The 54,055-nt window shown below is 72.1% G+C and carries 49 protein-coding genes and 1 tRNA gene; 12 read left to right on the top strand and 38 right to left on the bottom strand.

Translation table 11 applies throughout. The annotated features are described in order from the left end of the window. The first annotated feature begins 378 nt into the window (after window positions 1–378). Window positions 379–1,083: an AMIN-like domain-containing (lipo)protein gene (locus tag AOM00_RS14060; RefSeq protein WP_062518397.1), complete on the top strand. Its 705-nt coding sequence runs from the start codon at window positions 379–381 to the stop codon at window positions 1,081–1,083. Window positions 1,084–1,096: 13 nt separating this feature from the next. On the opposite strand, the gene AOM00_RS14055 is transcribed toward AOM00_RS14060, so the two are convergent. The 8 genes from AOM00_RS14055 to AOM00_RS14020 all read right to left on the bottom strand — a co-directional run bounded on the left by AOM00_RS14055 (window position 1,097) and on the right by AOM00_RS14020 (window position 10,103). Then, complete coding sequence (locus tag AOM00_RS14055; RefSeq protein WP_062518396.1) at window positions 1,097–2,776, bottom strand: ABC1 kinase family protein; 1,680 nt, start codon at window positions 2,774–2,776, stop codon at window positions 1,097–1,099. Between the two features lie 35 nt (window positions 2,777–2,811). Beyond that, window positions 2,812–3,357, bottom strand: a complete 546-nt coding sequence (locus AOM00_RS14050; protein ID WP_062518395.1) for a PadR family transcriptional regulator — start codon at window positions 3,355–3,357, stop codon at window positions 2,812–2,814. 103 nt (window positions 3,358–3,460) lie between these two features. After that, complete coding sequence (locus AOM00_RS14045) at window positions 3,461–5,371, bottom strand: CHAT domain-containing protein (protein WP_062518394.1); 1,911 nt, start codon at window positions 5,369–5,371, stop codon at window positions 3,461–3,463. Window position 5,372: 1 nt separating this feature from the next. Then, window positions 5,373–5,693, bottom strand: a complete 321-nt coding sequence (locus tag AOM00_RS14040; protein WP_062518393.1) for a CU044_2847 family protein — start codon at window positions 5,691–5,693, stop codon at window positions 5,373–5,375. A 145-nt stretch (window positions 5,694–5,838) separates the two neighbouring features. Beyond that, the gene (locus AOM00_RS14035) at window positions 5,839–6,813 is read right to left on the bottom strand and encodes an aldo/keto reductase (RefSeq protein WP_228373516.1); all 975 of its coding nucleotides are present in this window, start codon (window positions 6,811–6,813) and stop codon (window positions 5,839–5,841) included. Next, complete coding sequence (locus tag AOM00_RS14030; RefSeq protein ID WP_062518392.1) at window positions 6,810–7,787, bottom strand: Gfo/Idh/MocA family oxidoreductase; 978 nt, start codon at window positions 7,785–7,787, stop codon at window positions 6,810–6,812. Before AOM00_RS14030 ends, AOM00_RS14035 begins: the two co-directional genes overlap by 4 nt. Further along, window positions 7,784–9,127: a protocatechuate 4,5-dioxygenase subunit alpha/beta gene (locus tag AOM00_RS14025; RefSeq protein ID WP_082097090.1), complete on the bottom strand. Its 1,344-nt coding sequence runs from the start codon at window positions 9,125–9,127 to the stop codon at window positions 7,784–7,786. Before AOM00_RS14025 ends, AOM00_RS14030 begins: the two co-directional genes overlap by 4 nt. 1 nt (window position 9,128) lies before the next feature. Continuing rightward, on the bottom strand, window positions 9,129–10,103 hold the full coding sequence (locus AOM00_RS14020; protein ID WP_304524078.1) for an amidohydrolase family protein: 975 nt from the start codon (window positions 10,101–10,103) through the stop codon (window positions 9,129–9,131). 103 nt (window positions 10,104–10,206) lie between these two features. Between AOM00_RS14020 and AOM00_RS14015 the strand changes: the two genes are divergently transcribed. Beyond that, window positions 10,207–11,124 carry a LysR family transcriptional regulator gene (locus AOM00_RS14015; protein ID WP_062518391.1) on the top strand — a complete coding sequence of 306 codons (918 nt, stop codon included), beginning with the start codon at window positions 10,207–10,209 and terminating at the stop codon, window positions 11,122–11,124. Here AOM00_RS14015 and AOM00_RS14010 read toward each other — a convergent pair. Then, window positions 11,115–11,765 carry a hypothetical protein gene (locus AOM00_RS14010; protein WP_062518390.1) on the bottom strand — a complete coding sequence of 217 codons (651 nt, stop codon included), beginning with the start codon at window positions 11,763–11,765 and terminating at the stop codon, window positions 11,115–11,117. The two genes, AOM00_RS14015 and AOM00_RS14010, sit on opposite strands and share 10 nt — an antisense overlap. 41 nt (window positions 11,766–11,806) lie before the next feature. Here AOM00_RS14010 and AOM00_RS14005 point away from each other — a divergent pair, with 41 nt between their 5' ends. Both AOM00_RS14005 and AOM00_RS14000 read left to right on the top strand, forming a co-directional pair. Continuing rightward, complete coding sequence (locus tag AOM00_RS14005; RefSeq protein ID WP_062518389.1) at window positions 11,807–12,559, top strand: IclR family transcriptional regulator; 753 nt, start codon at window positions 11,807–11,809, stop codon at window positions 12,557–12,559. A 108-nt stretch (window positions 12,560–12,667) separates the two neighbouring features. After that, the gene (locus AOM00_RS14000; RefSeq protein WP_062518388.1) at window positions 12,668–13,840 is read left to right on the top strand and encodes a 4-hydroxybenzoate 3-monooxygenase; all 1,173 of its coding nucleotides are present in this window, start codon (window positions 12,668–12,670) and stop codon (window positions 13,838–13,840) included. A gap of 257 nt (window positions 13,841–14,097) precedes the next feature. Here the strand turns inward: AOM00_RS14000 and AOM00_RS13995 are convergent. The 9 genes from AOM00_RS13995 to topA form a co-directional block, all read right to left on the bottom strand. Then, window positions 14,098–14,173, bottom strand: a tRNA-Thr gene (locus tag AOM00_RS13995). Between the two features lie 63 nt (window positions 14,174–14,236). Continuing rightward, the gene (locus AOM00_RS13990; protein WP_062518387.1) at window positions 14,237–15,781 is read right to left on the bottom strand and encodes an alpha/beta hydrolase; all 1,545 of its coding nucleotides are present in this window, start codon (window positions 15,779–15,781) and stop codon (window positions 14,237–14,239) included. A 9-nt stretch (window positions 15,782–15,790) separates the two neighbouring features. Next, window positions 15,791–16,939 (bottom strand): DNA polymerase III subunit delta', encoded by a 1,149-nt coding sequence (locus AOM00_RS13985; RefSeq protein WP_062518399.1) that lies wholly within the window; start codon window positions 16,937–16,939, stop codon window positions 15,791–15,793. Further along, window positions 16,936–17,589: a dTMP kinase gene (tmk, locus tag AOM00_RS13980; protein WP_062518386.1), complete on the bottom strand. Its 654-nt coding sequence runs from the start codon at window positions 17,587–17,589 to the stop codon at window positions 16,936–16,938. The genes AOM00_RS13985 and tmk overlap by 4 nt, the downstream gene beginning before the upstream one ends. Window positions 17,590–17,657: 68 nt before the next feature. Continuing rightward, window positions 17,658–18,653, bottom strand: a complete 996-nt coding sequence (locus AOM00_RS13975; protein ID WP_062518385.1) for a Gfo/Idh/MocA family protein — start codon at window positions 18,651–18,653, stop codon at window positions 17,658–17,660. Window positions 18,654–18,681: 28 nt separating this feature from the next. Beyond that, complete coding sequence (locus AOM00_RS13970; RefSeq protein WP_062518384.1) at window positions 18,682–19,521, bottom strand: ankyrin repeat domain-containing protein; 840 nt, start codon at window positions 19,519–19,521, stop codon at window positions 18,682–18,684. Then, window positions 19,518–20,084, bottom strand: coding sequence for an RNA polymerase sigma factor (locus tag AOM00_RS13965; protein ID WP_062518383.1), 567 nt, complete (start codon window positions 20,082–20,084; stop codon window positions 19,518–19,520). The genes AOM00_RS13970 and AOM00_RS13965 overlap by 4 nt, the downstream gene beginning before the upstream one ends. An 89-nt stretch (window positions 20,085–20,173) precedes the next feature. Next, window positions 20,174–20,410, bottom strand: a complete 237-nt coding sequence (locus tag AOM00_RS13960) for a hypothetical protein (RefSeq protein WP_062518382.1) — start codon at window positions 20,408–20,410, stop codon at window positions 20,174–20,176. Between the two features lie 6 nt (window positions 20,411–20,416). Continuing rightward, complete coding sequence (gene topA, locus AOM00_RS13955) at window positions 20,417–23,077, bottom strand: type I DNA topoisomerase (RefSeq protein ID WP_062518381.1); 2,661 nt, start codon at window positions 23,075–23,077, stop codon at window positions 20,417–20,419. Between the two features lie 167 nt (window positions 23,078–23,244). Here topA and AOM00_RS13950 point away from each other — a divergent pair, with 167 nt between their 5' ends. Next, window positions 23,245–24,099, top strand: a complete 855-nt coding sequence (locus tag AOM00_RS13950) for an inositol monophosphatase family protein (RefSeq protein WP_062518380.1) — start codon at window positions 23,245–23,247, stop codon at window positions 24,097–24,099. Window positions 24,100–24,343: 244 nt separating this feature from the next. Here AOM00_RS13950 and AOM00_RS15860 read toward each other — a convergent pair whose 3' ends face one another. From AOM00_RS15860 to AOM00_RS13900, 10 genes are all read right to left on the bottom strand, one after another. Next, window positions 24,344–25,006 carry a winged helix-turn-helix domain-containing protein gene (locus tag AOM00_RS15860; protein WP_228373515.1) on the bottom strand — a complete coding sequence of 221 codons (663 nt, stop codon included), beginning with the start codon at window positions 25,004–25,006 and terminating at the stop codon, window positions 24,344–24,346. 105 nt (window positions 25,007–25,111) lie between these two features. Beyond that, complete coding sequence (locus AOM00_RS13940; RefSeq protein WP_062518378.1) at window positions 25,112–25,813, bottom strand: hypothetical protein; 702 nt, start codon at window positions 25,811–25,813, stop codon at window positions 25,112–25,114. Between the two features lie 293 nt (window positions 25,814–26,106). Then, window positions 26,107–26,832 carry an anaerobic ribonucleoside-triphosphate reductase activating protein gene (locus AOM00_RS13935; protein ID WP_062518377.1) on the bottom strand — a complete coding sequence of 242 codons (726 nt, stop codon included), beginning with the start codon at window positions 26,830–26,832 and terminating at the stop codon, window positions 26,107–26,109. Window positions 26,833–27,282: 450 nt separating this feature from the next. Beyond that, window positions 27,283–28,797, bottom strand: a complete 1,515-nt coding sequence (locus AOM00_RS13930; protein WP_228373514.1) for a DUF7059 domain-containing protein — start codon at window positions 28,795–28,797, stop codon at window positions 27,283–27,285. A 27-nt stretch (window positions 28,798–28,824) separates the two neighbouring features. After that, window positions 28,825–29,352, bottom strand: a complete 528-nt coding sequence (locus tag AOM00_RS13925; RefSeq protein ID WP_062518376.1) for a GNAT family N-acetyltransferase — start codon at window positions 29,350–29,352, stop codon at window positions 28,825–28,827. Then, complete coding sequence (locus AOM00_RS13920; protein WP_062518375.1) at window positions 29,352–30,710, bottom strand: M20/M25/M40 family metallo-hydrolase; 1,359 nt, start codon at window positions 30,708–30,710, stop codon at window positions 29,352–29,354. The genes AOM00_RS13925 and AOM00_RS13920 overlap by 1 nt, the downstream gene beginning before the upstream one ends. Further along, on the bottom strand, window positions 30,707–32,158 hold the full coding sequence (locus tag AOM00_RS13915) for an MFS transporter (protein WP_062518374.1): 1,452 nt from the start codon (window positions 32,156–32,158) through the stop codon (window positions 30,707–30,709). Before AOM00_RS13915 ends, AOM00_RS13920 begins: the two co-directional genes overlap by 4 nt. A gap of 68 nt (window positions 32,159–32,226) precedes the next feature. Next, window positions 32,227–32,652, bottom strand: a complete 426-nt coding sequence (locus AOM00_RS13910) for a hypothetical protein (RefSeq protein ID WP_062518373.1) — start codon at window positions 32,650–32,652, stop codon at window positions 32,227–32,229. A 75-nt stretch (window positions 32,653–32,727) separates the two neighbouring features. After that, on the bottom strand, window positions 32,728–33,201 hold the full coding sequence (locus tag AOM00_RS13905) for a hypothetical protein (RefSeq protein WP_062518372.1): 474 nt from the start codon (window positions 33,199–33,201) through the stop codon (window positions 32,728–32,730). A gap of 87 nt (window positions 33,202–33,288) precedes the next feature. Continuing rightward, entirely contained in the window at window positions 33,289–35,607 is a 2,319-nt protein-coding gene (locus AOM00_RS13900; protein ID WP_062518371.1) for a sodium-translocating pyrophosphatase, read from the bottom strand. Between the two features lie 158 nt (window positions 35,608–35,765). On the opposite strand from AOM00_RS13900, the gene AOM00_RS13895 reads away from it, so the two are divergent. Then, entirely contained in the window at window positions 35,766–36,314 is a 549-nt protein-coding gene (locus tag AOM00_RS13895; protein WP_062518370.1) for a sigma-70 family RNA polymerase sigma factor, read from the top strand. 1 nt (window position 36,315) lies between these two features. Continuing rightward, window positions 36,316–38,121 (top strand): hypothetical protein, encoded by a 1,806-nt coding sequence (locus AOM00_RS13890; RefSeq protein WP_062518369.1) that lies wholly within the window; start codon window positions 36,316–36,318, stop codon window positions 38,119–38,121. Between the two features lie 268 nt (window positions 38,122–38,389). Here the strand turns inward: AOM00_RS13890 and AOM00_RS13885 are convergent, their stop codons facing one another. The 3 genes from AOM00_RS13885 to AOM00_RS15855 are packed head-to-tail and all read right to left on the bottom strand — an operon-like array spanning window position 38,390 to window position 39,254. Beyond that, window positions 38,390–38,761: a hypothetical protein gene (locus AOM00_RS13885; RefSeq protein WP_062518368.1), complete on the bottom strand. Its 372-nt coding sequence runs from the start codon at window positions 38,759–38,761 to the stop codon at window positions 38,390–38,392. Further along, complete coding sequence (locus AOM00_RS13880) at window positions 38,758–39,093, bottom strand: hypothetical protein (protein ID WP_062518367.1); 336 nt, start codon at window positions 39,091–39,093, stop codon at window positions 38,758–38,760. The genes AOM00_RS13885 and AOM00_RS13880 overlap by 4 nt, the downstream gene beginning before the upstream one ends. Next, entirely contained in the window at window positions 39,090–39,254 is a 165-nt protein-coding gene (locus AOM00_RS15855) for a DUF4244 domain-containing protein (protein ID WP_228373513.1), read from the bottom strand. Before AOM00_RS15855 ends, AOM00_RS13880 begins: the two co-directional genes overlap by 4 nt. Window positions 39,255–39,426: 172 nt before the next feature. Here AOM00_RS15855 and AOM00_RS13875 point away from each other — a divergent pair, with 172 nt between their 5' ends. Together AOM00_RS13875 and AOM00_RS13870 are read left to right on the top strand one after the other, a co-directional pair. Then, window positions 39,427–40,707 carry an ion channel protein gene (locus AOM00_RS13875; RefSeq protein ID WP_062518366.1) on the top strand — a complete coding sequence of 427 codons (1,281 nt, stop codon included), beginning with the start codon at window positions 39,427–39,429 and terminating at the stop codon, window positions 40,705–40,707. Between the two features lie 10 nt (window positions 40,708–40,717). Beyond that, entirely contained in the window at window positions 40,718–41,476 is a 759-nt protein-coding gene (locus tag AOM00_RS13870) for an Rv1352/Rv1906c domain-containing protein (RefSeq protein WP_062518365.1), read from the top strand. Here the strand turns inward: AOM00_RS13870 and AOM00_RS13865 are convergent. Next, the gene (locus AOM00_RS13865; RefSeq protein ID WP_062518364.1) at window positions 41,473–42,360 is read right to left on the bottom strand and encodes a type II secretion system F family protein; all 888 of its coding nucleotides are present in this window, start codon (window positions 42,358–42,360) and stop codon (window positions 41,473–41,475) included. The genes AOM00_RS13870 and AOM00_RS13865 overlap by 4 nt on opposite strands. Then, window positions 42,357–43,352 (bottom strand): TadA family conjugal transfer-associated ATPase, encoded by a 996-nt coding sequence (locus AOM00_RS13860; protein ID WP_062518363.1) that lies wholly within the window; start codon window positions 43,350–43,352, stop codon window positions 42,357–42,359. The genes AOM00_RS13865 and AOM00_RS13860 overlap by 4 nt, the downstream gene beginning before the upstream one ends. 132 nt (window positions 43,353–43,484) lie before the next feature. On the opposite strand from AOM00_RS13860, the gene AOM00_RS13855 reads away from it, so the two are divergent. Continuing rightward, a complete protein-coding gene (locus AOM00_RS13855) occupies window positions 43,485–44,282 on the top strand; it encodes an HAD family hydrolase (RefSeq protein ID WP_062518362.1) in 798 nt (265 codons plus the stop codon). A 369-nt stretch (window positions 44,283–44,651) separates the two neighbouring features. After that, window positions 44,652–45,614, top strand: a complete 963-nt coding sequence (locus AOM00_RS13850; protein WP_062518361.1) for a hypothetical protein — start codon at window positions 44,652–44,654, stop codon at window positions 45,612–45,614. Window positions 45,615–45,641: 27 nt separating this feature from the next. Here AOM00_RS13850 and AOM00_RS13845 read toward each other — a convergent pair whose 3' ends face one another. Then, entirely contained in the window at window positions 45,642–45,917 is a 276-nt protein-coding gene (locus AOM00_RS13845; RefSeq protein WP_062518360.1) for a hypothetical protein, read from the bottom strand. Between the two features lie 116 nt (window positions 45,918–46,033). Here AOM00_RS13845 and acs point away from each other — a divergent pair, with 116 nt between their 5' ends. Beyond that, the gene (acs, locus tag AOM00_RS13840) at window positions 46,034–48,034 is read left to right on the top strand and encodes an acetate--CoA ligase (protein ID WP_062518359.1); all 2,001 of its coding nucleotides are present in this window, start codon (window positions 46,034–46,036) and stop codon (window positions 48,032–48,034) included. Between the two features lie 177 nt (window positions 48,035–48,211). Here acs and AOM00_RS13835 read toward each other — a convergent pair whose 3' ends face one another. From AOM00_RS13835 to AOM00_RS13820, 4 genes are all read right to left on the bottom strand, one after another. Beyond that, the gene (locus AOM00_RS13835) at window positions 48,212–49,867 is read right to left on the bottom strand and encodes a dipeptide ABC transporter ATP-binding protein (RefSeq protein ID WP_062518358.1); all 1,656 of its coding nucleotides are present in this window, start codon (window positions 49,865–49,867) and stop codon (window positions 48,212–48,214) included. Continuing rightward, on the bottom strand, window positions 49,867–50,856 hold the full coding sequence (locus AOM00_RS13830) for an ABC transporter permease (RefSeq protein WP_062518357.1): 990 nt from the start codon (window positions 50,854–50,856) through the stop codon (window positions 49,867–49,869). Before AOM00_RS13830 ends, AOM00_RS13835 begins: the two co-directional genes overlap by 1 nt. A 1-nt stretch (window position 50,857) precedes the next feature. Beyond that, entirely contained in the window at window positions 50,858–51,952 is a 1,095-nt protein-coding gene (locus AOM00_RS13825; protein ID WP_062518356.1) for an ABC transporter permease, read from the bottom strand. Window positions 51,953–52,046: 94 nt separating this feature from the next. Next, complete coding sequence (locus AOM00_RS13820; RefSeq protein WP_062518355.1) at window positions 52,047–53,690, bottom strand: ABC transporter substrate-binding protein; 1,644 nt, start codon at window positions 53,688–53,690, stop codon at window positions 52,047–52,049. Window positions 53,691–54,055: the final 365 nt, after the last annotated feature.

Here is a 54,055-nt window from a genome sequence, read left to right as displayed (position 1 = left end):
CATTTCTCGCTGTCAAATCGGCTATTCCGGCCTGATCATCCAGATGAAGAACGTCTGAGAGTTCGTCGGTGATCCTTCGAGTGGTGCGGGACATGCGAATGTCCGCCGCTTCCATCGGATCGATGTTGCTTCCGGGGCGTCTCCTGCAGGTCCTCTTCAGTCCCTGCCTGGCGCTTCCGTCGTCGGCAACAGGTAAGAGATTAGGGGTCCGCGCGCGGCATCGTCAAATCGCGTGCATCTCGGGCGTGTCGCGAGAATCCTGCCTGGTAGACGGCTGCGCGGCCATCGTGGCGCCTCCTCCTGCGTGCGTAATCGGGCGAAAAGCTGCGCAAATTCTGCCCCCCGGTGCCGTTGACCCTCGCGGCGTAGCCTGGATCTATGGGCGCGGGCCGTCGTGCGGCAGCCGCTGTGCTCGTGGCAGCGGCTCTCATGTCCGGCTGCACGGGAGGTACGCCTACCGCCCCCTCCACCGAGCCGCCCGCCATCGTGACGTCCGGCGCCGCCCCGAGCGCGTCCCCGACGGGCACCTCCGCGACCCCTGCCGCCCCGTCGGCCTCCGCGACTGCCAGCAGCGAGGCGACCCCCTCAGGCCGCACGTGCGAGCCGTTCGGCTCCACCGGCCCGAGCGCATCGTCAACCGACTGGCCGAGCGACCTGCGCACGGCGCCGGGTGACGCGCTATGGGGCGTCACCATGCGCATCGGCCGGCACGAGTGCTACGACCGCTGGGTGCTCGAGCTCGACGGTCCCGGCGCGATGCCGGGATGGTCGGTCACCCCGTACGCGGCTTCCACCTTCGCCTTGGACGGATCGGGCGAGGACCTCGCCCCGGCCCTCGCGGGCAGCGCCTCGCTCGACATCGCCATCGGCGCCTGGGTCGACGGCGAGGCGATCGACGCACCCTCCTATGCGGGACCGCGGCAGGTCCTCGGCGCTCCCGAGGGCGCCATCCGGGAGGCGCGACTCCTGAGCGGGTTCGAGGGCATCACCCACGTCGGCCTCGGGCTGGACAGGGCACGGCCCTATCGCGTCACCTGGCTCACCTCGCCACCGCGCCTCGTGGTGGACGTCGCATCGGGCTGAGCGTTGCGGTGCATCACCGCGGTCGGCGCCTCCCGAACACCACATGCACCAGCGGCACCACGGACGCGAGCATGAGGAACGTTCCGAGGCCCGGATCGTCGGCCCGCATGCGGGCGCCCGACACGAGCAGCGCACAGAAGATCAGCGCGGAGATGAGACGACGCACGCTGCGCTCGGCCCGGTCGATCGCGTCCTCCATATGGGGCACGGTGACGGCGACCTTGCCGCTCTCCACCGTGGCGAGCACCGAGTCGAGGCGCTGAGGCATCCTCCACAGGAGGCCCGCGGCGTCGACGGCCTGCCGTGCGACGTCGCCCACCACGTTGGTCGCGGTCTCCCGCACGAGCTTGTTCGCGTACGGCTCGACCGAGTCCCACACGTTGTACTGAGGGTCGAGCGAGCTGCACATGCCCGAGGTGAGGGACACCGCGCGGATGAGCAGCAGGAAGCTCTCGGGCATCTGGAACGGCATGGTGAGCATGACGTCGCTGAACTCGAGGGCGAAGCGCCGGAACTCGCGCGGGTCGATGCTGCGGAGCTCGGCGACGCCCATGCCGCCGAACCTCGCGAACACCGCGGTCAGCGCGCGCTCGAGCTCACGCGTGTCGGCGTTCGGCAGCAGCACCCCTGCCTGATGCATCGCCTCGACCATGCCGCGGCCGTTGCGGGAGGCGGACGCGAGGAAGAGCGCTCGCAACGCATCACGAAGGCTGTCGGGGACCTCGCCCATCATCCCGAAGTCGACGAACGTCAGCCGCCACTCGCGCCCGCCCGGACCCTCCGCGCCGGGCGTCACGAACAGGTTCCCCGGGTGCGGGTCGGCGTGGAAGAAGCCGTGCTCGAAGACCTGGTCGAACATCACGGCCGCGAAGACCTTCGCCACTCCGCGAGGGTCGATGCCGGCCTCGCGCACCGAGTCCAGGTCCGTGATCTTGATCGCGGTCACGTCCTCGAGCGTGAGGACGCGCCGCGTGGTCCGCTCCCACACCACCTTCGGCGCGCGCACGCGCTCATCGCCCTCGAAGATCCCTGCGAAGCGCTCGGCGTTCTGCGCCTCGTGCAGGTAGTCGACCTCCTCGAGGCTTGCGCGCGCGAACTCCTCGACAAGCGCGGGCATGTCGACCCGTTGGGAGACCACCCGCATGCGGCTCAGCCAGAACGCCACGCGCCTGAGCGCGGCGAGGTCGACCTCGACGATGCTCGCGATCCCGGGCCGCTGCACCTTGATCACCACATCCGCGAACCCGGCCAGCGCATCGTCCTGCGGCGCGAGCGTCGCCCGGTAGACCTGGCCGAGCGACGCCGAGGCGATCGGCTCCCTGTCGATGCGCGCGAACACCTGGTCGAGCGGCACGCCCAAGTCCTCCTCCGCGAGGTCATGGATCGCGTCGAACGGCGCCGGCGGGACCTCGTCCTGGAGGTCCTCGAGCTCGCGGGTGATCTCGGGCGGGAGGACGTCGAGCCGCGTCGAGAGGAACTGGCCCAGCTTGATCATGAGGCCGCCGAGCTCCACCGCGAGCACCCGGAACCGGCGGGCGAAGGACTGCATCCTGGCCTCGCGCGTGCGGTCGGCGATGCCCCGCATGCCGAATCGCGGCATGAACAGCTCGTACCACCAGATCACCAGGAGGTGGCGGGCGGCGAAGCGCAGGATGCGGCGGTAGCGGGCGCGATCGTGCAGGGCGTCGGGCATCGGCTCTCCTCGACCCCCGGCGCTCGGGACGGCTGTCAGGCTTGCGCGAGGATCGAGTAGATCCTACGTCGGGCCTCGTCCAGCACCTCGACGGCCTGCTTCTGCTGCTCCTCGGTGCCGGAGCGTCCGACCTGCGTCACGGCCTGCGCGAGCTCGAAGGCCGCGCGCGGGACGGGCCCGCCGAAGTGCCTGCCGCCCTCGGCATCCTCGCCCCAGGGGGCCGATGCCGTGGAGGCCTCGCTGCGCCCGTCCTCGGTGAGCGAGTAGATCTTGCGGTCGTGCTGGGTCTCGGCGGTGACCACGCCCTCGTCGGCGAGGAGCTGGAGGGTCGGGTAGACGGAGCCCGCGCTCGGCTTCCACCGGCCGCCGGTGCGCTCCTCGATCTCGCGGATGATCTGGTAGCCGTGCATCGGCTCCTCGGCCAGGAGCACCAGCACCGCGGCGCGGACGTCCCCGCGACCCATGCGCGGCGCGACGCGCTTCTCGAAGCCCGAGCGCAGCGAGTCCATCGCGTCCCACATCGCGTCGACCGGGGCGCTGGCGTTGAAGCCGCCACCCTCCTTGCGGAACGACGTACCCATGACAGCCTCCTCCGGGGTGTATCGCCGCGAGCACGAACGATATATCGCTAGTGTCGCCCCGCCCGCGCGCGTGCGCAAGGGGTGGCGGCCGCCGGCCGCGCCGTCATCGGCTGCGTGCGGCCGCCAGCTCCCCTCGCAGCAGCATGGCCGATGCGGCGTAGGCGATGGCGAGCATGGCGGTGCCCGCAGCCCACGCGTAGTCCACGTGCCACCACTCGAGGGTGTCGCGGAAGTCCTGCCACGCGAGCAGCCTGACCAGCAGCAGCAGCCCGCCGAGGACGACCCAGGGCCCGGGCATGGAGAGGCTCGCACCCGCACGCGATCCAGCGCGGGTGAGCAGCACGCCCGCGCCGATGATCAGGAAGCCCTGCGCCAGCGTCAGGATCCAGAGCTCCCCCTGCTCCCCCTTCTTCACCACGATGACCACCACGGCGGCGAGCTGCACCGCGGCCGTCAACCCGAACAGCCACGCCACCTGCCTCGCGGCACGATGCGGGGACCGCCGGACGTAGTGCGCGGCAAGGGCCGCCAGCGCGAGCAGGTAGGCCGCGTGCGCGAAGACGCGCATCCGCCGGATCGGCCATTCGCGCGCCGGCCCGGTCGAGGTGTCCGTGGTCATCCACGCCACCGAGATCAGGACGGCGGCGATGAGAAGCATCGCCACCGCCACCCACGCGAGCGCGACGGACCCTCCGGCGCCGGTGCGCGGCACGGGCTCGGGACCGGGTGCGGGCATGCGCGCCCGCGAGGGCGCCGGTTCCACGGTCGGCTCCGGTCCGGGTTCGGGTCCGGGTTCGGGTCCGGGTTCGGATTCGGGTTCAGGTCCGGGTGCCGGTTCCTGTTCCGGCGCGGGCTCGGGCTCACGGACCGGCGTCGGCTCGGATACGGGCGGTGCGGGCGGCGGCGCGCCCGCGACGTCGAAGATCCGCGCATCGCCCGAACGCAGGAACAGGACGGGCGTGGCGAACTCCTCCTCGCGCATCGCCCCCACGATCGCGCGGCGCGCCGGGGCGATGGCCGCGTCGATCGGGAGCCCGCGCGCGAGCCCGTCGTAGAGGCTGTCGCTGAAGGCGATCGCCGCCGCGTCGCTGATCTCGAACTGCATCCCGATCACGGCCGGGATGTCGAACTCGAGCAGGCTGGTGGCGACGCCCGAGAACGGGTCGATGCGCGAGGTGCGGGCCCCCTCGCAGGCGTTGAGCACCACCAGGCGCAGGCTGACCTCGTCCTGCACCATCGCTCCGAGCTGGCGACCGGTGACATCGAGCGGACGCCCCTGCGCCGTCTCGAGCACCAGCACCCCTGACTCCGTCGCCTCGTCGTACGCGCCGTGCCCTACGTAGTGGATGACGTGGATGTGGTCGGGCTCGGCGATCCGTCGCCCGAACTCGGCGAGGGTCGCCCGCTCGAGCCAGACCAGCTCCACGAGGCCCGCGCGCACGAGCCCGTCGAGCGCCTCCTCGAGATTGGCCCGCTCGGATTCCACGTCGAGCTCCGGGTAGCCCGTGGGGCTGCTGATCACCCCCAGCACCCGGAGGGGCGGCGTCACCGCGAAGGGCACCGATCTCGAGTCGATGTCGAGCGCGCGCACCACCGGGGTGCGGGTCGACTGCGCGATGAAGCGCGGCCGCTTGTACAGGAGCTCCCATGGCAGCCGCATGAGCTCGGGCGCCCCGGACAACCGCAGGGTGATGCGCAACCCTCGCGCACGCTCGCCCGCGGCAGCCTGCGCGGCATGGAAGACGCTCGCGACGTCGTCCCGGATCAGCGCATCGAACAACGACGACCCGAACCCCTCGAGCATCAGGAGCCGCTCGTCGCCGGCGCCGCGGCGGCTGCGCGCGAGCCCGGCGCGCCTGACGAGGGCCTCGAGGCCCTCGTCATCGACCGGCGGGGTGAAGGTACCGCGCGCGCTGACGCCGTCGGACGCGGTCGCGATCACGCGGTACCCGCCGACGCCGTCGGCGTCGAGGCGGAGGTCGAGGGTGTCGTAGAGGGCCGCGTCGAAGGACATCTCACGTGCCCCCGGCACCCCAGCGCAGCGCGATGCGGAAGTTCGCCTCGCCCCCGGCCTTCGCGATCACCAGGTTCGAGTCCGCGGACAGCCGCACCGCGAACTCCACCTCGACCTCATCCGGCGTGCCCGCGGCGGTGCGGATGCCGTCCACGATGCTCTTCACCACGGGGCCGATCCGGCCCACGACCGCCTCGAGGCTCTCGGTGGCCTCGACCACGGCCGCGGTCGCGCGGCCACCGCGCATGACCGGGCCGGCGGAGGCCTCCTCGGCGGTCTCGACCAGGACCGCCGCACCGTCGTCGGATGTGAACGAGAGCACCGTTGCCACGATGCACCACCCCCTCGGCCCCCGGGTCGGGCCGGATCATCATCGTGCCTGCCTCCACCACCGTAACTCCGAGCGGCGGGACACGGGCGCTGCGGCGCGAAGAACGCACGATCCGGTCGCCGCACATGACCGTCGGTCAGCCGGCCGACGCGAAGGCCTCCGCGTCGACCTCCGCGGACTGCGCCGCGCTGTACCGGGGCCCCGACACGGTCGCGGTGCCGATGAGCGCGCCGGCGCGGGCGAGGAGAGCATCGTCCACCGCGAGCGCGGCGGCGGCGAGGTCCTCCCGCAGATGCGCCGCGCTAGTGGTGCCCGGGATCGCGGTGACATGCGGGCCGCGCGAGAGCACCCATGCGAGCGCCAGCTGGGCCGGGGTGCACCCTGCCTCCGCCGAGAGCGCGCGCCAGGCGGGAAGCAGCGTCGCGTTGACCGCCCAGTGATCCGGCTGGAAGCGGGGCATCGCACGGCGGATGTCCTTCTCGGCGAGCGCCGCAGGGTCCGTGACCGCACCCGCGAGGAAGCCGCGCGCGACGGGCGAGAAGGCTACGAACGCGACCCCCGCCTCGCGGGTCGCCGCAAGCATCCCGAGCTCGGGGTTGCGGCTCCACAGCGAGTACTCGTTCTGGACGGCAGCGATGGGCGCGACCGCGAGCGCCTCGCGCAGGCGCGGCACCGAGACCTCGGAGAGCCCGATCGCACCGATCTTCCCCTCCGCGACGGCCTCCGCGAGCGCGCCGACGCTCTCCCCGATGGGCACCTGCTTGTCCCAGCGGTGGAGGTAGTAGAGGTCGATGCGCTCGACGCCGAGCCGCTGCAGCGATGCATCGACCTGCGCGCGCAGCGTGTCGGGGCGTCCGTCGATGGTCTTGACCCCGTCGATCATCGCCATGCCGCCCTTGCTGGCGAGCACCGCATCGTCCCGCCGCCCCCTGAGGGCGCGCCCGACCAGCTCCTCGTTGCGCCCGCCGCCGTAGAGCGTCGCGGTGTCGAGGAGCCGGACGCCCTGGTCGAGGGCCGCGCGCAGCATCCGCTCGCCCTCCTCAGGCGGCGGTGCCACGCCGTACGCATGGCTCAGCTCCATGCAGCCGAGGCCCATGCGGGGAAGGATCACGCGGGCTGCTCCTGATGCGCGGCGAGCTGCTGCTCGAGCCCACCCAGCACGCGGTAGCAGTCGATGACCTGGCGCAGCGAGGAGTTGGGCTCGCGGCCCTCGCGGATGGCGGCGATGAACTCGCGGTCCTGGAGCTCGATGCCGTTCATGCTCACCGCGACGTGGGACACGTCGATGGGCTCCTCGCGGCCGTCGACCAGGTCGTCGTAGCGCGCGATGTACGTGCCCGTGTCGCCGATGTAGCGGAAGAAGGTGCCGAAGGGGCCGTCGTTGTTGAACGACAGCGACAGCGTGCAGATCGCTCCGGACACCGCCTTGAGGTGGATCGACATGTCCATCGCGATGCCCAGCTCGGGGTGGATGGGCCCCTGGATCGCGTTCGCCTGGACGATGCGCCCCGCCTGGTAGGCGAACAGGTCCACCGTGTGCGCGGCGTGGTGCCACAGCAGGTGGTCGGTCCACGAGCGGGGCTCACCCTGCGCGTTGGTGTTGGTGCGACGGAAGAAGTACGTCTGCACGTCCAGCTGCTGGATGCCGAGGTCGCCGGCGGCGATCCGCTGGTGGATCCACTGGTGCGAGGGGTTGAAGCGGCGAGTGTGCCCCACCATCGCGACGAGGTCGGAAGCCTCGGCCGCCGCGAGGGCCGCCTCGGCATCGGCGAGCGAGTCCGCGAGCGGGATCTCGACCTGGACGTGCTTCCCTGCCGCGAGCGCGGCGCGGGTCTGCGCCGCGTGGAGCCCGGTGGGGGTGGCGAGGATGACGGCGTCGACGTCGTCGCGCTCGAGGACCTCCTCGTAGCTGAGCAGCACGGTGGGCACGCCGTACTTCTCCGCGACCGCCTGGGTCGGCTCGGGCCGGGTGCCGCTCACCACGGTCACCTCGGCGTCCTCGACGTGGGCGAGCCCGTCGAGGTGCTTGCGCCCGAACGCGCCGGCGGCGCCGACCACCGCGATGCGGACCTTGTCGGCGGTCATGCATGCACCTCCTGCGGGATCTGCTGTGCCGCCGGGGCGGGCTGGGCCACGGGGTTGCTGAGGACCAGGTGCCCCACCGCGGTGTTGGATGCGGGCACGTGATAGAAGCGGTGGTCCACGCTGGGAGCGCCGCCCTCGAACTGATCATCCATCGCGCCGCGGGCGATCAGCCAGTCGACCAGCTCGATGCCCTCGGAGCCGGCCTCGTCGACGTACTCCATGTGCGGCCATTCGGTGAGACCGAGCGGGTCCGCGATGAGGTGGTCCAGGAACGCGTTGTCCCACTCCTCGTTGATGAGGCCCGCGCGGGGGCCCTGCAGCTGGTGGCTCATGCCGCCCGTGCCCCAGATCTGCACGTCGAGCGGCTCGCCGTCCCACTTGTCGAGCGCACGGCGGATCGCCCGTCCCAGCTCGTAGCAGCGGCGCCCCGACGGCACCGGGTACTGCACCACGTTGACCGGAAGCGGGATGATCTTGCACGGCCACTCGTCGACATCGCCGAAGACGAGCGACAGAGGCACCGTGAGCCCGTGGTCCACCACCATCTCGTTGACGAGCGTGAGGTCGAAGTCGTCCTGGATCACCGATTGCGCGATGTGCGCGGCGAGCTCCGGATGCCCGTACACATCCGGCACGGGCCGCGGGCCGTAGCCCTCGTCCGCGACCGGGTAGTGGGCGCCCGTCCCGAGCACGAACGTCGGGATGATGGTCGAGTCGAAGGCCGTCGCGTGGTCGTTGTAGACCAGGATGATGACGTCCGGCGTGTTCTCCTTGGCCCACCTCCGGGTCCACTCGTAGCCGGCGAACATCTTCTTCCAGTACGGCTCCTCGGTCTTGCCGAGGTCCATCGCGGCGCCGATCGCGGGCACGTGCGACGTGAACAGCGCGGAGGTGTACTTCGCCGGGGCGTCCTCGCGCATCGTGGTGGCCTTCTCGGTGGACGGCGGCGTCCAGCCGTCGAGGTCCTTGAGCCGCACGCCCTCGGGGCGTCGACCGCCTCCGACCATCATGTCGCGGTACGCCGCCTCGCTCATGCCCGTCATCGAGCCCGCCATCTGCTGGAAGCTGAGGCCGTGCGTGGCGCCGATCTTGCTGAGGAAGTAGATGTTGCCGCCCTCGGCCATCATCGCGTTGAGGTCCATGTCGAGCACCGCCTGGCGCTGCGCGGGCGTGAGCGGCCATTCGTCGAGGTACGCCGCGCGATCAGCGAGGTAGCGCTCACGGTTCTCCGGCTTCATCAGCGACATCGAGAACTGGTTGAGGTGGAACCCCTTCCTGGCCTGCTCGGCGTCGAAGATGATGGTGCCGGGGATGTCCTTGTAGGGCTTGTCGAGTGCCATGTCATGCTCCTTCCGGCCAGTACAGGCGCTGGGGGTTCTCGACCAGCAGCTTGCGCTGCAGCTCGGGCGTGGTGGCGATCTGAGGGATGTAGTCGACCAGCAGCCCGTCGTCGGGCATGTGGTCCTTGAGGTTGGGGTGGGGCCAATCGGTGCCCCACAGCACGCGGTCGGGGAAGTCCTCGACCACACGTCGGGCGAACGGCACCACGTCCGTGTAGGCGTGACGCTCGCCGTCGAGCGCGCGTGGACCGGTGACGCTGAGCCGCTCGGGGCACGACACCTTGGTCCAGACGTTCGGGTTCTCACGCATGAACCGGAGGAAGAGGCCGAACTCCGGCCCGTCCACGTCCTTGGTCACGTCCGGGCGGCCCATGTGATCGACCACCACGTCGGTCCCGATGCCGCTGAAGAAGTCGTACAGCTCCGGCAGGTCCGCGGCCTCGACGTAGATCACCACGTGCCAGCCGAGCGGCGCGATCTTCGCGACGATCTCCTCGAGCGAGTCCGTGGGCACGCGATCCACCAGCCGCTTGACGAAGTTGAAGCGCACGCCGCGCACGCCCGCGCGGTGCATCTGCGCGAGCTGCTCGTCGGTGACATCGCGGCGGACCGTGGCGACGCCGCGCGCGCGTCCCTCGCTGCGCTCGAGCGCGTCGACGAGCGCGCGGTTGTCGGCGCCGTGGCACGTGGCCTGGACGATGACGTTGCGTGCGAAGCCGAGGTGGTCGCGCAACGCGAAGAGCTGCGCCGCCGAGGCGTCGCACGGCGTGTACTTGCGCTCGGGGGCGTACGGGAACTCCTCGCCCGGGCCGAAGACATGGCAGTGCGCGTCGACCGCGCCGGCGGGCAGGCGGAAGGTCGGCGTCGCGGGGCCGTCGTACCAGTCGAGCCAGCCGGGCGACTTCTCGAAGCCGCCCGTCGTCTCGCCGTGGCGGGCCGGGGCGTGCGCGTCATGGCCGGGGATGTCCTTGAGCACGAGTGGCGTCCTTGTCACTTGCGGGTCTGCCTCTCACCCTAGGCACCGCACCGACTGTGGTCCAATAGATTCCACATCACCTCCCCATAGAGAGATTCGATGCATGACGCTCGCCGATCTCAACCAGCTCCGCACCTTCGTGGTGCTCTACGAGATGCGCAGCCTCACCGGCGCCGCGGACCGGCTGCACGTCACCCAGCCGACCGTGAGCTACACCCTCGCGCGGCTGCGCAAGCGGTTCGGGGACGACCTCTTCCGACGTGAGGGGCACATCATGGTGCCCACGCCTCGCGCCACGCAGCTGTTCGGCCCCCTGCACGAGGCCCTCGCGCAGATCGACGCGACGGTCACCGACGCGACGGATTTCGACCCGACGGCGTTCGACGGCGAGCTCGCGCTGGGGCTGACGTCGATCGGCGAGCAGACCTTCCTCGCACCGATCATGACCGCGCTTGCGCGCGAGGGTGCCGCCCCGCAGATCGTGGTGAAGCGCCTCGATGCGTCCGTCGCCGAGGAGGAGCTGGTCCGCGGCGCGATCGACCTGGCTCTCACCGTCCACCTCATGGACGCCTCACGGCTGTGGCGCACCCCGGTGCGCGGCGTCGAGTACGTCGCGCTGACCTCGCGCCACCATCCCCTGCCACCCACCGGCCCCCGCATGTTCGAGGGACGGCGCTTCATCCGGGCATCGTCCCGCGGCGGCCATGTGTTCCCCGGACAGGCCCTGGTCGAGCACGGCCTCATCCCCCAGGTCGCGCTCACGGTGGAGGAGTGGGCGACCATCCCCGCCGTGGTCGCGACCACGGACCTCGTGGTCCTCCTGCCGCGGCATGTCGCCGCGGTGTACCGAGGCTGGTTCCCCGACCTCGAGATGGCGGACCTCCCCTGGCCGGGCACCAGCTCGCCCGTCGCGCTCTACTCCCGGCGCGAGATGAACCTCTCGCCCGCGCAGCGGTGGTTCCGGCGCCTCGTGCTCCACGCCGTCAGCAGCGGCGAGTTCACCGACGACGCTCAGCGCTGAGGACGATTCCAGCTCGCGCGCGCCGGGAACATCGGGCTGCGCACGGGGATGGTCCAGGAGGAATGAGGGTGGACCGTCAGGAGCGTCCGCTCCCACCACGCGCGGGCCTCCTCGGAGAGGTGGGGCAGCACCGCGTCCTTGTCGGCATCGTCCTCGGGCCTGGGGCTGAAGCACTTCCACACCAGCTGGACCTCGGGCGCACCCGTCGGGATGCCGTCGAGGTCGAGCACCGCGCGGTCCCACGGCAGCTGCAGGCGAGCGTCGCGGCGGTAGACCCAGGCCCGGGGCGCACCGTCCTCCACGTTGATGCGCAGCACCCACGAGCCGGCATCGTCGTCGTGCACCAGGACGGGCTGCGGCGCGGCGTCCTCCGCGAGCTCCGCGTACGGCACGAGCCCATCCCCGTCGGGCACCCACGCGCTCCACCCCGCGGGCAACGCCTGGAGGACAGCGTCGAGGTCGCTCGGGAGGGTGCTGACGTCGATGTTCTCGCGCGGACGGATGGGCGTTCCGAGCCAGCGGTCGAGCGCGGCCCCGCCCGAGAGCCACCACCGGGCGTCGGCGGGCCCGAGGAGCCCCGCCACGGCCTCGGCCGTGAGGGCGGTCCAGGGTGCCGCGAGGGAAGGGGTCGCCGTCGACATGGTCCGAGGCTACTCCGGGCCGCTGTGGCATCCTGCGAGGCGTGGCGAACTCCCCTTCCGGCGACTCGGTCACGGACCGCATCGTCCGCGTGCTCGAGACGTTCACGCCCTCGCGCTCGGTCCAGACCGCCGCGGAGGTGGGCCGCCGCGCCGGCCTGCCGGCCTCCACCGCGCATCGCATCGTGGGCGACCTGGTCGAGGCGGGGCTGCTCGACCGCGACGGCGAGGGGCGGATCAGCGTCGGGCTGAGGCTCTGGGAGCTCGCGACCCGCTCGTCGCACGTGCTGCGGGTGAGGCAGGCTGCGCTGCCCGCGATGGAGCGGGTGCAGGCCCGCGTCCGCGAGCACACGCAGCTCGCGATCCTCGAGCAGGACGAGGCGCTCTTCCTCGAGCGGCTCTCGGACCCGCGCGCAGGCGCCAACATCACGCGCATCGCGGGACGCCTGCCGCTCCACGCATCGTCCTCCGGCCTGGTGCTCCTGGCCTTCGCCGAGCCCGCGGTGCAGGAGCGGGTGCTTGGCGGGCCGCTGCGCCGCGTGAGCGCGTCGACCCCCACCGATCCCGCAGCGGTCCGCCGCAAGCTCGCCGAGGTGCGGCGGCTCGGCCACGCGATCGCACCGGGGTACATCGAGGAGGTGTCGACCGGGGTCGCGGTTCCCGTGCGCGACGATGCGGGACGCGCGGCGGCCGCGCTCTCGGTGGTGCTGCCGCGCGACGCGGTGCCTGCTCTCGCGCTCGAGGAGCTGCACCGGGCCGCGCTCGAGGTGGAGCGCGCGCTCCGCTCGCCCCTCTGACGCCATCGCGCTCCCATTGAACGGGAGCCGCGGTCCGTGCGCTCGGGATGCGCGGCACACTGGGCGGCGCACGGGCGTCGACGGGGACGCCGCGCCGAAGGAGGCATCATGAACGCAGCCGTCCGCACCCAGGTCGCCATCGTCGGGGCAGGCCCCGCCGGCCTGGTCCTCTCGCACCTGCTCGCCGAGGCCGGGATCGCGTCCGTGGTCATCGACAGCCGCTCGCGTGAGGAGATCGAGTCGACCATCCGTGCCGGGATCCTCGAGCAGGGCACCGTGGACCTGCTCGCCGGCATCCCCGGCTCGCGCGTCCACTCCGTCGGCTCGCGCCACGACGGCATCGAGCTGCGCTTCGACGGCGCGGGCCACCGCATCGACTTCACGGGCCTGGCCGGCCGCTCGGTCTGGCTCTTCCCGCAGCATGAGGCGCTCCGCGACCTCATCGCGGCGCGCGTCGCCTCGGGCCAGGACCTCCGCTTCGGCTGGACAGCGACCGCGATCGAGGGCGCCGACGGCGAGCGTCCCCGCGTGATCGCGACGGACGATGCGGGCGGCGCGCTGGCGATCGAGGCGGACTTCGTGGTGGGCGCCGACGGTTCGCGCTCGGTAGTCCGGCGCGCGATCTCGGGCTCGCACGACGGCTTCTTCCGCGAGTACCCGTTCGGGTGGTTCGGCATCCTGTGCGAGGCTCCGCCCAGCGCCGACGAGCTCATCTACTCGAACTCTCCCGACGGCTTCGCGCTCATCAGCCAGCGCTCCCCCACGGTGCAGCGCATGTACTTCCAGTGCGACCCTGACGCCGATGCGGACGCGATGAGCGACGCCCAGATCTGGGACGCGTTGCAGACGCGCGTGCCGGGACACGCGCTGATCGAGGGACCCATCTTCCAGCGCGACGTGCTGCGCCTCCGGTCCTTCGTGGCGCGCACGCTGCGGCAGGGCCGCCTCGCGATCGTCGGGGACGCCGCGCACACCGTGCCGCCGACCGGCGCGAAGGGCATGAACCTGGCGGTGGCCGACGTGGTCCTGCTCGCCCGCGCGCTCGAGGAGCTGCTGCTCCGCTCGGATGCGCACCTGATCGACGCGTGGGCCGACGCGGCGCTCGACCGCATCTGGAAGGCCCAGCACTTCTCCTGGTGGATGACCAGCATGCTCCACGTCGCACCCGGGGCCACCGAGTTCGACCGCCGGCGTCAGCTTGGGGAGCTGCGGACCGTGGCCTCCTCGGAGGCCGGGCGCACCTACCTCGCCGAGGGCTACACAGGGTGGCCGCTGGGGTGAGCGGCGCGGCCCGACCTGCGCCCTGCGAGGTGCTGACTGCCCGGATTCGCTTCGATCGGGCAACCAGCACCTCCCTGAGCGCCACCGGGCATCGTCGGTTGACCATCAGGCGTCGTCGACCTTGGTGAGTCCGCGCTGGCGGGACATGGATGTCGGATCCGCGCGATATCCGGCACCCATGTCCCGCCAGGGGGGCGTGACGCTCGGACGGCGGGAACGCAGACGGCCCGGCCTCTCACGAGACCGGGCCTTCCTGGTGGAGCCGCCTGTGGGAATCGAACCCACGACCTATTCATTACGAGTGAATCGCTCTGCCGACTGAGCTAAGGCGGCGAGTGCCCCTCGCGGGACACCACGGTGCACCCCCGAGGGGGCACGGGTAGAAATGATAGCGCCTCAGCAGCGCAATCCTGAAACCGGCATCTCCCCGCCCACCAGATAGCCGTCGACCGCGTCGAGGATGCACTGGTTCGAGCGTCCGTAGGCGGTGTGCCCCTCGCCCTCGTATGTGAGCAGGGTCGAGCTCGCGAGCTGCTCGCTGAGCGACTCGGCCCACGCGTAAGGCGTCGCCGGGTCATGCGTGGTGCCGATCACCAGGATGGGCGCCGCATCGTCCGCGGCCTCGAGCGCAGTCACGGGCTCCTTGGCGGTCCACGGCCAGCCGTCGCAGCCGAGCGAGGACCCGAACCACCAGCCGAACGTCGGGGAGGCCTCCTCGATCGACCCCACGAATGCCCCCAGCGAGTCGACCGTGTAGGGCTCCGTCACGCCCCCGTCGAGGCAGCCGATCCCGGTGAAGGCCCACTGGCTGTTCGACAGGTACTCCCCGGTGGTGGGGTCCTTGTCGAGGTAGAACCCTGCGAGCTGGTTGAAGATGTCGGCGGTGCCACGCTCGAGGACCTCGCTCAGGCCCGCCTCGAGGTAGACCCACGAGGCCTCGTCGTACATGGTGACGACCATGCCGTAGACCATGAGGTTGCCGTTGACCACGTCGCCGTCGGGCGTCGGGTAGCCCTCGTCGCGCGCCTGCAGCGCGATGTCCTGGACCTGCTGGCGCGCCGCCTCACGGTCCGCGTCGAGCGGGCATCCCTCCTGCTCGGCGAGGCACCAGTCGATGAAGTTCATGAGCGCGCCCTCGAAGCCCGCGGCCTGGCCCTTGGCCTGCTCCTCGACCGGCAGCGTGAAGTCCACCGCGCCGTCGAGGACCATGCGGCCCACGTTGTCGGGGAACAGCTCGGCGTACGTCGCACCCAGCTGGGTACCGTACGAGTAGCCGAGGTAGTGCAGCTGCTCGTCTCCCACGACCGCGCGGATCACATCCATGTCACGAGCCGCCGAGGAGGTGTCGACGTTCTCGAGCAGCGGCCCGCTGAGCTCGCGGCAGCGCTCGGCGAAGGCCGTGGTCGCCGCGCGCGCCTCCTCGATCGCCTGCTCGGTGTCGAGGATCTGATCGGTGAGGTAGTAGTCGTCGATCTCCTCGGAGTCGCCGCATGCGAGCGGCGAGGACTCGCCCACCCCGCGCGGGTCGAAGCCGATGATGTCGTAGGACGCGAGGACGTCGTCGCCCGCCATCGCGACGAACGACTCCGTGAGGTCCAGCCCGCTCCCGCCCGGTCCGCCGGGGTTGATGAGCAGGCTGCCGAGGCGGCCGGCGGCGTCCGTGGCGGCGTGCCGGTTGATCACCAGGTCGGTGGTCGCACCGTCGGGATCGCTCCAGTCGACCGGCACCTGGATGGTCGCGCACTCGAGCTCGCCGCAGCGGCTCCACGACGCCTCCTGCTGGTACACCGCCGCCTGGTCCGGCGCGACGCTCTCGCCCTGGCCGTCGATCGATCCGACGGCGGGGTCCGACGGCTCGACCTGCGTCCGGTCCGGCGTGCACCCCGCAAGGAGGGACGATGCGGCGAGCAGGGCGGCGATCGAGGTGAGGCGGCGTCTCATGCGGCCACCCTAGCGACGGCCCTGGGTGCGCGGGCGCAGATCGAGGGCCATCGCCTCGAGCGCGAGCAGGGGCGCGACGTTGCCCGCGAGACGGTCGCGCGCCGTGCCGAGCGCGTCGAGGCAGCGCATGGTGTCCGCGAGCGCGGTCCGCTCCGCCAGGTCGCGGACGTGGCCCTCGTGCGCGACGTTCACCAGACGCACCGACGCCCCCGTCTGGAGGATCGCGACGTCGCGGTACAGCGACATGAGGTCGGTGATCGCGCGATCGAGCACATCGCGCTTGTGGCGCGTGGCGCGGCGCTTCTGATCCTCCTCGAGCTGGCGCAGCTGAGCGCGCAGCGCCGGCGGGATGCGCGTGCCGTCCTCGACGCCGAGCGTGGTCATCAGCTGCGCGCGCTCCTCCGCGTCGCGCTCCTCGGTCGCCGCCTTCGCGTCCGACTCCGCTACCTCGACCAGGTCCGCGGCCGCGAAGATGGCATCGCCGACACCGCGGATGTCGGTCGCGAGCGCGAGCACCTGATCGCGGCGGGCGCGCGCGTCCGGATCACGCGCGAGGCGCCGGGCGACCCCGATGTGGCTCTGCGCCGCGAGCGCGCACTCGAGCGCGAGCGCGGGGTCCGTGCCGTCCCGCGCGGTGAGCAGCTGCGCCACCGCCTCGGGCGCGGGCGTGCGCAGCCCCACCACGCGGCAGCGGCTGCGGATGGTCACGGCGACGTCCTGCGGGCTGGGGGCGCACAGCACCCACACGGTGCGCGGCGGCGGCTCCTCGATGGACTTGAGGAGGACGTTCGAGGTGCGTTCCGCCATGCGGTCGGCGTCCTCGACCACGATGACGCGCCACCGTCCGCGGCTGGGCGCGGTGGCGGCGAGGGAGACGAGGTCGCGCACCTCGCTGATCGCGATGGTGACCTTCTCGGTCGCGACCAGCGTGACGTCCGCATGCGTCCCCGCGATCGCGGTCGAGCACTCGCGGCATTCGCCGCACCCGCCGCGTTCGCACTGCAGCGCCGCCGCGAACGCCCGCGCGGCGTACGAACGGCCCGAGCCGGGCGGGCCCGTGATGAGCCAGGCGTGCGTCATCGAGCCCGGGTCGTCGATCGCGGCACGCAGCGGGCCGATGGGACGCTCCTGCCCCACCACCTCGTTCCAGACGCTCACGGGGTGCCCCACGGCTCGAGCGGCAGCGCGCCCGGACGGCCCATCGCGACGGAGACCGCCTCCACCACCGCCGCGTGCACGGCCTCGACCGTGCGGGCGGCATCGACGACCGCGTAGCGGGCGGGGTCCAGCGCCGCGCGCGCGAGGAAGGCCTGGCGCATCTGCTCGGACTTGGCGATGGTCTCGCGCTCGACGCGGTCGAGGTCGCGGCTCATGCGCGCAGGGTCGGGCGCCATGTCGAGGACCACGGTGAGGTCGGGCAGCATGCCCTCCGTCGCCCACAGCGAGATGCGCTCGACCTCCTCGCCCAGGCCGCGCGCCCCGCCTTGGTAGACCACCGACGAGTCGAGGTAGCGGTCCTGGAGGACCACCGCTCCGGCCTCGAGCGCAGGGCGCACCTTGGTGGCGATGTGGTGCGCGCGATCCGCGGCGTACAGCAGCGCCTCCGCGCGCGGCGCGACATGGTCGCCGTGCATGATCGCCTGGCGCAGCTCGACCCCCAGCGGCGTGCCGCCGGGCTCGCGCGTGGTGAGCACCTCGCGCGCGCCGCCCGCGCTGGAGCGCAGGTGCGCCGCGAGCAGCTCGACCTGCGTGGTCTTGCCCACGCCGTCGGCGCCCTCGAACACCACCCAGAACCCCGAAGACACCATGGGGACGAATCTACCGGTGGGGTGCGACGTCCCGGTGCGCGTCCTCCACACCCGTCCCGCGCATCGTCCTACTGCTCGTTGGGGTAGATCAGGCCGATCTGCGCGCGGACCTCGTCCATGATCTCCATGACCTCGATCGACTGGTCGAGCGTGAGCAGCGCGCTCTCGGTGTCCCCGGCGACGATGCATCGGGCGACCTCGGCCGCCTCGTACTGGAAGCCGTTGGGCACGTCGCCATCGAAGAAGGACGTGGTCCCGTCCGCCTTGGTGACCGTGAAGGAGGTGGGCGTGTAGAACGTGTCGTGGACCTCCACGTATCCCTCGGTGCCGCCGATCAGCGCGACGTTGGGCGTCCGCACCTCCATGGTGGTGGTGAGGATCGCCTGGGCGCCCGGGTAGTCGAACACCATGGACACCTGGCCGTCGACGCCCGTCTCCCTGAGACGGCCGCTCGCGGTGATGCGCTCCGGGACCCCCAGGAGGTCGTGCGCGAAGGCGATCGGGTAGACGCCCAGGTCGAGCAGCGCACCACCCGCGAGGTCCGGGTTCCACATCCGCTCGACATGCGTGAGCGCCTGGCCATGGTCGGCCTGCACCGAGAGCACGTCGCCGATCTCCCCGCGCACGATCAGCTCGCGCAGGGCGTGGACGTGCGGGAGGTGGCGCGTCCACATGGCCTCCATGAGGAACACCCCCTTGGCACGGGCCGCCGCGACCACCTCGCGCGCCTGCGCGGCGTTCTGCGTGAAGGCCTTCTCGCACAGCACGTGCTTGCCGGCGTCGATGGCCATGAGCGCGTGCTCGTGATGGTGGCTGTGCGGCGTCGCGACGTAGACCACGTCGACGTCCGGGTCCGCGAGCAGCTCCTCGTAGGAGCCGTACGCCGTGGGCACGCCCATCTCATCCGCGAACGCCTGGGAGCGTTCGAGGCTGCGGGAGCCGACGGCGATCACCTGCGAGGCCGTGTAGCGGTTGACCGCATCGGCGAGCTTGTGGGCGATGCCTCCGGCGCCGAGGATCCCCCAGCGGACGGCAGGCGCGGACATGGGCAGCGGTGCACTCATGCGGCCAGCCTAGTCACGGGTGGAGCGCTCAGGGCCATCGCGGCTCCTGCGCCCACCGCTCGGACGCCTCCGCGACGAGCTCCTTGATGGCCTCCGGGAAGCGCGCCGTGGCGATCCAGCGGTCGACACGCACGCCGTCGACCACGACCGTCGGGTCCGCGCCCGCGTCGAGCAGCGTCGCGACCTGCGAGGTGCGACCGCTCCGCGCCGCGTCGAGCAGGGCGCTCCATTCGCCGTCGATCTCCATCGGGTACCCGCGCGCCACGAGCGCGAGCAGCGTGGCTCGGGTGCCCTCGCGCGCGACCAGCGACATCTGCGCGGCACGCGTGAGGCCCACGGGGGAGGAGTCGAGGAGCGACAGCACCACGTCCGGCTCGCACGGGCCCACCGCATGCGTGACCGCGAGGTCCACCTCGGGGTCGTCGGGCGAGATCCGCGGCGCCCCCACGCCCTCGAGGATCGCGACCGCCTCGAGATCGCACCGCGAGGCCGCCTGCTCGACGTAGTGGTACGGGTCCCACCCGACCGTCGCCCCCGGGTCCGCGCCCGCCGCGAAGAGCGCGCGCATCGCGTCGTGGTCGCCGTTCTCGATCGCATCGCGCACCTGCGGCGCGAGCGGGGCGTCGAGCCTGATCTCGGTGGACGGGTCGGACGCGGGTTCGACCTGGTCGCGCCCCTCCCGCATCCATGCCTGGCCCGCGAGGACCACGATCGGCACCGCGATGGCGAGCAGCGCCGTGGAGACGGCCCGCCTCCGCCGGCGCCGGGCACGGATCCTGTCGATCACGGGCCGCGCGCCCACGGCCGCGAGCACGGTCGCGGACTCGGCGCCGTGCCGTTCCGCCGCTTCGAGGAGGTCCTGGTTCACGACGCACGCCCCCGTCCCGCATGCACGCGCGAGTGCGGAGGCTCACCCGAGACCTCGACCGTCTCCGACGCGGCGTGGTCCGCTCCGGGCCACGGCCCGAGCACCTCGCGCGCCCGATGCAGCAGCGACTTCACGGTGCCCTCCGTCACCCCCATCACGGCAGCCACGTCCCGGACGCTGAGGTCGTCGTAGTGGCGCAGCGCGACGGCGATCCTCGCTCGCGGCGGCAGCGACTGCAGGGCCCGCGAGACCTCGTCCTCCTCCGCGAGCGTCTCGCTGTGGTCCGGGACCGCCGTCGCGATCGCCTGCCCGGGCAGGACCCGCCGCCACCGGGTCGCTCGCCGCGCCTCGTCGATGCGGAGCGTCCGCATCGCGGCGCGGACATAGGCCTCCGCGGCACGCGCGCCGTCCAACCGGCGACGGCGCGTGAACACCTTGACAATGGCCGCCTGCACCAGCTCCTCCGCATCGGCCTGGGAGCCCGTGAGGAGGTAGCCGTACGCGCACAGGCGCGGGAGGGCCGACGCGTACAGCGCGCCGACGACGTGCTCGAGATCGTCCATGGCCCCTCCCGACACATGAACGCCGGGGAGGCGTGCCGGGTTGACTCGAACCTACGCCTCCGGTCGGAGGGCGTCGAGAGGGCCTGGTCCTAGAGGTCGCCCTTGCGCGGGCCGAAGCGGGCCGCGAGCAGGCCGCCGACGAACGCCACCGCCGCGATCAGCGGCACGGGCCAGTCGAACGAGAAGCCCAGCGCGGAGACCGAGCCCGAGTCGACCGTCAGCGCGACGGCGCCGAAGCCGAGCACCAGGCCCGCGTAGCCGAGGAAGGTGAAGCCGGTCGATCGCGCAGGCTCGGGCGGAGGGCCGGGCTGCTTCTGGTCAGGCACGGCGCCTCACTTCTTCTTGGTGCGGGTGGTGGTGGTCTTCTTCGCGGCGGTGCGCCGGGCCGGCTTCTTGGCCGGCCCCTTGGCGCGCTTCTCCGCGATGAGCTCGATGGCACGCTCGGGCGTGAGCGACTCCACCGACTCGGTCTTGGGGATGGTCACGTTGGTCTCACCGTCGGTGATGTAGTCGCCGAAGCGGCCCGACTTCGCGACGATCGGCTTGCCCGAGGTCGGGTCGTCACCGAACTCCTTGAGCGGCGGCGTCGCAGCCCGCCCACGGCCCCGCTTGGGCTGCGCGTAGATCGCCAGCGCCTCCTCGAGCGTGATGTCGAGCAGCTGCTGCTCGGACTCGATGGTGCGCGAGTCCGTGCCCTTCTTGAGGTACGGGCCGAAGCGGCCGTTCTGCGCCGTGATCTCCTCGTTGGTGGCGGGGTCGACGCCCACGATGCGCGGAAGGCTCATGAGGCGCAGCGCGTCCTCGAGGGAGATGGTCTCGAGCGACATCGACTTGAACAGGCTCGCGGTCTTGGGCCGGCCCTTGGCGTCCTCGGGCAGCACCTCGGTGACGTACGGGCCGAACCGACCGGCCTTCGCGACGATGTCGAGGCCCGACTCGGGGTGCTGACCCAGCACGCGCTCGTCCCCGCCCTGGTTCGCGAGCAGCTCCTCGGCCTTCGCGACCGTGAGCTCGTCAGGCGCGAGCTCGTCGGGCACGGAGGCGGTCTGCTTCTCGCCGTCGACCTCCCGCTCCAGGTAGGGGCCGTACTTGCCCACGCGGAGCGCGATGCCGTCGCCGATCTCGAACGTCGAGTTGGCGCGCGCGTCGATCTCTCCGAGGTCGTCCACCAGGCGCTTGAGCCCCTGCGCGCGGCCCTCGTCGTCCGAGGCTCCCGAACCGAAGTAGAACTCGCCGAGCCAGTCCACGCGGGACATGTGGCCGGACGCGATCTTGTCGAGGTCCTCCTCCATGTCCGCCGTGAACGCGTAGTCGATGAGCCACGCGAAGTGGTCCTCGAGCAGGCGGATCATCGCGAACGCGAGCCACGTGGGCACCAGCGCCTGCTTCTCGACGTTGACGTAGCCCTTGTCGATGATGACGTCGACCATCGCGGCGTAGGTCGACGGGCGGCCCAGCTTGCGGTCCTCGAGCTCCTTGATCATGGAGCCCTGCGTGAAGCGAGGCGGCGGGGTGGTCGCGTGGGTGAGCGGCTCGATGCCGTCCGCGTCCACCTTCTGGCCCTCGGCCAGCACCGGCAGCCGCGACTCCTTCTCGACCTTCTGCTCGTCCTCCTCGTACCGCGCCTTGTCGCGCGACTCCTCGTACAGCGCCATGAAGCCGGGGCTGGTGAGGATGGTGCCGGAGGCGGAGAACTCGACCGCGTGGTGCGCGGCCGTGGTCGCGCCGATGCGCACGGTGGACGTGGTGCCCACGGCATCGGCCATCTGGGAGGCGAGGGTGCGCTTCCAGATCATCTCGTACATGCGGAACTCGTCGCCCGTGAGCTCGGTGCGCAGCGAGTCGGGCGTGCGGAACGTGTCGCCCGCGGGACGGATCGCCTCATGCGCCTCCTGCGCGTTCGAGTCCGCGGACGCGTAGATGCGCGGGCTCGCCGCGACGGCGTCCGCCCCGTACAGCGCGGTCGCCTGCTTGCGCGCGGCGCGCACGGCCTCGCCGGACAGCACCGGCGAGTCGGAACGCATATAGGTGATGTAACCCTTCTGGTACAGCGCCTGCGCGACGCCCATCGCCTGGCGCGCACCTAGGCGGAGCTTGCGGCTCGACTCCTGGATGAGCGTCGACGTGATGAAGGGCGCGGCGGGGCGGCGCTTGTACGGGCGCGAGTCCACGCCGTTGACCGTGAAGGTCGAGTCCGCGAGGCCCGCGGCGAGCGCTCCCGCGAGGGCCGCGTGGACGTGGACCACCTTGTCGTTCTTGAGCGCTCCGCGGTCGTCGAAGTCCTTGCCCGTCGCGACGCGCTTGCCGTCGACCGTGGTCAGCTTCGCCTCGAACGAGCGCCCCGCATCCTTGCCCTCGGTCGCGGTGAACGTGCCGCGCAGGTCCCAGTACTCGGCGGACTGGAAGGCCATGCGCTCCCGCTCACGGTCGACCACCAGGCGCAGCGTCACCGACTGGACGCGGCCCGCGGAGAGCCCGGACTGGATCTTGCGCCACAGCACGGGCGAGACCTCGTAGCCGTAGAGGCGGTCGAGCAGGCGGCGCGCCTCCTGGGCCTCGACCAGCTCCATGTCGACCTCGCGCGGGTTCTCGAGCGCCCTGCTGATGCCCTCGCGGGTGATCTCGTGGAACGCGAGCCGCTTGACCGGCACCTTGGGCTTGAGGACGTCGAGCAGGTGCCACGCGATGGCCTCCCCCTCGCGATCCTCATCAGTCGCGAGGTAGAGCTCGTCTGCCTCCTTGAGGCGCTTCTTGATGTCCGCGACGATCTTCTTCTTGTCCGCGTTGACCACGTAGTACGGCTGGAAGCCCGCGTCGATGTCGATGGCGAACTTGCCGATGTCCGACTTCTTCAGCTCGGCCGGCAGCTCCGAGCGCTCGGCGAGGTCGCGGATATGGCCCACCGACGACACCACGTCGTAGTCGGCGCCGAGGAAGCCGCCGATGGTGCGCGACTTGGTGGGCGACTCGACGATGACGAGCTTGCGGGCCATGGAACCTTCTCTCTGGGATGTGCGCCCCGGCGGCTTCACCTGCCTGAGACGCACTCAATATACATACGGGGTGCGACGGCGCCACCGGGACCTGGGGAGAGGTGAACGATGGATGGCCGGGCCTCGGCGCATCGTCCACCCAGGCACCGCCATGGTTCGATGGACGCATGGAACCCCTGCTCGACGCCGCACAGCGCGCGGCGGTGGGCGCGGCCATGCGCCGCGTCGCCGACGCCGAGATCCGCCCGCGCTTCCGCGCCCTCGCCGACGGCGACATCCGCCTCAAGGGCCCGGGCGACTACGTGACGGAGGCGGACGAGTCCGCGGAGCGTGCGCTGACCCCGCTCCTGCGCGAGATCCTCGACGTCCCCGTCGTGGGCGAGGAGGCGACCGCTGCCGACCCCGCGCTGACGCGCCTGCTCGCGACCGAGGGGACCGTCTGGACCGTCGACCCTGTCGACGGCACCGCGAACTTCGTCGCCGGCTCGGACACCTATGCGGTGATGGTCGGGCTGGTCGAGGGCGGCGAGCCCGTGGGCGGGTGGATCTACCACCCGGAGCAGGACCGCATGTTCGAGGGCTTGCGGGGCGTCGGGGCATTCCTCGACGGCCGGTCGCTCGCGGCGGGGGTCGAGCGCTCCCGCGGGGACGATGCACGGGCGGCCCTCGCTCTCGAGGAGCCGCGCGGCGCGGTGTCGGTGAGGTACGCGGTCGACTCGGTCCGCGAGGGCCTGCTCGCGGCGGAGCCCGAGCTGGGCGGGTACGACGAGCTGCGGATGTGCGCGGGCTTCGACTATGCGGACCTGGTCCTGCAGGACGTGGGCTACCTGGTCTACACGCGAGCCAAGCCGTGGGACCACGTGCCCGGCGCCGCGATTGCGGCGGAGGCGGGCTTCACCGTGGGCCGCGTCGACGGCAGCGGGTACGTGCCCGCCGTCGAGGAGGGCGCGCCGCTGCTCGCCGCCCGCACCGATCGGTGGGAGTCGATCCGCGAGGTACTCGCGCGCAACCTGGGCCTGTAGCCGGCGCGCCGGGTCCTGCGAAGCGGGGCACCGACGTGCCGGGCACCCGATCGCCAGGTCACGGCAGCCGACGTGGTCGCCCGTTGTCGGTCCGCGCGGATCTCTGCGTGGCAGCGGTGGCTGGCTGTCAGTCGCGGACGCCGAGCGACAACCAGGCACCACTGTGAGGCGACGAGCACCCGGAACCGACCACCAGATACCACTTCTACGTGACCGCGCGACCGCCATCTGATCGCGCCGTGGGCTACGGCCGCGACCGCCGCCCCACGATCCGGCTCCTGCTCGCGAGCAGGACGCCCCCGGCGAGGATGAGCGCGAGCGCACCGGCGAGCGCGGGCCAGCCGTGCGACGCACCGGTCGAGGCGAGCACGCCGCCCGTGGCTCCCGCGACCTGGTCGACGTCCCCGGCACCAGCCACCTGGCCGCCCGCCTCCTGCGCGATCGGGACCACCCCCTCGTCGTCCTGCCCCGCTGCCTCGTCGTCGACCGCCCCCGGATCGTCCGCGGCCGGGGCATCGTCACCGGGCACCTCCCCCGCGGGAGCCGGCGCCGCGTGCGACGGGATCACCGGCGCATCGTCACCGCCGCCGACCACCTGGACCTCCGCGACGAGCTGGTAGCCGCGACCGTGGGCGGTGCGGATCACGCGCTGATCCGCGCCGGTGTCGCCCACCGCCCGACGCACGGTGCGCAGCGCGGTGGTGAGGGCGGCGTCGCTGACGAACTCCGTCCCCCAGACATGCTCGAGGATCTCCTGCTTGGTGACCACGCGCTCGTGATGCGAGACCAGCAGGCGGAGCAGGTCGAACGCGCGGGGCTCGACCCGGACCGGCTGCCCGGCGCGGGTGAGCTGGAATCGGGCAGGGTCGAGCTCGAAGTCCTCGAACCGGAACGCCCCCTGTACCACGGGGCCGAGCGTACCCACCCGCTTCCGCCCTGGTAAAGGGCTGGAGCACGACGAAGCGGGAGGGCCCCAGAGGACCCTCCCGCTCGTGTGCGCCGTGCAGCGGCGTCAGACGGTCGCGAGCTCCGGCTCGGCGACCTTCTCCGACGCGCGGGCCGCGTCGCGCTTCGCGACGTCGCCGGCGATCCAGAACGAGGCGCCGCCGAGGGCGAGGAACAGCGCGCCCAGACCGGCGATCAGGCCGACGATGCCGAGGCCCAGCTTGAGCGTCGAGGCGGTGACGGAGCCGACGCCAAGCTCGCCGAACAGCGCGTGAGCGGTGGGGTTCCAGGCCTGCGACCGCGCCGCACCGTCGAGGGGGCTCGCGTAGTCGAACTCGGTCCAGTAGCGGCCGTCGGTGGGCACCTCGTAGGTGCCGGCGGCGATGGTCTCGCCGTTGTACTCGACGTCCTCGTCGATGACGACCGTCGAGGTCGAGGTCAGCGTGTGGTAGCCCACCGTGGCCATCTGGTACATGTACTCGGTGCCCGTGTTGACCAGCGGGTCGTCGGGGTCGAGCTCCGAGTCGACCACCTTGTAGCCCCAGTCGTCCTCGAGCAGGCTCAGGATCGCCTCGGCGCCCTCGACCGTGCCGCGGTCGATGAGCTGCCCGTCCTCGTTGTAGGTCAGCGTGACGTTCTGCGCCTCGGAGAAGCTCTGGAGCGAGTCCTGACCCGCCGCGACCTCGGAGTAGGCGTAGCCGGCGGCGCCGAGGAAGCCGACTCCGGCGAGCGCGAGGCCCGCCCCGACGATGCGAAGCTTGGTGACCATGATGGTTCCTTTCGGGGATTGGTTGAGCTGTCACCTAGAACCCTTCCGTGCCCCTCGCGCCCATCGTCGGGACGTTGGCCCCGAAACATCCTCGAAACATAGGTTGACGTGTCACAGTTCGGTAAAACAACGGCGTTATCAGGTGTGATGCGTCTCACTCGAGGCCGGGAGGCATGGGACCCAGGGCCCAGGCCGGGACGGGCGACGCCCCGCGCAGCACTCCGCGGACACCCCCGCCGGGCACGCAGAAGGCCCCCGCCGCGGACAGCGGCGGGGGCCTTCGGAAGCCTGGATCAGCGGCGCGCGAGGTCCGGCAGGTCCTCGTGGGTGATGACGTCGTAGAGGCCGCGGTTGCGCAGCGCACGGCGGTAGCCCGCGGAGGCGCCCGCGCGGCGCGGCTGCTGCAGCACCGGGGCGTGGAAGCCGCGGTGGATCACCTCGCGCACGGTCTCGAGCACGTACTCGCGCGTGTGCACGGTCGGGTCGACGATGAGCTGGACCTCGTAGTCGACGCCGGACTCGTGGATCGCCTCGAGCGAGGCCCACGCCTGGAAGCCCGCGGTGTCGGAGCCGGTGATGTGCTCGTACATGCCGGGGGTGCCCTTGAGGTCGAAGCGCACGAAGTCCACCTCGGGCAGGACCGAGGCCAGGCGGCCCGGGTGGGCGCCCATGGTGTGCAGACCGATCGCGTAGCCGAGCGCACGCGCCTCGCGCATCGCCGGGAGGAGGCCGTCCTGGCGGGTGGGCTCGCCCCCGCCGAACACGACCGCGTCGACCAGGTGGCGGTGCGACTCGAGCTGCTCGAGCACGCGCTGCCACGTGACGCGCCCCTCGCCGGTCGGGTCGTGGCTCTCCGGCGTGCCGCAGTACGCGCACAGCCACGGGCAGCCCTGCAGGGTGACCGTCGCGGCGATGCGTCCGGGCCATGCGTGAGTACAGGAGGTGAGGAAGTCCGCGATGACCAGCCCGTCGGCGGTCTCGTCGGCGATGGCGGTGATGTCGATCTCGGTGGTGGACATGGGGGGTGCCTCCTGCGTCGGCGATGCCGCGGGATCTCCGCGACGTCCTTTTCTGACGACCGGTCCGGACGTCTCCAGGGTGCGCCGACGCGGCGTCGTGAGACGCGTCGACACACCGTCGTATGGGATTTCATCGGCGAGGGGGCGATGGTCGTGCATCAGCGCCGCCTCGACACCGTCATTCTCACCCATGGTGGAGGGTCGCAGGGCGCCTGAGGCGACCTGTGCCCCGGCTCCTGCGGCGAACGTCGATGTCACCCTTCAAGGGTAGTTTTGCGCCTTGGTGACCGCTTCGGACCTGGGTCCCGTATCTGGTGTGGCGTGCCTCACCCTGGGACCAAGGGCCGGTAAAGGTCGCGAGCCTCGCCCCAAGCCATGGCAATGCCTCGGCATGGCGGTGAAATCCCAGGAAGATCCCAGTGAGATTGGTCACTCGCGGGCGTGTCGCGCCTACGCGAGGAAGCCGTCCGCCACCAGCTCGCGGATCGCCGGGACCAGTCCGGCCAGCATCGTCCCGGAGGACACGTCCAGCAGCGCCGCGAGCGCATGCGCGATCTGCCTCGCGGTGAGCTCTCCGTCGCATGCCCCGACGAACCCCGCGAGCGCCGTATCCATCGACACCGAGCGCCCGAGCCCCGCGCCCTGGCGCAGCAGCAGATGGGAGGGGTCCGCCTGGAGCACCGGGCCGTACGACTCGCGGGTGACATCGGCAGCGGCGGTCCAGGCGGTGTCGAGCAGCGCGTCGTCGGACAGCGCCACCACGCGATCGTGGGCCGCGAGCGCGGAGACGAGGTAGCCGCCGAACGGCTCCTGCAGCGGACCCTCGTGCTGCTCGAGGCGGCGCAGCGTCGGGATGCCGTCGACGGGGCGGCGCAGCAGCACCATCCCGAAGCCGATGGCTCGCACGCCGCGCGCGTCGAAGTCCGTGAGATACGCCTGGTAGGCGGCATCGAACTCGGCACGCCCACGCTCGGGCGTGACTCCCGCGTCCCGCAGCCAGGTCTCGGCGTACTCGGCGGCATCGAGCTCGTCCCGCTCGATCACCCACGCGTCGAGCGGCACCGGCGAGGCCGCGAGCCACGCCTCGAGCGGCTCGTCCCAGGACTCCCCTCGGATCTCCCAGTTGCCGAGCATCTGCGCCACCCCGCCCGGTGCGAGCACCGTGCCGACGCTCGACACGAGCGTGGACACGATGCCGTCGCCCGGGACCCCGGACGCCCGGTACTCGAAGCTCGGCGCCCCCTCGGGCGTGATGACGAACGGCGGGTTCGACACCACCAGGTCGAACTGCTCCCCCGCGACCGGGTCGAGCATCGAGCCCTCGCGCAGGGACCAGGCGCCGGCGTCGTTGAGAGCGCGGTTGAACTCGGCGTAGGCGAGCGCGCGGCGCGAGATGTCGGTCGCGACCACCGCCTCCGCGTGCCGCGCGGCATGGAGCGCCTGGATCCCGCACCCCGTGCCCAGGTCCAGCACGCGCCCCACCGGCGCGCGCATCGTCATCCCGGCGAGGGTGAGCGACGCCCCGCCGATGCCCAGCACGTGGTCGGCGCGCAGGCGCGCGCCCGTGACCGCCTCGCCCTGGTCGGACGCGACCCACCAGCGCGACTCGCCCTCCTCCCCGATCGCCGCGTACGGCCGGAGGTCCACGCGCGCACGGGCCTCCCCGCCCGACAGCTCGACCAGGCCCAGGCGGGCCGCACCGTCGGCGCCCGTCGCGGGAAGGGCTGCGTCGAGCGCCGACGTCGCCACGGGGTCGCCCAGGAGGAACAGCCGGGTGAGCGTCGCCTGCGGCGTGGACGATGCGCGGGCCGCGACGCGGGCCGGCAGCACCTGCTCGCGGGAGAAGGCGCGCATGGCACGGTCCCCCACCACGGCCTCGACCGCGTCGACCGTCCAGTCGGCGAGGTCGCTGCGGAGCGCGTCGGCGGAGGCGGGATCGGGCAGGGCGGGGGCGTCGAGGGTCACGCCAACGAGGCTAGTGCGGCCGGGCCGTCACAGCGCGCGGACCATCTGGACCTCATGACCTGCCGCCGTCTCGAGCACGTGGCCGGTCGCGCGGAAGCCGAGACGCTCGTAGGCGGCCCGCGCACGCGGGTTGTCGGCATGCACATCGAGGTGGAGCGCTGCGAGGCCCTGCTCGCGGGACCACGCGCATGCGCGTTCCACCAGCTCCCCGATGAGCCCCGTCCCCCGAGCCGCGGGCTCGACGTAGACGCCCACCAGGATCGCGCGGCGCTCGGGGATGATCGCGCCGAAGTAGTCGGCCGAGCCGGCGCCCTGGACCAGCACCGTGACCGTGCCGACCAGCACCCCGCCGTCCTCCGCGAGCAGCTGCAGCGCCTCCCCGCCGTGCGAGGCCCGTGCCGTGCGATCGATCCAGAACTCGTCGGGCCGGGCGCTCGCCACCTCGAGCGTGTCGAGGAACGCGACCGCGGCGGCCGGGTCCGCGAGCGCCGCGAGCCGGAGGTCGCGCGCCCGCGCCCAGTCCTCGGGGACGATCCGGCGGATGGTCGGGGTCATCACCCCAGTCTGGTCGAGGTCAGCAGCGCACGGTAGAACGCGACGCCGCGGCCGAGGGACTCGACCTCGACCTTCTCGTTGGGCCCGTGCACCGCCTCGCGCTGAGGCTTCGACATCCTCAGCGGCGCGAAGCGGTAGGTGGCGCCCGACATCGGCGCGAGGTGCCGCGAGTCGGAGGCGGCGAGCATGACGTACGGGATCGCGAGCGCGTCCGGATACGACGCCCCGACGGCCTCGAGCATCGCCGCCCACCGCGCATCGTCCCCTCGCGGGGACACCGGCGAGGGCTCGGACGGCACCTCCGGCTCGAGGGTGACGCGGGGGTCCTTGACCACGTCGCGCACATGCGCGACGGCCTCCTCGACGCTCGACCCGACCGCGACACGGATGTTGAGCACCGCGGTCGCGCGCGTCGCGAGGACGTTGTGCGCGGGGCTTCCCTCGAGCTGCGTGATCGCGACCGTGGTGCGGACCATCGCCGCGAGCTCCGGACCCAGACGCGGCATCACCCGCGCGAGCACTCCGCGCAGGGACGACGCGCGGCGCAGGAGCGCGCCGAGCGGGCCGCGGAGCCGACCGCCCACGAGCGTGAGCATCTCGATCGAGACCTCGCTGACCGCAGCCGGGTGAGGGTTCGCCTCGATGCGCGCCAAGGCGTTGGCGAGGATGCCGGGAGCGGACTCGCGCGGCGGCGTCGAGGCATGCCCGCCGAGTCCCTCGACCGTGAGCCGCACGTCGACGATCCCCTTCTCGGAGACGCCGATGACCGCGGCCTCGCCGTCGAGGCCGGGGAAGGCGCCCGTCGCGACCGCGCCGCCCTCGTCGAGCACCATCCACGGCACGATGCCGCGCTCCTGCAGGAGCGTCGCGGCGGTGATCGCGCAGTCGCCGTAGGACTCCTCGTCCGCACCGAGGAGGAGGTGGAGGTCCTGCGCGGGGATCCAGCCCTCGCCCAGCAGCGACTCGACTGCCTCGAGCATCACCGTGAGCGCGCCCTTGTCGTCGAGCGCACCGCGCCCGAACACCCATCCGTCGACGATCGCACCGGCGAAGGGCTCGTGCTCCCAGCCCTCGGCCGCCCAGTCGCTCGGCACCGGCACCACGTCCTGGTGGGCCATGAGGACCACGGGGCGGTCGGCTGCGGCGCCAGGGATCCGGACCAGCAGGCCGGCGCGTCCCACGGTCTCGACCTCGTGCGCGAGGACGCGGGGATAGAAGGTGTGCAGCGCCCGGTGAAGCGCGGCGAACGATGCCGCGGTCGCGTCGTCGTGCGGGCCCAGGTCCTTCGGGGTCACCGTCGGGATGCGGATGAGGGCCGCGAGGTGCTCCGCGACCTGCTCGGCGGCGGGGACGCTCATCGGGCGCCCGCCGCCTCGGCCTCGACCGCGTCGATGTTGTGCTGGAACGCGACCTTGGGGACGGCGAACAGGCACAGGGCGGCCACGATGGCGGTGCCGCCGCAGATGGCCCACACGGTCATGTAGCCGGACAGCGTGCCGGCGGTGGACTCGCCTGCTCCCGCCGTGGCCCCGCTCACGAGCGCGACCGCGAACGCCGCGGAGGCGAACGTGCCGCCGATGGTCTTGGTCGTGTTGGTGAGACCTGTCGCCATCGCGGTCTGGTGCGCGGGGGCGGCGGAGGCGGCGGCGGCCGGCAGCGCCGCGACGAGCGCACCGGAGCCGAGCCCTGCGACGACCATGCAGCCCACCACCACAGCTGTGCTGCCATGCAGCGGGATGAGCGCGAGGTACCCGCCCGCGACCAGGAACGATGCGGCGATGAGCACGCCTCGCGGGCTGAAGCGGGCGCTGAGGCGGGCGAACAGCAGCGCACCGACCAGGAGCGACATCACGTAGGCGCCGATGAGGTACGAGGCCGTGGCGGACGTCAGCCCCAGGCCGTAGCCGACCTCGGACGGATCGGTGCGCGCGAACGTCGACAGCGGTCCCTGGGCCCCGAGCACGCTCACCCCGAACAGCGCCGCGGTGAGGATCACGGGCCACACCGTCGGGCTCTTGATGAGCGCGATGTCCACCAGCGGGTCCTGCTTGGCACCCTCGACACGGACGAAGAGCCACATGAGGAGCGCACCGATCGCGATGACGACCGCGACCCATGGTGTGAACCCGTCCGCGCGGACCAGCGAGAGCCCGCCCGTGAGCGCGACGAGGCTCAGGGTGAGGATCACCGCGCCGAGGGTGTCGACCGAGCCTTCACGGCGGACGCCCGTGTCGGGCACCTTGAGCAGCACCACCAGGAACGCGACGGTCACCAGCACCGCAGGGACGCTGAGCGTCGCCCACAGCGGCAGCATCCCGCCCAGCTGCCCGCCCGCGAGCGCCCCGAGGATCGCGCCCGCCTGGAGCGCTGCGACGATCACGCCGGCGCCCTTGCGGGTGAGCGCGGCACCGTCCTCGCGGTCGCGCGCACGCGAGTGGATGATCGCGATGTTGAGCGGGAGCCACACCACGTAGAAGCCCTGGATCGCCCACGCGAGGATGTACAGCGGGAAGCTCGGCGCGAAGGCGAGGCTCCAGCTCGCCACCGCGGTCACCAGGAGCGAGGCCAGCAGCACCTTGCGGTGGCCGATGATGTCGCCCAGGCGCGCCAGCACCGGCACGACGATCGCGCTGAGCAGCAGCTGGGCCGCCTCGAGCCAGTTCACATCGGCATCGTGGATGCCCAGGTGCCGGGCGATGTCGGTGAGGAGGGGCGTGTAGTAGCCCTGAAGGACGCCTGAGGTGCCCTCGACCACGACGAGCGCGCCGACCACGCCTCCCGCCAGCTTCGCGTTCATCCGTGCCATCCCGGCATCGTGCCAGGGTCGTGTGTCACGGAGGTTGCGACGCGGCCGGGACCCGGCGGCGCCACGTCTCAGTCGTCAGCCTCCTCGATCGCGACGACGGCACCGGCGCGCTCAAGGCTCCCGGCGACGTCGCGCGCAGCGGCCTCCGAGACGTTCCTGCGGACGATGAGCGGCGCCCCCTTCTCGAGGGCCTCGCGCACGGTGCGGAGCTGACGCGCATCCGCGCCTTCCTCGCGCGCCGCCGCGAGCACCAGCTCAGGGGTCTCTCCCCAGCCCGTCACCGTGACCGTGAACCGTCCGGGCTCGCGGGACGGGGGACGTCCGAGGGGTGACAGGCCCAGGAACCTGCGGATCGGGGCCTCCATGACGACCGCAGGCAGCACCACGGCCACGGCGACCACCCAGAACGGAAGCGTCGAGGACAGCACCGCGAGCACCGCCGCCCAGGCCACGATGCCGGACAGGACGATGGCCCAGCGCGCGCCCCGGCTCATGCGGGGCACCCGCGGTTCGCGTCTCGAGTCGGCATGTGCCTGTTCTACCCGAGATCCGCACCCGCGTCCGACCGGCTACTCGATCACCACGGTCGCCCCGTGACCCTCCAGGAGCAGACCCAGGTCCATCGCGGCCTCGTCCGCGAGGCCCGCGCGCACCACCAGGGGGCTCTTCGCGTCCTTGCGCTCCCCCAGCTCCTTCCATCCGAGCCCCGTGGACGCCTCCATGTAGACCGTCCACAGCACCCGCATCCGATGCTTCCCCCACGAGGTGAGGCGGACCGTCCGCTCCCCCGGCTCCCGCAGCGGAGCCACGGGGAAGCGCCACGGCTGAACGCGTGCCCGCATCCGGATGGACAGTCGAGCAAGGAGCGGCACCGCGATGGACATCCCGATCGATCTGGCGGAGCTGTAGCCGTCCTCGAGGACCCTGTCGACCAGCCACATCTCAGCCCAGAGGAGCGCGACGAGGAACACGGCCCAGGAGGCCAGGTCGCGCGTCGCCTGTCGTGAGCGCCGCGCGTGCTCGCGTTCGACCTCGCGGTTCATGGACCTGCCCCTCGACTCCTCGAGCAAGTCGAGATGGGCAAGTTCTACCAGCGATGGCGGTCCACGTGGAAGACGCGCGGGGACGCCCTACTGGAGCTCGCGCGCGGGCTCGTCGTGATGCTCCTCCGCCTCCGCTGCGTCGGCCTCGCTCGCGATGCCGCCCGCATGCGCTCGATGCGACGCGAGACCCACCGCGACCACCGCGACGATCGCGGCGACGGATGCGATCACGGTCCGCCACAGGCTGTTCGCGCCGTCGCCGTAGCTCAGCGCGACCACCGCGGGCGCGATGAGCAGCGCCACCAGGTTCATCACCTTGATGAGCGGGTTGATCGCGGGGCCCGCCGTGTCCTTGAACGGGTCGCCGATGGTGTCGCCGATGACCGTGGCCTCATGCGCGGCGGAGTTCTTGCCGCCGTGGTAGCCGTCCTCGACGATCTTCTTCGCGTTGTCCCACGAGCCGCCGGCGTTGGCGAGGAACACCGCCATGAGCACCCCCGTGCCGATCGCCCCGGCGAGGAAGCCTGCGAGCGCGCCGACGCCCAGCGCGAAGCCCACGAAGATGGGGGCCATCGCGGCCAGCAGGCCCGGGGTCGCGAGCTCGCGGAGCGAGTCGCGCGTGCAGATGTCGACCACGCGCCCGTACTCGGGACGCTGCGAGTAGTCCATGATCCCCGGCATCTCGCGGAACTGGCGGCGCACCTCGAAGACGATCGCGCCGGCCGCCCGTGTGACGGCGTCGATCGCGAGCCCGCTGAAGAGGAACACGGTGGCCCCGCCGATGATCACGCCCACGAGCGTGAGCGGGTGGATGATCTCGTAGCTGAAGTAGTCGGCGGCGTTCGCCGACGCCTGCTCGAGGGCGTGCGTCACGGCGTCCGAGTAGCTGCCGAACAGCGCGGTCGCCGCGAGCACCGCCGTCGCGATCGCGATGCCCTTGGTGATGGCCTTGGTGGTGTTGCCCACCGCGTCGAGATCGGTGAGCGTCTTCGCGGCCTCCTCGTCGACATCACCCGACATCTCGGCGATGCCCTGCGCGTTGTCGGACACCGGCCCGAACGTGTCCATCGCGACGATCACCCCGACCGTGGTGAGCAGCCCGCAGCCCGCGAGCGCCACCAGGAACAGCGCGAGCGCGATCGAGCCGCCCGAGACCGCGAAGAGGATGACGATCGCGCCGGCGACCACGGTCGCCGTGTACACCGCCGACTCGAGGCCCACGCCGATGCCCGAGAGGACCACCGTCGCGGCGCCCGTGAGCGAGGTGCGCGCCACGCGCCGTGTCGGGCGCTTCGCGGTGTCCGTGAAGTAGCCGGTGATCCACAGGATGAGGCCCGCGAGCCCGATGCCCACGAAGACCGCGACGGTCGCGATGACCCTCGGATCGCCGGACGCGTCCTCGACCGCGGAGCCGTCGAAGTCCGCGAACGTCGAGGGCAGGTAGACGAACGAGGCGATCGCGGCGAGCACCGCGCCCGCCACCGCCGCGGTGTAGAAGCCCCGGTTGATCGCCTTGAGCCCGGGCTCGTCGCCGCGGACCCTGGTGATCGCGACCCCGAGCGCAGCGACCAGGGCGCCGATCGCGGTGACGATCAAGGGGAACACGAGGCCCTGCTCGCCGAACGCCGCCTTGCCCAGGATCAGCGCCGCCACCAGGGTCACCGCGTAGGACTCGAACAGGTCCGCCGCCATGCCGGCGCAGTCGCCGACGTTGTCGCCCACGTTGTCGGCGATGGTCGCCGCGTTGCGGGGATCGTCCTCCGGGATGTGCTGCTCGACCTTGCCCACGAGGTCCGCGCCGACATCCGCCGCCTTGGTGAAGATGCCGCCGCCCACGCGCATGAACATCGCGAGCAGCGCCGCCCCGAAGCCGAAGCCCTCGAGCACGGCCGCGGCATCGTCCCGGTACAGGAAGACGACGGCGGCCGCGCCGCCGAGGCCCATGCCGACCACCGACATGCCCACCGCCCCGCCGGTCCGGAACGCGATGCGGGCGCCCTCGGCGCGTCCGCCCTGGCGCGTCGAGGCGGAGGCCACCCGGACGTTCGCGCGCACCGCGAGCCACATGCCCATGTAGCCGATGGTCGCGGAGCATCCCGCTCCCAGCAGGAAGAACAGGGAGCGGCCGATGCGCACGCCGGTGTCCCCCGGCAGGAGGAACAGCAGCGCGAACACCAGCGCGGCGAACAGCGCGAGGGTGCGCAGCTGCCGGCTCAGGTACGCGGAGGCCCCCTCCTGCACGGCGGTCGCGATGTCGTTCATCTTCTCCGTGCCGTCGGGCGCCTTGAGCACCTGGGCACGCAGCAGCCATGAGGCGAGCAGCGACACGGCGGCGATGATCCCGATCACGACGACGACGGTGAGGCTCCCCGAGGAGACCTCCACGGCGGTGGCGGCTGCGTGCATACGTCCTCCCTGACGTCTCCCCGACGCGACTCCGTTGTCGCGCCCGCAAGGGGTATTTCGCCACTCTAGGTGAAGAGACCGCGCCGTGGACGGTGCGCCCCAACGTTTCGGCCGCCCCCCGCGTCGATACTGCGAGGCACGACGAGGTGGGGGACGCGATGAGCGACTGGCGGGACACGATGAGCCAGCTGATGCGCGACCGCGAGCGCGCGCTGCTGGGGTACGCGTACCTCGTGTGCGGCAACGGTCATCTGGCGCAGGACCTGGTGCAGGACGCGCTGGTGCGCACGTTCGCGCATCCGCGCCCGGGGCTGACGGCGACCAAGGCCGAGGCGTACGTGCGACGCGCGATCACCACGGTCTACATCGACGGCTACCGCCGCGAGCAGCGCTGGCGCAGGGTGCAGCACCTGTTCCGACCCACCACGGAGTCGGTGGACCCCCTCGCGGGGGTCGAGGCCTCGGCGGACGTGCTCGAGGCGCTGGCGACCCTGACGCCACGGGAGCGGGCATGCGTGGTGCTGCGGTTCTTCGACGACCTCACGGTGCCGGACATCGCGCACCAGCTGGGCCTCGCGCCCGGCTCGGTCAAGCGGTACCTGCACGATGCGCTGGGCCGGCTCGAGCTCCTGCTGGGCCCGCTCGAGGACCACGACGAGGCCGATGCGGTGGATGTGTCCGCACGACGACGGAAGGAAGGCGACTGACATGAGGCTCTCGGAAGCGTTGAGGAGCGCCGCCGACCGCGCCCCGCTCGAGGGGATCGAGGTGGACGCCGCGCGCGCCCGCCGTCGCGTCGCCACGCAGCGCGGCCTGCGGATGGGCGCGAACGGCACGCTCGCGGGCGGCATGGTCGTGGTGCTCGGGTTCGGCGTGGCCGGCGCGATGGACGGCATGGCGGGCTCGATGGACAGCACCTCGGGCGAGGGCCGCGAGGAGGCGGCGGTCGCCGAGGACGGCGCGCTGGGCGGCACCGGCGACGCGGGCGACATGAGCGCCGAGGCCGATGCCGCGGGCGGCGGCGCCGCGTCCTCGCTCGCGTGGGGCCTGTGCGGCGAGGAGCTGCCCGAGCTCGGCACGGGCGACGACCCGCTCGCGACCATCGACGCCTCCGTCACCACCCCCGAGGTCTCCGACGGCGTGCTCGGCTTCGACGCAGGCCTCGCCTCGAGCGTCGACGCGACGTTCGAGACGTTCGGCATGAGCGGCGTGGTCCTGTGGGACGGCGTCGTGGTCGCGACGATCCCCGCCGTCGCCCGTGAGCCCGGCGAGTCCTACGGTTCCCAGCTGATGTCCGATGCGATCGGCATGGAGATGCGCGAGGAGCCGCTCGAGAACTGCTGGGACGGATCCGCGCTGCCCGCGGGCGACTACACGCTGGTGCTCACACAGGAGCTGTACGGCATCGAGCCGCTGGATGCCGAGCCGGCTCCCGAGCCCGCGCCTGCCGACGGCGGCGCCTCGGAGGAGCCTGGCCCGGTCGACGATGCCGCGACCGATCCCGGGATCGCGGCGGACGCCTCGATCCGCCTGGTGAGCGAGCCGATGCCGTTCACCGTCACGGGCGACGCGGAGGACGACCCGTTCGCGGCGTACCTCGGCGGGTCCGACGACCCCGCCCCGGTGCAGGTGGATCCTCCCGCGACGGAGCCGTCGAGCGCGGTGGACGACTCCGCGCTCGACCCGGGTACCGCCCGTGAGCTGTACCTCGCGGGCCTCGCCGGGGCCTGGGACATGGCGCCCGGGACGCAGCGTTGGACCGTGTCGAGCGACTGGTCGGGCGGGCTCGACGCGACGTGGTTCGGGTGCGGCAACGGCACGTTCCCCGCACGCTCGTCCGAGATCGACCTGCTCGGCGTGGAGGTCGACGCGCCCTCGGTCATCGACGTGAGCTACGGCTGGGTGATCGACGGCAACCCGCTGGTGTCCACGACGCTCACCAACACCTCCGACTGGGACCTCACGCAGTTCTGGGGTCAGAACGAGCTCCAGCTGATGCTCGTCCGCGACGGCAAGGTGGTCGCCGAGGGCTATGCGGTGGATCCCCACCGCGACGCCTACGCCGTCGACATGCTCGAGGCGGAGCGCGCCGAGGCCGACGGCACCGTCGACGTCGATCCGACGGCCACGCTGGCCGCGCATGCGAGCGACGCCGCGGAGTTCCTGTGGCGCGAGGTCGACGGCTGCTGGACGGACTCCGGCGCGAGCGAGGTCGAGCCCGGGACCTACACGCTGCTCGCGAGCCACTACCTGAGCGTGGGCGGCGGGGTCCTCACCATGGAGGACGGCTGGGGGACCGAGGACGAGGCGTGGCTCGGCGACGGCGATACCGACCTGGGGCTTGGGAGCAGCGAACCGCTCCTCACCCCCGACGACTCGGGCCTGGCCGCCACCGGAGGCCGCACCTCAGGCTCGAGCGCCGGGTCGGACGCGGCGATCGCGGTGGCACCGGACGCCTACGATGCGGTGGACTTCCAGGTCTGGACGTCGCTCGGCACGGTGACCGTGCGCTGACCGGCCGGCGGCCCGACGTCCCTGCATGATCACGGCACGGGCGCATACCGGACATCTCGGAATGCCGTCAAGGTTGCACGTGTGGGAAATGTCACATTCTACGCAGGGATCAACGGACACACCCGCCGCTGTTATGGAATTGTTGCCGTCCTACCGTATTGAATCGGTAGGACAGGCGCCGACGCGGGCGCCCACAGATTTCCTGACAGCGGCACGATCCCTCAGCCGTCCGGTGTCAGGAATACCGTCGGCGGCGGCCCGACCCCCCTCAGCCCGGGCCGCCGCCGACACCCTTCCATCCCGCTCGCGCCCGCGCCGTCCGGTCGCCGGACTCCACCGCGACCACCAGGTCGCCCGCGGGGTCGACCTCGCAGCGGACCATGCCTCCGCCTGCCTGGGCCGCCGCATAGGCAGCCGCGGCGCACGCGGGATCGGCGGGAGCCGTCGCACCGCGCGCCGCTGCGGCGCGCGTGACCGTGGCCCCCGCGATCGCGGCCGCGTCGGCAGCCGCCTGTGCGCGCGACCGGTCACCGATGCGCGCGACACCGGCCGCGAGGAGCATCACCACCCCCGCGACGACGATCACGACCGCCAGCGCGAGCACGGTGCCCGCGCCGGCATCGTCCCGGCGGCGCCTCACCCCGCCGCACCCTCGATCGGGAGCGCAGCCCGCGCGGACCGCGCACCCCAGGGCCAGCCCAGGTCCACCACCACCGTGAGCTCGACCCAGCCGTCGCTGCGCGCGACGGCGACCTCGGCCGTCCCACCCGCCGCACGCCGCGCCGCGGCGGCGCCGGCATCGTCACCCTCCACCGCGGCGGCCCGCACGCCCGCGAGAGCGGCGGCGGGCAGCGACACCCCCACGGCCGCTGCCTGGACGGCGGCGAGCAGCCACGCGAGCACGACGACCACGGCCGGCAGCGCGAGAGCGAGCTCCAGCGCGGCCGAGCCGCGGTCGCCGCGCCGCCTCATCCCCCGAGCGCGCTGCGCACGATGCCGACGAGCAGCTCGCGCACCTCGTCGGACTTGAGGATGATCACCAGCAGGCCGGCGAAGCCTGCCGCCGCGACGGTCACGAGCGCATACTCGACCGTCGCCATGCCCTCGTCGTCTCGCAGGTCCCTGCGGTCCATGGGGGCTCCTTTCTCGTGGGGCTTCCACCGTGCGCGACCGCAGCGACAGCCGCGCCGGGACGCTCGCGAACCTGCGAGAACATCCCGTGCCACCGGGCCTGGGGACATCGGACCGCCCTAGAGTGGCCGTCAGGGAGCATCGCCGCGCTCCGCCTCGCACCCAAGGGGGACCATGTCGCAGCACGCCAGCCCGGGACCTGGGGCGCTCGCGCGCAGCGCGGTCCCCGCCGCGATCCTCGGCGTCGCCGGCGCGCTCATCCTGTTCGGGGTGGACGCGATCGCGGAGGGTCTCCACCACGTGTGGTGGGACTCGCTGCCTCATGCCCTCGGCGTCGACGGCGAGGCCCGCTGGTGGGCCGCGCTGATCCTGACCGTCACCGGCGCGCTCGTGGGGCTCACCCTGTGGAAGGCGCCCGGCCATGGTGGTCACGACACCGCGACCGTGGACCTGGTCTCCACCCCTCTCCCCCTGCGCACCCTTCCCGGGGTCGCGGTCGCGCTCATCCTGGGCCTCGCGGGCGGGGTGAGCCTGGGCCCCGAGGGGCCGATCATCATGATCGCGACGGGCCTCGCGGTGCTCGCGTACCGGCGCCTGCTCCCCGATGTCCCGGTGCCGGTGGTGCTCATGATCTCGACCTCGGCGATGCTCGGAGCGATGCTCGGCACGCCGGTCGCCTCCGCGCTGGTGCTCACCTCGGTCATGGGCGGAGCGCAGCCGGGGCAGCTGTGGGACCGGCTGTTCGCCCCTCTGGTGGCGGCCGGCACGGGCGCGATGACCTACCACCTGCTCGGCGGCACCAGCTGGGACATGGGCCTGCCCGACTACGAGCCCGGCTGGATCGACCTCCTCACGGCCTCCGTGGTCGCGACCGCGGGAGGCGCCGTCGGCGCCCTCGCGGCCTACGCCTTCACGCCCGCGCACCGGCTCGCACGCAGGCTGCGCCACCCCGTCGCCTACGCGACCGTGGGCGGTGCCGTGCTGGGAGCGCTGGCCCTCATCGGCGGTCAGATCACCATGTTCAAGGGCGCGGAGCAGACCGCCGAGATCCTCGCGGAGCGCGAGGAGTACGGGATCGGCGCCCTCGTGGTGATCGTGCTGGTCAAGCTCGCGGCGATCGTGGTCTCGGGCGCCTCCGGCTTCCGCGGCGGACGGATCTTCCCCGCGCTCTTCACGGGTGTCGCGTTCGGGCTCCTCGCGCATGCCGTCGTGCCGGGGATGTCGCTCACGCTCGCGGTGGCCGCAGGCGTCCTCGGCGTGCTGTTCGCGATCGGCCGCGACGGATGGATCGCGCTGTTCGGCGCTGCCCTGATCTGCGGCTCCGCGACGGTGCTGCCCATCCTCTGCATCGCGGTGCTTCCCGTGTGGCTCCTCCTCACGCGCGTGCCCCACATGCTCGTCCACGTCGAGCCCGCGCCCGACACCACGGAGGCCCGGCCGGAGAGCGCCCGCTAGAGTCCCGTCCATGCGAGCGCGCGCATCGTCCCTGATAATCCTTCCGGTCATCATCGCCTCCCTCGCCCTCGAGGGCTGCTCCTCCGCAGGCTCCGCGCCCCCGGCGACGTCGGCGTCGCCCACGCCGACCGGCGCGGTCGCCGCAGCCTCGCCTCTTCCGACGGATCCCGCCTCGGGGCTGCCGACGGCCTTCGACGATGCCGGCATGGGCGAGCTCGATGCGGAGGACCTGGTCGCGGGGGTCGATATCGCCCCGGGCACCTACCGCACCGGCGCGCTCGAGATCGAGGACGACGGCGATCGCGGCGCGCTGTTCGACCATTCGTGCAAGTGGCGTGTAAGGGAAGGCGGGACCAGCGCCTTCGACGGCATCGTCGCGGCGGGCAACAACGATCTGGGCCGCCCGACATTCACCCTTGTCGAGGGCCAGAGCGTGGTGTCGCTCAGGTGCGGCCGCTGGGACCTGGTCGACGAGTCGACGCTGTTCGCCGGCCCCGAGCAGGCCCCCACCGCGATCGGGGACGGCATCTGGCTGGTCGGCGAGGACCTCGCGCCCGGGACCTGGCGCGCGAACGGCACCGGCGATCCCGAGGACCCCGACGAGTGGTGCGGCTGGGAGGTCGACACGCACTGGCGGGACGAGCTCGCGGAGATCGTCGAGCTCGGGTTGTCCCAGGGCGAGCATCACGAGCTGGTGCTCGAGACCGGGCAGCAGCTCCGCTCCGACGGATGCGACGGCTGGACGCGGATCGCCGCCCCTCCCGCCTAGCCACCGCGACCTGTCGCGCCCCCGAGCGTCCCTCCCACCACCGCGACGAGCAGGGGAAGCAGCCCGACCACCACGAAGGCCGGCAGCAGGCAGAGGGTGAGCGGCAGCGCGACCCTCACCCCCAGCTCGCCCGCGGCCACCGCGGCCTCCGTGCGCGACAGCCGTGCCGCCGTCTCGGCCACCGCCATCAGGGATGGGACGGGGCTCGCACCGGCCGCGACCGCGGGGAGCACAGCGCGCGCCACGGGTTCCCAGCGCGACCCGGGCGGAGGTGGACGGCCGCCCGCACCGGGAAGTGCGAGCGCGACCTCGCCGAGGCCCGGCTCCCCCAACGCCTCCCCGACTGCGCGCAGCGCATCCCCGACCGGCGCTCCGGCCCCCAGCGCGGCACCCACGAGCGCCGCGGCCGCCACCACCGCATCGTGCTCCCCACCCGTGCCCTCGGCACGACGGACGATGCGTCGCGTCCAGGCGCGTCCGGCCCACGTCAGCATCGCGCCGAGCGCGAGCAGCACCCACCCGAGAGGTGTCGCAGCGAGCACGCCGAGCGTCCGGGGGTCGACGAGCGCGCCGAGCCCGATTCCCGCGAGCGGCAGCCAGGAGAGGACACGCGCGCTCAGGCGGGGCCCGGCGAGCGCGGCACGGCGCAGCGCCTCGGACTCCCGCCGGTCCGCGGCGGCGCGCGCGATCGCGAGCAGCATGGCGCTGAGAGGAGCACCCGTGCGCGCGGCGAGGTCCGCGGCCGCCGCGACCGCACGGTCGAGACCGCCCGCCGGGGACGACGGCAACGCGACCCCGGCCCGCTCCCATGCCTCCGCCACGGGCAGGCCCGCGCGCAGCAGCCCCACCACGCGGGGCAGGGACTCGTCCCAGCCCTCGCTCATGCGGTGCGGCCCTCCGCGAGCGCGCGAACCCCCATCCACGCGGGCCCGAAGCGCAGGGAGGCTCCGTCCGGCACCGCCGCGGTCGCCACCCGCAGCTCCGGTCCCGCCGCCTCGAGGCGTGCGACCTCCGCGACGCGACGGCCCGCGGCGCCTCGCTCGACGTGGACGACCACCGCGAACGCCGCCCCCGCCTGCGAGGCGAGCTGCGCGGCCGTCAGCCCCGCCAGCATCGCGAGCGAGGCGAGCCGCGCCGGGACGTCCGCGGCGGAGTTCGCGTGGACCGTCGTGAGGGATCCGCGATGGCCCGTGTTCGCCGCCGCGAGGACCTCGCGGAGCTCGGCTCCGCGGCACTCCCCGAGCACGATCCGGTCCGGACGCATGCGCAGCGCCTCGCGGACCAGCCGGGCCAGCGCGATGCCGCCCGCGCCCTCGACGTTCGGCCTACGCTCGACCAGGCGCACCACGTGGGGGTGGCTCACCGCGATCTCCCCCGCCTCCTCGATCAGCACGATGCGCTCGGTCGGCTCCACGAGCGCGAGCAGGGAGGCGAGCAGGGTGGTCTTGCCTGCGCCGGTGCCGCCCGACACCAGGAGGGGCACGCGCGCCCGCACGAGCGCCGCGAGCAGGTCCGCGAGCTCGCGCCCGAGCATGCCCGCAGCGACCAGGTCCGCGAGCGCGAAGGGCACCTCGCGCACGCGGCGGAGGGAGATCGCGGTGCAGCCGTCGGCGACGGGCGGGATCACGGCGTGCAGCCGCGTGCCGTCGGCGAGGCGGGCGTCCACGGTGGGCTCCGCATCGTCCAGGCGCCGGCCGGCGGAGGCCGCGAGCGCGACCGCGAGCTCGCGCACCTCCTCGGGACCGGCGAGCCCGAGGGGGCGGCGTTCGAGCCCGCCGCCACGGTCGATCCACGCCGACGCGGGATCGTGGACGAGCACGTCCGTCACGCCGGGCAGCGCGAGGAGCGGCGCGAGGACGTCGGTGGGGGAGGTCACGGGGACCACGGTGGTCCGGGTCGACGGCGCGCGCGGGCACCGGGCGCCTCGCCGTGGACCGCGTCCAGGCGGCGCAGGCCTGTGCGCATCGGCCCGCCGGGCGCCGTCGGCGCACCCCGTTAGAGTGACGCCATGGAGGCAACCGGATCGCCCCGCAGCGCGGCGTTCTTCGACCTGGACAAGACCATCATCGCGAGGTCCTCGTCCATGGCTTTCTCGCGCTCGTTCTTCGAGGGTGGCCTCATCACGCGGACCAAGGCGCTCCGCACCGCCTTCGCGCAGTTCCTCTTCGAGGTGGGCGGCGCGGATGAGAGGCAGACCTCCCGTCTGCGCGACGCCCTGAGCGAGCTCGTGGCCGGATGGGACGTCGCGCACGTCGAGGGGATCGTGGCGGAGACCCTGCACGAGCACATCGACCCGATCGTGTACCGCGAGGCGCTCGACCTCATCCACCGCCACCAGGCGAACGGCCGCGACGTGGTGATCGTGAGCGCGTCCGCGTACCAGGTGGTCGAGCCCATCGCGAGGCTCCTGGGCGCCGATGCCGTGGTGGCCTCGCGCATGGAGGTGGCGGACGGGCGCTTCACGGGCGAGATCTCGTCGTACGCCTACGGCCCGGCCAAGGCGGAGGCCATCCGGGACCTCGCGCGCGAGCACGGCTACGACCTCTCGCGCTCCTACGCGTACTCCGACTCGATCACCGACGCGCCCATGCTCGACGCCGTCGGTCACGGCTTCGCGGTGAACCCCGACAGGACCATGCGCCGGGCCGCACGCCGCCATGGGTGGGGGATGCTCGTGTTCCGCCGTCCCGTGGGGCTGCGCTCCCACGCACGGACACGTCCGGCCGTCGTGGTCGGCATCGTGGCTGTGGCACTTGTCACCTTGTGGGGCTTCTCACTGGCCGCTCGCCGCGACCGGGAGGCCTGAGCGCGGTACCGTCCCCTCAGGGGGAACCCGCTGCCGAGACGGCCGTCACCGTCGCACGCTCCGGGTGACAGGTATCGATCGGGGGCACTCATGAACAAGACGCTGATGGGCGCCCTCGTGGGCGTGATGGGCCTCGCGCTCGGCTTCGGGGCCGGGTGGCTCTGGGACAGCGTGGCGGCCGCGACCTCCTGATCCTGGAGCCCGCACCCGCGGCTCCCGCGCGGGTCCCCGGGCAAGCCCCCGCGGCGGCCCTGCCGCCGGCCCCCGGGCCCGGGCGAGCCGCATCGGACATGCCGCGCAGATGACGTATCCTCGCCACAGCCCCCTCGCGTCGACGGAGGGCTGAGCCCACCCCTGCCGAGGACATCCATGCGCAAGTTCCTTCTCGCCCTCGCGGCACTCGTGGTCGCCGTCGCCTCCGCCGCAGCGGGGTGGTTCGGGGTGAAGGCATGGAAGGCGTCGCAGGCCACGGGCGAGTCGCCGAGCACCGCGAGCCCGAGCGCCGCGGCCACGAGCGGCGACACCGTCGACCTCACGTTCCGCGTGTCCGAGGTCGACGCGTCCGTCGAGGGCCTGTTCGAGCCCCCCGCGTGCGGCGACACGTGGACGCCCTCCTCCGACCAGGCGAACGGCGTCCTCCCCAAGGTCGACGCCTCGCTGCGCCAGGTCGCGGGCACGGACACGGTCACCGTGGTGCCCGGGTACACCACCGAGACGGCAGGGCTGGGCTTCCTCGCCTCGGAGGGCAGCATCATCGTGACGCGTGACGATGTGGTGGTGACGCCGGGATGGGGCGCGGAGTTCGTGCCCGAGTACTACGTCGCCACGCCCGGCGAGACCACCCTCACCCAGAGCAACGTCGAGTTCACCGGCGCCACGCTGTGCGATGTCGCGGACGAGCTGAACGAGATCTGGGAGGGCTTCGACTGGTCGACGGCCACCGAGGACGAGATCACCGCCAAGCAGGACGAGACCGCGGCGTTCAACGCGGAGCACGCAAGCCTCACTCCCGGCACGTACCGCGTGTACCAGTGGTCCCCGATCATCCTCGGCGAGCCCGCCGCGATCGCACGCGTGCTCTCCGAGGAGGGCATCACGGGTCTCGCGGGGCTCCAGTACAACGCCGGCTACACGGCGCTCTACGACGACCCTCTGGTCCAGGAGCACTGCACCGACCAGCTCGACGCCGAGGGCAACCTGCTGTCGCGCAACTGCGACGTCCCGGAGGACGTTCTCGCCGAGGCGCTCGAGCGCGCCGTGCCGGTCGAGTACATCGCGGACGTCCCGCCCGCCGTCGCCTTCTCGCTCGCGGCGGAGTTCACGGTCGAGTAGCCCGCACAGCGCGCTCGAGCGGCGCGCTCAGCCGCTCTTGCGACGGAACTCCTGATGCGGATGCGCCGTGCCGTTGCCGTGCAGGTGGGTGCCCGGGCCGGTCGCCGAGCCCTGCACCCCTCCGCCCTGACCGTCGTTGCCGACAGCGGCGGCCATGGCCTCCTGCGCGTCGCCGTCCTTGACGGCCGCCAGGAAGTCCTCCGCCGGCCCCTCGCGCAGCATCTTCGCGAGCTTGCCGTGATGGAAGATGTGCACCTCGCCGTTGGTGCGGGTGCGGTAGTCGAATCCCTCTGGAGCGCTCATCGGTCCAGCGTCGCATGCACACGAGCGATCCGCGCGGCGAGCATCGAGACCGGTCTTTACCAGGCAATCTAACAAACGCTTCACACGCCCGGGACCTACGTCCTAGGGTGACGCGCATGGACAACGTCGCCCATACCCTCGAGAACCTCCACCACGAGTCGCGGTCCTTCCGGCCGCACGCCGCGTTCGCCGCGCACGCGAACGCCACCTCCTACGAGTACAAGAAGGCCGGGGTCGACAGGCTCCAGTACTGGCGCGAGGCCGCGCTGCGGCTCGCCTGGAAGACCCCCTTCACCGAGATCCTCGACTGGTCCGACGCGCCTGTGTCGCGCTGGTTCCACGACGGCACGCTCAACGCCTGCGACAACGCGGTCGACCGCCACGTGCGCGAGGGACGCGGCGATCGCGTCGCCTTCCACTTCGTCGGCGAGCCCGGCGACACCCAGACCCTCACGTACGCGGACATCCACGAGCGCGTGCAGAAGGCCGCGAACGGCCTGCTCAGCCTCGGGGTCGGCACGGGCGACCGCGTCGCGATCTACCTTCCGCAGATCCCCGAGGCCGTGGTCGCGATGCTCGCGTGCGCGCGCATCGGCGCCATCCACTCGGTGGTCTTCGGCGGCTTCAGCGCGGAGAGCCTGCGCCAGCGCATCGACGACGCCGAGGCGAAGCTGGTCATCACCGCCGACGGCGGCAACCGCCGGGGCCAGCACCTCGCGCTCAAGCCGCTGGTCGACGAGGCCCTCGCGAGCCACGGCGAGGGCACCGCGCACCCGGAGCCCTGCGCCTCCGTCGAGCACGTCCTGGTGGTGCGGCGCACCGGCCAGGAGACCGCCTGGACCGAGGGGCGCGACGTCTGGTGGCACGATGCGGTGGACCCGCAGCCCGCCGAGCACGAGCCCGTGTGGGTCGAGGCCGAGCACCCGCTGTTCATCCTCTACACCTCCGGCACCACCGGCACACCCAAGGGGCTGTGGCACTCGACGGGCGGCTACCTCACGGGCGCCGCCCACACGCACCGCATCGTCTTCGATCTCAAGCCGGAGACGGATGTCTACTGGTGCACGGCCGACGTGGGCTGGATCACGGGGCACAGCTACATCGTCTACGGGCCCATGATCAACGGCGCCACCCAGGTGCTCTACGAGGGCACCCCCAACACCCCGCACGAGGGCCGCTGGTGGGAGATCGTCGAGCAGTTCAAGGTGACCATCCTCTACACCGCGCCCACCGCGATCCGCACGTTCATGAAGTGGGGCGAGGCGATCCCCCGGCAGTACGACCTCAGCTCGCTGCGCCTGCTCGGGTCCGTGGGCGAGCCCATCAACCCCGAGGCCTGGATGTGGTACCGCCGCGTCATCGGCGGCGACCGCTGCCCCATCGTCGACACGTGGTGGCAGACGGAGACGGGCGCGATCATGATCTCCCCGCTCCCGGGCGTGACCTCGACCAAGCCCGGCTCGGCGATGACGCCGATCCCGGGCATCAGCGTCGAGGTGGTGGACGATGCGGGGCGTCCGGTCGGCAACGGCGAGGGCGGGTACCTGGTCATCACCGAGCCGTGGCCGTCGATGCTGCGCGGCATCTGGGGCAACCGGCATCGTTATGTCTCCACCTACTGGAACCACTTCGACGGGATGTACTTCGCGGGCGACGGCGCCAAGAAGGACGTCGACGGGGACCTGTGGCTGCTCGGGCGCGTCGACGACGTCATGAACGTCTCGGGCCACCGGCTCACCACCACCGAGATCGAGCACTCGCTGGTCGCGCACCCCTGGGTCGCGGAGGCCGCGGTGGTCGGCGCCTCGGACGAGGTGACCGGGCAGGCCGTGGTGGCGTTCGTCATCGTCCGCGGCGACGCCCACGGGTTGCCGTCGGACGGCGAGGAGGTGGCCGCTGCGCTGCGCGAGCACGTGCGCCGGCAGATCGGCTCGCTCGCCAAGCCGCGCACCATCCTGGTGGTGTCGGAGGTGCCCAAGACGCGCTCCGGGAAGATCATGCGGCGGCTGCTGCGCGACGTGGCCGAGGACCGCCCGACCGGCGATGTCACGACCCTCGCGGACCCATCCGTCATGGACGCGATCCGCACCGGGTTGGAGGCGGGCTCCGGGGACTGAGCCGGCTCAGGCCGGGCCCGCCCCGTCCCGCGCCTCGGCTCGACTCGGCGCGGCTCGGCTCGGCGCGGTCACCCGTCCTGGTGACCGCGCCGAAAAGCGCATCGCGGGGACGCACGGTACTGGTGGCGCCAGGGCCCCAGTACCGAGCGTCCCGAGTGGCGGAGGGAGGGGCGTCGGTCAGCCGCTGAGCGCCGCCCACTCCTCGCGGCGCCTCGCCTGCTCGACCGGGTCCGGCACCGGCAGCGAGGCCAGCAGACGCTGCGTGTAGGGATCCTTGGGCGCGCCGAGAACCTCGGCACCCGTGCCCTCCTCGACCAGGCGGCCGCGGTGCAGCACGCCGATGCGGTCCGCGAGCATGTCCACCACCGCGAGGTCGTGGCTGATGAACAGCGTCGCGAAGCCGAAGCGCTCCTGGAGCTCGATGAACAGCTCCAGCACACGCGCCTGCACCGAGACGTCCAGGGCAGACGTCGGCTCGTCCGCGATGAGGAGCTTGGGGTCGAGCGCGAGCGCGCGGGCGAGCGACGCCCGCTGACGCTGCCCTCCCGAGAGCTCATGCGGGTAGCGGTCCCCGAACGCCGCGGGCAGCTGCACCGCCTCGAGCAGCTCGTCGACCTTGCCGCGCGCGTCGCCGGGCCGCTTGGCCTGCCCGTGCACGATGAGCGGCTCGGCGACGTTGTCGGCGATGGTGAGCAGCGGGTTGAAGCTGGTGGCCGGATCCTGGAAGACGAAGCCGATGTCACGCCGCTTGAGCCGGAACTCGCGCTCCTTGACCCCCAGCATCTCGGTACCGAGCACCTGGAGCGAGCCTCCCGCGACGGGGGTGAGGCCCGCGATCGCGCGGCCGATGGTCGACTTGCCCGAGCCGGACTCGCCCACCAGGCCCAGCACCTCGCCGGGCGCGATCGAGAAGCTCACCTCGTGCACCGCACGGAAGGTGGAGCGCCGGCCGAAGCGGCCGGGGTACTCGATGATGAGGTCCTTGGCGACCACGAGCGGCGCCGGGGTGTCCTCCGGCAGCGGCGGCCGGTCGGCCGCCTCGAGCCGAGGCACGGCATCGAGCAGCCGTCGCGTGTACTCGTGCTGAGGCGCGGCGAAGATGTCGGCGACCGGCGCGGTCTCGACGACCTCGCCGTGCAGCATCACCGCGACGCGGTCCGCGAGATCCGCCACCACGCCCATGTTGTGGGTGATGAGCACGATCGCGGTGCCCTCCTCATCGCGCAGCTGGCGCAGGAGCGCGAGGATCTCGGCCTGCACGGTCACGTCGAGGGCCGTGGTGGGCTCGTCCGCGATGATCACGGCGGGCTGCATCGCGAGCGCCATGGCGATGACGATGCGCTGCTTCTGGCCGCCCGAGAACTGGTGCGGGTAGTCGTTGACGCGCCGTTCGGGCTCCGGGATCCCGACGCGCCGGAGCATGGCGACGGCCTTGGCCTTCGCCTCCGCCTTGGAGATGCGGCCGTGCGCGCGCAGGCCCTCCGCGAGCTGCCACCCGACGCTGAACACCGGGTTCAGCGCCATGGACGGCTCCTGGAAGATCATCGCCGCCTTCTCGCCGCGCAGCCGGCGGAGCCCCGACGCGTCGAGCTCGACCACATCGGTGCCGGAGACCACCACCGCGCCGTCGGTGACCGCGGTGGGTCCCAGCAGCCCCAGGATGGTGCGCGCCGTGACGGTCTTGCCGCTGCCCGACTCGCCCACGATCGCGAGCACCTCGCCCGGGCGGACGTCCAGGCTCACCCCGCGCACGGCGTGCACATCGCCGCCGTCGGTCGCGAAGGTGACGTTGAGATCGCGGATCTCGACCGCGTTCGTGCTCTCGCCTGCCATCACTGCACCTCTCCCAGCTCTTCACGGGCGACGGGCTCCGACTGCGCGACCGCATCGGCCGGCGTGCCCTTGCCCCGGCGGCGCGCCCGCAGGCGCGGGTCCGCGAGGTCGTTGAGGCTCTCGCCGATGAGCGTGATGCCCAGCACGGCGAGGACGATCGCGATGCCCGGCGGGACAGCCGTCCACCAGATCCCCGCGGCGACATCGCTGATGGACTTGTTGAGGTCGAAGCCCCACTCCGCGGCGGACGTCGGCTCGATGCCGAGCCCCAGGAAGCCCAGCGCCGCGAGGGTCAGCACGGCCTCGGCCGCGTTGAGCGTGACGATCACGGGCAGCGTGCGCGTCGAGTTGCGCAGGACGTGGCGGAACATGATGCGGGGGGTCGAGGCGCCGATCACCTTGGCCGACTCGATGAAGGCCTCCGCCTTCACCCTGACCACCTCGGCGCGGACCACGCGGAAGTACTGCGGGATGAACACGACCGTGATCGAGATCGCGGCCGCGAAGACGCCAGACCACAGGCCCGACTGGCCACCGGAGATCGCGATCGCGGCGACGATCGCGAGCAGCAGCGTCGGGAAGGCGTAGATCGCGTCGGCGACCACCACCAGCACCCGGTCGACCCAGCCGCCCAGGTAGCCCGACACGAGCCCCAGCAGGATGCCCACGAACACCGACAGCAGCACCGCGACGATGATCACGAGCAGCGCGGTCCGCGCTCCCCAGATCACGCGCGAGAGGACGTCGTAGCCGCCTACCGTGGTGCCGAGCCAGTGCTCGGCGGAGGGCGCCTGCTGGGCGCCGAAGTTGCCGGACTCGTCCGACAGCTGGGAGTAGCCGTAGGGCGCGAGGACGGGTGCGAGGGTCGCGAGGACCAGGAACACGCCGGTGAGCGCGAGCCCGGCGACCAGCATCCCGCGCTGCAGGCCGACGGCCTGGCGCAGCTGGTGGACGACCGGCAGCCGGCCGAGGAGGCGGGAGCCTGCCATGTCAGTACCTCACCCTCGGGTCGATCAGGGCCGCGATGATGTCGACGATGAAGTTGGCGAGCGCGACGATGATGGCGATGAGGGCGACGATGCCCTGGACGGCGACGAAGTCGCGCGCCTGCAGGTACTTCGCGAGCTGGAAGCCGAGCCCCTGCCACTCGAAGGTGGTCTCGGTGAGCACCGCGCCGCCCAGCATGAGGGCGATCTGCAGGCCGATCACGGTGATGATCGGGATGAGCGCCGGCCGGTAGGCGTGGGTGCGGAGCAGGCGGGACTCGCTGACCCCGCGGGAGCGCGCGGCGTCGATGTACGGCATGTTGTGGGTGCCGATGACGTTGGTGCGCACGAGCCGCAGGAAGATCCCCGCGGTGAGCAGCCCGAGCGTCATCGCGGGGAGCACCGCGTGCGACAGGACGTCCCACACGTACTCGCCGTTGCCGCTGCGGATCGCGTCGATGAGGTAGATGCCGGTGCCGCCTTCGCGCCCGAGCGCGAGCTCGGTGCGCACGCCCGCGCGGCCCGACACGGGGAACCATCCGAGCCAGACGGAGAACACGAGCTTGGCGACCAGGCCCGCGAAGAACACGGGCGTCGCGTAGAAGAAGATGGCGCTCACGCGCAGGGCGGCGTCGGGCCAACGGTCGCGGTTGGCGGCCGCGATGAGACCGAACGGGATGCCGATGAGGAACGCGACGACGAGCGAGTAGGTCACCAGCTCGAGGGTCGCCGCGCCGTACTCCGCGAGCACGGTCGTGACCGGCTGGTTGTCGGTGATGGTGTTGCCGAAGTCCAGCGTGAGGATCTGGCCCAGGTACTCGAGGTACTGGACGATCAGCGGACGGTCGTAGCCGGCCTCGTGGATCCGCTCCGCGAGCTGGTCGGCCGGGAGCCTCCCGCCCAGCGCGGCGGTGATCGGGTCGCCGGTGAGCCGGATGAGGAAGAAGACGAGCGTCACCAGGATGAGCACCGTCGGGATCATGAGCAGGAGCCGCACCAGGACGTAGCGTCCGAATCCGCCGCCGCGGGCGACCTTGGGTGCGAGTGCGGGCGGCGGTCCGGAGACCGCGCCCGCGGCGACGTCAGTCGTCGTCGACATGGGGTACCTCACTTTTCCGGGAGCACTCTCCCGGGATGGGATGGGCAGACCGATGGGGCAGCCGGCTGGCCGGCTGCCCCATCGGCACGATGCCCTACTTCGTCAGAGGAGCGAAGCGGAACTTGAACGACGCGTCGAGGGTGACGCCCGAGACGTCGGAGCCCGCGACCGCGACCTGCGCGCCCTGCAGCAGCGGCAGGGTCGAGAGGTCGCCCGCGACGGTGTCCTGGATCTCCTCGATGAGCGCGGTGCGCTCGGCGGGGTCCGTGGTGACGGCCTGCGCGAGGATCATCTCGTCCACGTCGGGGTTCGAGTAGTGGTTGCCCAGGAAGTTCTCCGTGAGGAAGAACGGCGTGAGGTAGTTGTCCGCGTCCGAGTAGTCCGGGAACCAGCCGAGCTGGTAGGCCGGGTACACGTCGGCGGTGCGGTCCTCGGAGTACTGGACCCACTCGGTCGACTTGAGGTCGACCTCGAACAGGCCGCTGGCCTCGAGCTGCGACTTGACCAGGGCGTACTCGTCACCGGACGAGGGGCCGTAGTGGTCGGGGTTGTACTGCAGGCTCAGCTTGACCGGGGTCTCCACGCCGGCGTCGGCGAGGGTCTGGGCGGCCTTGTCCGCATCCGGGGCGCCCGCACCGTCGCCGTAGAGCTCCTTGAGCGACTCGGTGGCGCCCGCGAAGCCCTCGGGGACGTACGAGTAGAGCGGCGTGTAGGTGCCCTTGTAGACCTGCTCCGAGATCGCGTCGCGGTCGATCAGGTCGGCCGCCGCCTGACGGACCGCGAGCGCCTTGGCCTCATCGGCCTCCGGGGTCGCCGCGCCGTAGGGCTGCGTGTCGAAGTTGAACACGATGTAGCGGATCTCGCCACCGGGGCCGTTGATGACCTGCACCGCGTCGTTGCCCGAGAGGTCCTCGACGTCGGTCGCCGACAGCGAGCGGTACGCCACGTCGATGTCGCCCTCCTGGACGGCGAGCTTGAGGTTCGACGACTCGGCGAAGTAGCTGAGGATCACGCCGCCGTTGACCGGGGCCGCAAGGAGGCCCTGGTAGGACTCGTTGGGCGTGAACTCGACCGTCTTGTTGAAGTCCCACGACGTGATCGTGTACGGGCCGGCGAAGGCGTTGCCCGCGACGATGTCCGCGTCGGGCGTGATCGCATCGGCCGCGAAGACCTCCTCGTCGACGATCGCGCCGGGGAAGCTCGTGAGGATGAAGGGGAAGACCTGGTCGTCCGCCGTCTTGAGGTGGAACACCACGGTGGTGTCGTCGGGCGTCTCGACGCTGTCGAGGTTGTAGAGCAGGCTCGACGCGCCGTTGGGGTCCGCGATCGCGAGGTTGCGGTCGAAGGAGAACTTGACGTCCGAGGAGGTGAGCGCGTTGCCGTTCGCCCAGGTGAGGCCCTCGGGAAGCGTGACCGTGTACTCCGTCGGCGAGGTGAACTCGGCGGTCTCGGCGAGGTCGGGGACCACGTCGGTGCTGTTGTAGTCCGTGTTGACCAGGTACGGGAAGACCTGGGTCTGGACCGCGAGCGAGCCGTTGTCGTAGGAGCCGGCCGGGTCGAGCGTGGTGACCTTGTCGGTGGTGCCGACGATCAGCGCCTCGCTGGTCGAGCCGCCGTCGGCGGGCTCGCCGCTCGCGTCGGAGTCGGAGTCGCCGCCGGAGCAGGCGGCGAGCGTCAGCGCCGTGACGGCGATGCCGGAGACCACGGCAGCGCGGCGCAGGTGGGACGGGTTCCGCATGGGTGTTGCCCTCCTCGAGTGGATGTCGACCGCCGGCTCGGCGCGCGCCGGTCGTGGCACAGGATCCTGGCACGACGCCCGGGCCGGATCGCCGACGGAGGGCGATGTTTTACATTCCTGAAACCTTCGCCGTCGAAAGCCCCGTACGACGTGACCGAATCGTTACGGTCACGGTCCACGATGTGGACGTACCGTGGTCCGGTCAGGAGGTCACGATGCGCCTGTCCCCGTCCCGCCCCGTGACCGCGATCGCGGTCCTCACGCTCGCAGCAGCGCTGTCCGCCTGCGGCGGCGACGCCGAGGCGCCCTCCGTCTCATCAATTGAGACGGACGCCACCGTGGTCGAGGTCTCGGCGACCGAGTAC

Source organism: Demequina gelatinilytica (assembly GCF_000971115.1).
GTDB lineage: Bacteria > Actinomycetota > Actinomycetes > Actinomycetales > Demequinaceae > Demequina > Demequina gelatinilytica.
The sequence above is the reverse complement of the archived record's forward strand: the minus strand, read 5'-3'. Positions and strand labels throughout refer to the sequence as shown.

Bases quoted from the DNA above. Each gene is read 5' to 3' on its own strand.
- AOM00_RS13915 (WP_062518374.1), bottom strand. From the start codon at position 32,158: ATGGCACGGATGAACGCGAAGCTGGCGGGAGGCGTGGTCGGCGCGCTC.
- AOM00_RS13850 (WP_062518361.1), top strand. From the start codon at position 44,652: ATGCGCAAGTTCCTTCTCGCCCTCGCGGCACTCGTGGTCGCCGTCGCC.
- AOM00_RS13855 (WP_062518362.1), top strand. From the start codon at position 43,485: ATGGAGGCAACCGGATCGCCCCGCAGCGCGGCGTTCTTCGACCTGGAC.
- AOM00_RS13890 (WP_062518369.1), top strand. From the start codon at position 36,316: ATGAGGCTCTCGGAAGCGTTGAGGAGCGCCGCCGACCGCGCCCCGCTC.
- AOM00_RS13950 (WP_062518380.1), top strand. From the start codon at position 23,245: ATGGAACCCCTGCTCGACGCCGCACAGCGCGCGGCGGTGGGCGCGGCC.
- AOM00_RS13845 (WP_062518360.1), bottom strand. From the start codon at position 45,917: ATGAGCGCTCCAGAGGGATTCGACTACCGCACCCGCACCAACGGCGAG.
- AOM00_RS13895 (WP_062518370.1), top strand. From the start codon at position 35,766: ATGAGCGACTGGCGGGACACGATGAGCCAGCTGATGCGCGACCGCGAG.
- AOM00_RS14015 (WP_062518391.1), top strand. From the start codon at position 10,207: ATGACGCTCGCCGATCTCAACCAGCTCCGCACCTTCGTGGTGCTCTAC.
- AOM00_RS13935 (WP_062518377.1), bottom strand. From the start codon at position 26,832: ATGTCCACCACCGAGATCGACATCACCGCCATCGCCGACGAGACCGCC.
- AOM00_RS13965 (WP_062518383.1), bottom strand. From the start codon at position 20,084: ATGGACGATCTCGAGCACGTCGTCGGCGCGCTGTACGCGTCGGCCCTC.
- AOM00_RS14030 (WP_062518392.1), bottom strand. From the start codon at position 7,787: ATGACCGCCGACAAGGTCCGCATCGCGGTGGTCGGCGCCGCCGGCGCG.
- AOM00_RS13940 (WP_062518378.1), bottom strand. From the start codon at position 25,813: ATGGTCACCAAGCTTCGCATCGTCGGGGCGGGCCTCGCGCTCGCCGGA.
- AOM00_RS13910 (WP_062518373.1), bottom strand. From the start codon at position 32,652: ATGAGCCGGGGCGCGCGCTGGGCCATCGTCCTGTCCGGCATCGTGGCC.
- AOM00_RS14060 (WP_062518397.1), top strand. From the start codon at position 379: ATGGGCGCGGGCCGTCGTGCGGCAGCCGCTGTGCTCGTGGCAGCGGCT.
- topA (WP_062518381.1), bottom strand. From the start codon at position 23,077: ATGGCCCGCAAGCTCGTCATCGTCGAGTCGCCCACCAAGTCGCGCACC.
- AOM00_RS13865 (WP_062518364.1), bottom strand. From the start codon at position 42,360: ATGAGCGAGGGCTGGGACGAGTCCCTGCCCCGCGTGGTGGGGCTGCTG.
- AOM00_RS13900 (WP_062518371.1), bottom strand. From the start codon at position 35,607: ATGCACGCAGCCGCCACCGCCGTGGAGGTCTCCTCGGGGAGCCTCACC.
- AOM00_RS13880 (WP_062518367.1), bottom strand. From the start codon at position 39,093: ATGAGGCGGCGCGGCGACCGCGGCTCGGCCGCGCTGGAGCTCGCTCTC.
- AOM00_RS14055 (WP_062518396.1), bottom strand. From the start codon at position 2,776: ATGCCCGACGCCCTGCACGATCGCGCCCGCTACCGCCGCATCCTGCGC.
- AOM00_RS13870 (WP_062518365.1), top strand. From the start codon at position 40,718: ATGCGAGCGCGCGCATCGTCCCTGATAATCCTTCCGGTCATCATCGCC.
- AOM00_RS13990 (WP_062518387.1), bottom strand. From the start codon at position 15,781: ATGAGACGCCGCCTCACCTCGATCGCCGCCCTGCTCGCCGCATCGTCC.
- acs (WP_062518359.1), top strand. From the start codon at position 46,034: ATGGACAACGTCGCCCATACCCTCGAGAACCTCCACCACGAGTCGCGG.
- AOM00_RS13830 (WP_062518357.1), bottom strand. From the start codon at position 50,856: ATGGCAGGCTCCCGCCTCCTCGGCCGGCTGCCGGTCGTCCACCAGCTG.
- AOM00_RS13820 (WP_062518355.1), bottom strand. From the start codon at position 53,690: ATGCGGAACCCGTCCCACCTGCGCCGCGCTGCCGTGGTCTCCGGCATC.
- AOM00_RS13925 (WP_062518376.1), bottom strand. From the start codon at position 29,352: ATGACCCCGACCATCCGCCGGATCGTCCCCGAGGACTGGGCGCGGGCG.
- AOM00_RS13825 (WP_062518356.1), bottom strand. From the start codon at position 51,952: ATGTCGACGACGACTGACGTCGCCGCGGGCGCGGTCTCCGGACCGCCG.
- AOM00_RS14045 (WP_062518394.1), bottom strand. From the start codon at position 5,371: ATGTCCTTCGACGCGGCCCTCTACGACACCCTCGACCTCCGCCTCGAC.
- AOM00_RS13835 (WP_062518358.1), bottom strand. From the start codon at position 49,867: ATGGCAGGCGAGAGCACGAACGCGGTCGAGATCCGCGATCTCAACGTC.
- AOM00_RS14000 (WP_062518388.1), top strand. From the start codon at position 12,668: ATGAACGCAGCCGTCCGCACCCAGGTCGCCATCGTCGGGGCAGGCCCC.
- AOM00_RS14010 (WP_062518390.1), bottom strand. From the start codon at position 11,765: ATGTCGACGGCGACCCCTTCCCTCGCGGCACCCTGGACCGCCCTCACG.
- AOM00_RS13905 (WP_062518372.1), bottom strand. From the start codon at position 33,201: ATGAACCGCGAGGTCGAACGCGAGCACGCGCGGCGCTCACGACAGGCG.
- AOM00_RS15855 (WP_228373513.1), bottom strand. From the start codon at position 39,254: ATGGACCGCAGGGACCTGCGAGACGACGAGGGCATGGCGACGGTCGAG.
- AOM00_RS13975 (WP_062518385.1), bottom strand. From the start codon at position 18,653: ATGAGTGCACCGCTGCCCATGTCCGCGCCTGCCGTCCGCTGGGGGATC.
- AOM00_RS13920 (WP_062518375.1), bottom strand. From the start codon at position 30,710: ATGAGCGTCCCCGCCGCCGAGCAGGTCGCGGAGCACCTCGCGGCCCTC.
- AOM00_RS13875 (WP_062518366.1), top strand. From the start codon at position 39,427: ATGTCGCAGCACGCCAGCCCGGGACCTGGGGCGCTCGCGCGCAGCGCG.
- tmk (WP_062518386.1), bottom strand. From the start codon at position 17,589: ATGGTGTCTTCGGGGTTCTGGGTGGTGTTCGAGGGCGCCGACGGCGTG.
- AOM00_RS14025 (WP_082097090.1), bottom strand. From the start codon at position 9,127: ATGGCACTCGACAAGCCCTACAAGGACATCCCCGGCACCATCATCTTC.
- AOM00_RS14050 (WP_062518395.1), bottom strand. From the start codon at position 3,357: ATGGGTACGTCGTTCCGCAAGGAGGGTGGCGGCTTCAACGCCAGCGCC.